The organism is Lysobacter sp. Soil_C_59, assembly GCF_057656415.1.
In genome coordinates, this window is the sequence record NZ_JBDGKK010000005.1 from 110,243 (window position 1) to 166,290 (window position 56,048).

Consider the following 56,048-nt stretch of genomic DNA (forward strand, 5'->3'; position numbering starts at 1 on the left):
ATTGCGCCTTCCATCATGCGCAGGGTGTCGGCGGCGATCAGGCCGTCGGCTTGCGCGTCGCGCAGCAGTTCGACCAGGTCCTCGCGGGTGGTGGGTTCGCCGGAAAGCGCCGAACTGATGCGTTCGAGCCAGGAGCGCGGCTTCTCGTGGTGCCGCCGCTCGTGGGTTTCCTGCGCGTGGAAGCTACTACTGTCGTCCTCGGACATTGCGTTCTTGAAGGCGCCCAGGGGGAAGGGCGACGGGAGGAGTCTACCTCGGAAGCGGCTGGGGTGGGTTTCGGGCCTGGGACAGGCTGATCCAGTGTCGTTCCCACCCTGGGGCGCGCTCACTCGTCCCGGTACGGGTCCTCGATCCCCATCCCGGCCAGGATCTCGCGCTCGAGCTGCTCCATGCAGATCGCCTCCTTCTCGTCCTCGTGGTCCCAGCCCAGCAGGTGCAGGGCGCCGTGGACGGTGAGGTGGGCGTAGTGGGCGGCAAGCGGCTTCTTCTGTTCCTTGGCCTCGCGCGCGACCACCGGTGCGCAGATCACCAGGTCGCCCAGCAGTGGCAGCTTCACGCCCTTGGGCAGGCCGTCGGGCAGCTCGGCCGGGAAGCTGAGGACGTTGGTCGCGTAGTCCTTGCCGCGGTAATGGCGGTTGAGCGCGCGGCCTTCCTTGGTGCCGACGATGCGGATGGCCAGGTCGGCTTCGCGGATTCGGCTTTCCAGGGCGGCGGCCACCCATTTGCGGAAACTCACCGCTGCCGGGATGCCGGTGCGCGGCACCGCGTAGGTGATCGAAACGTCGAGTCGGATGGGGCCCCGGGTCATAGGTCTGCGCTCAGGTGGTCGGACCGCGTCGCGCGTCGCCGGTGTCGGCGTTGCCATCCCGGTTGTCGCGGGCATCGCGGGCGTCATAGGCGTTGACGATGCGCGCCACCAGCGGGTGGCGTACCACGTCGCGCGATTCGAAGAAGGTGAAGCTGATGCCGTTAACGCCACGCAGCACGTCCAGCGCATCACGCAGGCCGGACTTCTGGTGCTTGGGCAAATCGATCTGGGTCAGGTCGCCGGTGACGACGGCAGTGCTGCCGTAGCCGATTCGGGTCAGGAACATCTTCATCTGCTCGATCGAGGTGTTCTGCGCTTCATCGAGAATCACATAGGCATCGTTAAGCGTGCGTCCGCGCATGTACGCCAGCGGCGCGATCTCGATGACGTTCTTCTCCAGCAGCTTGACCACCTTCTCCACGCCGAGCATCTCGTAGAGCGCGTCGTACAGCGGGCGCAGGTACGGGTCGACTTTCTGGGTCAGGTCGCCCGGCAGGAAGCCGAGCTTCTCGCCGGCCTCCACCGCGGGGCGCACCAGGATCAGGCGCTGCACGCGCGCTTCGTTCAGTGCTTCCACCGCGCTGGCGACGGCAAGGAAGGTCTTGCCGGTACCGGCCGGCCCGATGCCGAAGTTGATGTCGTGCGTGGCGATCGCGTGCAGGTACTTGGCCTGGTTGGCGCCGCGGCCGCGGATCGTGCCGCGCTTGACGCGGATGCTCACTTCCTGCGGTTCGACGTCGTCGTTGGCGACGCCGTCGGCATCGATTTCGGTGAGGCGCAGGTGGATCGCAGGTTCGGTCAGCGTCTCCTCGGCGGCATCACGCCACAGGTCGCGCAGCAGTCGCTCGGCCTGGTTGACGGCCAGCGGCGGTCCGACGATGCGGAAGACGTTTCCGCGATTGGCGATCTCCACGCCCAGGCGCAGTTCGATCATGCGCAGGTGGCCGTCGAACGGGCCGGTGAGGTTGGCCAGGCGTTCTGCCTCGGCAGGTTCGAGGGCGAATTCGGAAGTGGTTCGAGAGGACATCGAGAGAAAGTGTCTTCCGTGGCGAACGGGGGACGCACTCGCTTGCGCGCCGGGGGGCAAACAGCTTGCGCCTGCTCGGGCGATTTCGCAAAACGCTCGCCGCTTGCAAGCGTCCGGCGACTAGTCGCGCGGCGGCAGGGACGGGGTTTTCAGTGCGCGATAGACCAGTCGCACGCCAATGGCGCCGACGACGAGCGAGCCGACCAGCCACAGCCACATCACCACGTCGCCGGCATGCTCGCCGCCGCGGAGGTAGCGCATCGCATAGCGCAGCAACCCGAGTGCGGCGATGGCGCAGAACCACAGTCCCAGTGCGCAGCGCTGGAGCAGGCCGGGAACGGGAGCAGGGTCGGGCATGGCAATGGCGATCTCAGGCAATGGCAGCGACACGATAGGGCAGGCCGCGGCACCGGTGCTTGCCGCTCCGGGCGGTCGGGTGGCTGCCCCCTGACCGTTCGTCGGCTTGGGGTTGAAACTAATTAATCGTTGAATTAAATATAGCGCCCATGACAGAGTCCCCCAAAACCAGGGCCGCAACGGCCAGCAAGGCGGCCAAGGGCGCCAAGGGTGCGGTCCGCCGTGCCCCCGGCCGGCCCGGCCCGGACAGCCCCGACCTGCGCGAGCGCCTGCTCGACGGCGCCATCGCGTGTTTTGCCCGCCAGGGCATCGCGGCGACCCCGTTGCGTGCGATCGCCACCGAGGCCGGGGTCACGCCGGCGCTGCTTCACTACTACTTCGGTGACAAGGCGCAGTTGCAGGAGGCGGTGGTCTCCGAGCGCGTGCTGCCTGCCTTCGCGCGCCTGCGCGAACCGCTCATGCACGCCGGCGACGACATCGCAGACCTGGTGGCAGCGTTCGTGAAGGGCATCGGCCTGCTGGTCGCCGAGCATCCCTGGTTGCCGGCGCTGTGGGTGCGCGAGGTCCTGTGCGAGGGCGGTGCGCTGCGCGAGGTCCTGTTCGAACGGATCGGCCCCCAGATGCCGCTGATGATGGCCGCGCGCTTCGCCCAGGCGCAGCAGCGCGGCGAACTCAACGAAGACCTCGACCCCCGTCTGCTGATGGTGTCGCTGGTCGGTCTGACCCTGTTTCCCGCGGCCGGCGCCCCGATCTGGCGCCGCATGTTCCAGGCCGACGACCTGGATTTCGATGCGCTGCGCCGACACACGCTGGCGCTGCTGGATCGCGGACTTGGTGTGCGATGACACGCGTTGGACAAACGAGCGAAGCCATGAACTCCAACAAACACACGACAACGTCGGGCGCCTGGCTGGGCCTTGCATGCATCGTGCTGCTGGCCGGCTGCGGCAAGGAACCGCCGCAGGCACTGGGCACCCTGGAATGGGACCGCATTGCCTTGCCGGCGACGGCGCCGGAACGCATCGTCCGCATCGACGTACGCGAAGGAGAGCGGGTCAAGGCCGGCGCGCGCCTGGTGCAACTCGAAGTCACCCGCACGCAGGCCGAGCTGACGGCGCTGCAGGCGCAGGCCCGCCAGGCCGGCGACGTGCTGGCGGAACTGGAAGCCGGCCCGCGCAGTGAAGACATCGCCCAGGCCCGTGCCAACCTCGCCGCGGCGCAGGCCGAAGCCGCCGACGCAAGTGCGTTCTACGCGCGCCTGCAGCCGCTGGGTCGGCAGCAGCTGGTCGCCGCTTCCGACGTCGACCGTGCGCGCGCTGCTGCCGGCAATTCGCAGGCGCAGGTGCGGGCGGCACAGGCGGCGCTGCTCGAACTCGAGCGCGGCACCCGAATCGAGCAGATCGCGCAGGGCCAATCGGCGCTGGCCGCCGCCACCGCGCAGGCCGCTTCGCAGGAAGTGACGCTGCACAAACTCGACCTGGTCGCGCCGCGCGCCGGTGTGGTCGACAGCCTGCCGTACCGCCTTGGCGACCAGGCGCCGGTCGGCGCGCCGCTGGCGATCATGCTCGTCGGCGACGCGCCGTATGCGCGTGTCTACGTGCCCGAGCCGATCCGCGCCAACGTGCGCGTCGGCCAGTCCGCGCGGGTGTTCATCGACGGCCGCGACGGCTCGCTCGAGGGCCGAGTGCGGATGATCCGCAACGAGGCGAGCTTCACCCCGTACTACGCGCTGATCGGCAACGACGCGGCACGGCTGAGCTACCTGGCCGAAGTCGAACTGGTCGGCGGCAAGGCCACGGACCTGCCGGCGGGACTGCCGGTGCGGGTCGAATTCGAGGCCGGTACGAAATGAACGCAGGCGCGGACGAGCTGGCCATCCGCGCGCGCGGACTGACCAAGCGCTTCGGTTCGCTGGTCGCGGTCGACCATGTCGAGCTGAGCGTGCCGCGCGCGAATGTCTACGGCTTCCTCGGGCCCAACGGCTCGGGCAAGACCACCACCATCCGCATGCTCTGCGGTTTGCTGACACCCAGCGAAGGCGATGTCGAAGTGCTGGGCCTGCGCATTCCCGAGCAGGCCGAGGAACTGCGCAAGCGCATCGGTTACATGACGCAGAAGTTCTCGTTGTTCGAGGACCTGACGGTGCGCGAGAACTTCGAGTTCCTCGCCGCCGTGCACGACATCCCGCGCGCGCAGGCGGCAAAGCGCATCGACGAACTGGTCGAGCACTACCACTTCGCCGATCGCCAGAAGCAGCTGGCCGGCACCATGAGCGGCGGCCAGAAACAGCGCCTGGCGCTGGCTGGCGCGGTGATCCAGAACCCGGAGCTGCTGTTCCTGGACGAGCCGACCAGCGCCGTTGATCCGGAGTCGCGCCGCGATTTCTGGGAAAAACTCTTCGACCTCGCCGACGCCGGCACCACCATCCTGGTCTCGACCCACTACATGGACGAGGCCGAGCGCTGCCATCGCATCGCCATCCTCGATCGCGGCGTGCTGGTGGCCGACGGCACGCCGGACGACCTCACCCATGCCCTGGCCGGACGTACGGTGGAAGTGCTGGCGGCGCAGCCGCGGCGCGCCCAGCAGATGCTGGTCAAGGTGCCGGGCGTGCTGAGCGTCGCGCAGATCGGCAACACGCTGCGGGTCTTGAATGAAACCAACGGCGACGCCGCGGCGCGACTGCAGAAGGCACTCACTGATGCCGGGCTGGAGGCGACCGTGGCTGCCTCGCATCCGAACCTGGAGGACGTCTTCGTCGCCTCCACGCGCGGTCGTGCCGAGAAGCCGCAGGAGCGTGCCGCATGAACCTGCGCCGCATGTTCGCGATCGTGCAGAAGGAGTTGCGGCAGATGCGCCGCGACCGCATCACCCTGGCGATGATCGTCGGCATCCCGGTGATGCAGCTGGTGCTGTTCGGCTACGCGATCAACCTCAACCTGCGCGGGCTGGAAACCGGCGTCGCCGACCAGGCCAACACCGCCGGATCGCGTGCGGTGGTCATGGACATGATCGCCACCGGGGTGATCGACCCGAAGTTCAGCGCGACCTCGCCGCAGGAACTGATGGAGCAGTTGCGCCGCGGCGAGATCAGCATCGGTGTGGTGATCCCGCCGGACTTCGAGCGGCGCCGCTTCGAAGGCCGCGAGGCGGTACAGGTGCTCGTCGACGGCAGCGATACCGTCGTGCAGAGCGCGGCGTTGCAGCTGGCACAGCTGCCGCTGAGCAACACGCCCACCAACAACCTCGCCCCCACGCGTGCCGGCACCGGCCAGGTGGCGGCCGGGCAGATCGCGGTGGTCAGTTTCTACAACCCCGAGCGGCGGTCGGCGGTGAACATCGTGCCGGGCCTGATCGGCATCATCCTGACGATGACCATGGTGATGTTTACCGGCGTCGCCATCGTCCGTGAGCGTGAGCGCGGCAACATGGAACTCCTGATCGCCACGCCGCTGAGCAGCAGCGAGCTGATGATCGGCAAGGTGCTGCCGTATGCCGGCATCGGACTGATCCAGACGACGCTGGTGATCATCCTTGGCGTGTGGCTGTTCGACGTGCCGATCCGCGGCAGCCTGCTGGATGTCTACCTGGCCTCGGTGCTGCTGATCATCGCCAACCTGACCCTCGGCCTGCTGATCTCGACCAAGGCGCAGTCGCAGTTCCAGGCGATGCAGATGACCTTCTTCGTGTTCCTGCCGTCGATCCTGCTGTCGGGCTTCATGTTCCCGTTCGCCGGCATGCCCAGGATCGTGCAGTGGTTGGCCGAGGTGCTGCCGCTGACGCACTTCCTGCGCCTGATCCGCGGCGTGATGCTGCGCGGCGCCAACCTGGTCGAGCTGTGGCCGGAGGTGCTGGCGCTGCTGGCCTTCATCACGGTGATGATGACGGCGGCGATCCTGCGGTTCCGCAAGCGGCTGGATTGACTTGCACCTCGCCGCATCATTGCGCAAAGTCGCCAGGCTCCGATCGCCTGGGGAGGGCGTGATGCAAAAGCTTGGATTGACCATATCGACCTTGCTGCTGGCGTTGGCAGGCAGCGCAACTGCCGCCGAAGTCACGGTTTTGAGCGCGGCCCGGATCCACACCATGGATACCGCCCAGCCGCGCGTGCAGGCACTGGCGTACGACGACAGCGGACGGATCCTCGCCCTGGGCGACACCGCCGCACTGCTCAAGCGTTACCCCAAGGCCAAGCGGATCGACGCGGCCGACGCCACGGTCATTCCCGGCCTGATCGATGCGCACGCGCACGTCTCCGGCCTGGGCATGACCATGCTCACCGCCGACCTGGTCGACTCGACCAGCAAGGACGAGGTGATCAAGCGCCTGCGCGAGTTCGCCACCAAATTGCCGGCGCAGGCCTGGCTGATCGGACGCGGCTGGGACCAGAACGACTGGCCCGAGAAGCGCTTCCCGACCGCGGCCGACCTCGACGTGGCCTTCCCCGATCGTCCGGTCTGGCTGGAACGCATCGACGGCCATGCCGGCTGGGCCAACAGTGCGGCGCTGCGCGCGGTCAAGCGCGACCTCGCCGGCACCTGGCAGCCCGACGGTGGCCGCATCGAACGCGATGCCGCCGGCAAACCGACCGGCATCTTCGTCGACGGCGCCATGGCCCTGGTCGACGGGTCACGACCGCCGCTCGACGAGGCCACTGCCGAACGCGCGCTGGTGCTGGGCATGCAGTCAGCCGTCGAGCACGGCCTGACCGGTGTGCACGACGCCGGCGTCAGCCTGGCCGAGTTGCAGCGTTACCAGCACCTGGCCGATCGCAACCAGATGCCATTGCGCATCACTGCGATGGCGGCCGGCGACGGTGACGCACTCGCTCGGATCTGCCGTGATGGTCTTTACCGGCACGCGTCGGGCCGCCTGCAGATGCGCACCGTCAAGCTGTATGCGGACGGCGCGCTCGGCAGTCGCGGCGCGGCAATGGTGCAGGACTACAGCGACGACCACGGCAATCGCGGCCTGATGCTGATGTCGCCCGAGGCGTTGCTGGCGGCGGCGATCAAGGCCAAGGGCTGCGGTGTGCAGGTGGCGACGCACGCCATTGGCGACCGCGGCAACCACGAGGTGCTCCAAGCGTATGCAAAGGCGCTCGGTGCCGATTCGGCAGGCGACCATCGCTGGCGCATCGAACATGCGCAGGTGCTGACGCCGCAGGACCTGCCGCGCCTGGCGCAGTTGCACGTGATCGCCTCGATGCAGCCCACCCACGCCACCAGCGACATGCCGTGGGCGCAGGACCGTGTCGGCCCGCAGCGGATCGTTGGTGCCTATGCCTGGCGCCAGCTGCGCGACAGCGGCGCGCGCCTGGCGCTGGGGTCGGACTTCCCGGTGGAGTCGGTGGATCCGCGCTTCGGGCTGTACGCCGCGGCCACGCGCGCTGACTCGCACGGTCAGCCGGTTGGCGGCTGGTTCCCGCAGGAGAAGCTGACCGCGTTCGAAGCGCTGCGCGGCTTCACCCTCGATGCCGCCTACGCCGGATTCGCGGAGACCGAAGTCGGCAGTCTCGAGATCGGCAAGCGCGCCGATTTCGTCGTGCTGAAAGAAGACCCGCTGGCGATCCCGCCGGCTCGCTTGCGTGAGTTGACCGTTGAAGCGACCTATGTCGACGGTCGCGCGGTGTATAGCGCCGCGAAGTAGGACAGGGTGCCCCTCCCGCGCTTGCGCGAGAGGGGCTTCAAACGTCTGGCGACTTCGAGCTCGCCCATGGCCACGCGTCCGCGCAGCGAGTTGCTCAGCGCCTCGGTGATCACCACGTCGACGAACTGGCCGACCAGGCGCGGATGTCCCGGGAAGTTCACCGAGCGCATGTTCTCGGTCTTGCCGGTCAGCTCGTTGGGATCCTTCTTCGAAGGACCTTCGACCAGCACGCTCTGCACGCTGCCGACCATGGCCTGGCCGATCCTGCGGGCGTTGTCGTTGATCGTCGCCTGCAGGCGCGACAGGCGCGCGTGCTTTTCCTCGCTGGAGACGTTGTCTTCCAGGTCGGCGGCCGGAGTGCCGGGGCGACGCGAGTAGATGAAGGAGAACGACTGGTCGAAGCCGACGTCCTCGATCAGCTTCATGGTCTTCTCGAAGTCGGCATCGGTCTCGCCCGGGAAGCCGACGATGAAGTCCGACGACACCGAGATGTCCGGACGCACGGCGCGCAGCTTGCGGATCTTCTGCTTGAACTCGAGCGCGGTGTAGCCGCGCTTCATGGCCGCCAGGATGCGGTCGCTGCCGGCCTGCACCGGCAGGTGCAGGTAGTTGGCCAGCTTGGGCACGTCGCGGTAGGCCTCGATCAGCGAGTCGGAGAACTCCAGCGGATGCGAGGTGGTGAAGCGGATGCGGCCGATGCCTTCGATCTCGGCGATGGTGCGGATCAGAAGGCCCAGGTCGGCGACCTCCGCCTCGCCGCCGTCTTCGGCAGGCGCGATCGGTCCGCGGTAGGCGTTGACGTTCTGGCCGAGCAGGTTGATCTCGCGCACGCCTTGCGACGCCAGGTCGGCGACTTCGACCAGTACGTCCTCGAACGGACGGCTGATTTCCTCGCCGCGCGTGTAGGGCACCACGCAGAACGAGCAGTACTTCGAGCAGCCTTCCATGATCGAGACGAACGCGCTGGGCCCTTCCGCGCGCGGCTCGGGCAGTCGGTCGAACTTCTCGATCTCGGGGAAGCTGATGTCGACCTGCGGCAGGCCGGTCGCGCGCTTGGCAGCGATCAGTTCGGGCAGGCGGTGCAGGGTCTGCGGGCCGAACACCAGGTCGACGTACGGCGCGCGTTTGACGATCGCCTCGCCTTCCTGCGAAGCGACGCAACCGCCGACGCCGATCACCACCGGGCGGCCGCCATTCTTCAGCGCCTTCCAGCGGCCGAGCTGGCTGAAGACCTTTTCCTGCGCCTTCTCGCGGATCGAGCAGGTGTTGATCAGGATGACGTCGGCTTCCTCGACGTTGTCGGTCAGTTCCATGCCGTCGCTGGCGGCGAGCACGTCGGCCATCTTGGCCGAGTCGTACTCGTTCATCTGGCAACCGTGGGTCTGGATGTAGAGCTTGCGGGCACCCGGGGTGACGGGTGCGGGGGCGCTGGCGGCAGTCTTGTCGGTCATCTGGCTCGTTCCGGGAGGGGCGGCGGTTATTCCGCTCCGGAGGGGGCGTCATTCTACCCGCGCCGGCGGCAGGCGGTTGAGGAGCAAGGGGCGGGCCGGGTTGGCGGCCGGTTCGCGTTGGCTCAGGAGTAGGGCAGGCGCGTGGTGCGCCGAACGGGGTCGAGGGAATGTCCGTGAAGGCTGGTTCGTGGTGGCTGCGGGTCGTGTGCCTGCTGGCGTTATCGCCGGTCGTGGCCGCTGGCCCCGAGCACTGCGAACGCGGCGCCGAGCCGCTGTCGGCGACCCCGGCAGCCTCCGCGGCCGCATGCCCGGGCAGCGTCGAGACTGCGCCGCTGGGCAGGGTCAGCCAGCCGTCGATGCCGGCACGGGTCGGCGAGACGAACCTGCTGCCGCCGGTCGCCCGCGAACTCCAGGAGCCCCAGGTCGCCAGCGCCGCGCCGGCGCATGCACCGGCAAAACCGGCGAACGCCGTTCCGATGCGCGTCGCCCAGGGCGAGATCTACAGCTACAGCAGCGGTGGCGACGTCATCTACAGCAGCCGCCGCCCGGAGCGCGGCGCCGGCATCGGTCCGGTCAGCCGGGTGCGCTACACCTACATGGAAACCTGCTACGCCTGTGACCTGCAGCCGGGCGTGGACTTCGGCACCGTCGGCCTCAACACCGAGGCCTACCGGCGCGAGATCGCCGCGGCCGCGCGCGACTTCGGCGTCGACGAGGCGGTGGTGCGGGCGGTGATCCACGCAGAATCGGCCTACAACCCGCGCGCGCTGTCGCGGGTCGGGGCGCAGGGCCTGATGCAGCTTATGCCGGCGACGGCACGGCGCTTCGGCGTGGCCAATGTCTTCGACATCGGGCAGAACATCCGCGGCGGCGTGCAGTACCTGGCGTGGTTGCTCAAGCGCTTCAACGGCAACCTGACGCTGGCCGCGGCCGGCTACAACGCCGGCGAAGGCGCGGTCGACCGCTACCAGGGCGTACCGCCCTACAGCGAGACCCAGCGCTACGTCGAACGGGTCGCCGTGCTGGCCGATCGCTACCGCAACGCCAGGCAGTCGCCCTGAGCGAGGCAAAGACAGGGGCCCAGGGGGCGAAGCCGGGGGTGGGGCTCCGGCATCGCCCGCCATGGGAGCAGCACCGGGCACCGGGGGGCGCCAGTGGCAGGCATGACGGGGTACCGATCACGTTTCGATTCACCTAGTTTGATCAAGCACTTGAAGCACCCGGGGAGACAGGACACACTCGCGGCCATGAGGGGGGGCTCACTGCTACTGGGGATTGCCTTGTTGCTGGCTGCGGCGCCGTCCGTGGCCGGTGCTCTGTACCGTTGCGACCTGCCGGATGGCAGTCGCAGCTACGTCAGCAAGAAGCCGGCGGGCGCCCGTTGCACCGTGATCAGCCAGTCCCGCGGGGCGGACCGACCGCTCGCCGCGCCCGCCAAGGCGCCGGCTGCAATGGGCAGCGCCACCCCGGCCAGTCCGGTTGCCGGCTCTCCCGTTTCGATCCATGCCCCGGCCGCACCGGTCGCCGTGCCTGTCGCCATGACCGTCGCCTCGACAGCCGCGCCGGCACCGGCCGCCCCGTCCCAGACCAGCAGCACCGCCCCGCGCGTGGTGCGCGGCCAGGTCTACTCGTACATCCAGGATGGCGTGCGCCACTACACAAGCAAGGCGCCGCGCGGCGTGGCCAGCGCCAGCGCCGTGCGCACCATCCGCTACAGCTACATCGAGGCCTGCTACGCCTGCGGTGCCCGGCCGGGCGTCAACTTCGGCACGGTCCGCCTCAATACCGACGCCTATCGCAACGAGATCGCCGCCGCCGCCCGCCAGCACGGCGTGGACGAGTCGATCGTGCGCGCGATCATCCATGCCGAGTCGGCCTACAACCCCAACGCGCTCTCGCGCGTGGGCGCGCAGGGCCTGATGCAGCTGATGCCGGCGACAGCACGACGTTTCGGCGTCAGCAACGCTTTCGATGCCAGCCAGAACATCCAGGGCGGCGTGCAGTACCTGGCCTGGCTGCTCAAGCGCTTCAACAACAACCTGACCCTGGCGGCCGCCGGCTATAACGCCGGCGAGGGCGCCGTGGACAAGTACAAGGGCGTGCCGCCCTACAGTGAGACCCAGCGCTACGTCGTGCGCGTGGCCCAGCTGGCCGAGCGTTACCGCGGCGCGGGCAGCGTCGTCCGCTGATTTGAGGGGTTTGTGAGGCCGCAGGGTGCCTGCCGGGGCCCAGCGGGCGGTTTGCGCAACATCGGCGGATTGTCGGGCCATTCACCGTTCCGTTACACTTCCCCGTCTTTTGTGCCGCGAGCCGTCGCCAGTGGCTGGCTACGCGGTGTAACTTCGAACAGCTTTGCGGAGTGCCGGATGGCCAACCAAGGGGTCCACGATCCTGTCAACCAGGGCCGCCGTCGGTTCCTGACCGCGACCACTGCCGTGGTCGGTGCGGTCGGAGCCGGTTTTGTGGCGGTACCGTTCATCAAGTCCTGGAACCCGAGTGCCCGAGCCAAGCTCGCCGGCGCTCCGATTTCCGCGGACATCAGTGCGTTGGAAGAAGGCCAGCGCATCATCCTGGAGTGGCGCGGCCAGCCGATCTGGATCGTCAAGCGCTCCAAGGCGATCCTTGCCGCGCTGCCGACCCTCGACGGTCACCTCCGCGATCCCAAGTCCGAGAACAAGGACCAGCAGCCGGCCTACATCACCGGTGAGCTGCGCTCGATCAAGCCGGAGATCTCCGTGCTGGTCGGCCTGTGCACGCACCTGGGCTGCTCGCCGGAAATGAAGGCCGAGATCCGCCCGGAGCCGTTCGACGAGAACTGGAAGGGCGGTTATTTCTGCCCCTGCCACAAGTCGCGCTTCGACATGGCCGGTCGCGTGTTCCAGGGCGTCCCGGCGCCGACCAACCTGGTCGTGCCGCCGCACCACTATGAGAGCGACACCACGATCGTGATCGGCGTCGATCCGTCGTCCGGCAGCAAGGGAGCGGCGTAAGTCATGTCGAACATCATTACCCGCACCGCAGTGGGCGCCTGGGATTGGGTCAACGCGCGCGCACCCGGCATGATGCCGGCGTACCGCAAGCACATGACCGAGTACTACGCGCCGAAGAACTTCAACTTCTGGTACTACATGGGTTCGCTGGCGCTGCTGGTGCTGGTCAACCAGATCGTCACCGGCATCTTCCTGACGATGCACTTCAAGCCGTCCGCGGCCGAAGCGTTCTCGTCGGTCGAGTACATCATGCGTGACGTGGAGTGGGGCTGGCTGATCCGCTACATGCACTCCACCGGTGCGTCGATGTTCTTCATCGTCGTCTACCTGCACATGTTCCGCGGCCTGATGTACGGCTCCTACCAGAAGCCGCGCGAGCTGGTGTGGATCCTGGGCATGCTGATCTACCTGGTGCTGATGGCCGAAGCCTTCATGGGCTACGTGCTGCCGTGGGGCCAGATGTCGTTCTGGGGCGCCAAGGTGATCATCTCCTTGTTCGGCGCGATCCCGGTGATCGGCAACGGCCTGACCGAGTGGATCATGGGCGACTACCTGCCCGGCGATGCCACCCTCAACCGCTTCTTCGCCCTGCACGTGATCGCACTGCCGCTGGTGCTGCTGCTGCTGGTCGTGCTGCACCTGGGTGCGCTGCACGAGGTCGGTTCCAACAACCCCGACGGCGTCGACATCAAGAAGGGTCCGAAGGGCAACCGCTGGGACGCGACCAAGCCGGTCGACGGCATCCCGTTCCACCCGTACTACACGGTCAAGGATCTGTTCGGCGTCAGCTTCTTCCTGATCATCTGCGCGTTCGTCATCTTCTTCGCGCCGGCCTTCGGTGGCTGGTTCCTGGAGCATGACAACTTCACCGAGGCCAACCGCCTGGTGACGCCGGAGCACATCAAGCCGGTCTGGTACTACACCCCGTACTACGCGATGTTGCGCGTCATCCCGCACAAGCTCAGCGGCGTGATCGTGATGTTCGCCGCGATCGCGGTGCTGTTCCTGGTGCCGTGGCTGGACAAGTCGCCGGTCAAGTCGCACCGCTACCGCGGCATGCTGACCAAGATCATGCTCGGCATGCTCGCCATCTGCTTCCTGTGGCTGGGCAAGATCGGCGCCGGCCCGGGTACCGACCCGGTCGAGACGATCATTGGCCGCGTGCTGACTTTCCTGTACTTCGTCTTCTTCATCACCATGCCGCTGTGGACCAAGTTCGACAGGACCAAGCCGGTGCCGGAACGGGTGACGATGCATGACTAACCAGACCGACGTCCGCCAGCCCTTCCAGAAGACGCACATCGTGAAGAAGCTCGCCATTTTTGCCGCCGGCCTGTTGGTCTCGGTGTCCGCCTACGCTTCCTCGGGCGGCAACCTGCAGCAGTCGGGCACGGACCTGGGCGACCAGGCCTCGTTGCAGCGCGGCGCCAAGCTGTACATGAACTACTGCTCGGGCTGCCACTCGCTCAAGTACCTGCGTTACTCGCGCATGGCCGAAGACCTCGGCCTGAGCGAGGACGACGTCATGGCCAACCTGAATTTCACCGGCGCCAAGGTCGGTGAGCAGATCCAGGTCAGCCTGACGCCGGAGCACGCCAACCAGTGGTTCGGCAAGATGCCGCCGGACCTGAGCCTGATCTCGCGCGTGCGTGGCAGCGACTGGATCTACACCTATCTGAAGTCGTTCTACCTGGACGAGTCGCGTCCGCTGGGCTGGAACAACCAGCTGTTCCCGAACGCTTCGATGCCGAACCCGCTGTGGGAACTGCAGGGTCTCCAGCACGCCGAGTTCGGCGAAGCCGACAAGAAGACCGGCGAGCGTCCGGTGCACGGACTGAAGGTGACCCAGGCGGGCCAGCTCGACGAGCAGGGCTTCAACCAGGCCGTGCGCGACATCACCACTTTCCTCGAGTACGCCGGCGAACCGGCCGCCCTCAAGCGCCAGAACCTCGGCGTATGGGTGATCCTGTTCCTGGCGATGTTCACCATCATTGCCTACCTGCTCAAGATCGAGTACTGGCGAGACGTGGACAAGCACTGATCGCTGCTGTATCCCTTGGAGCCCGCCCAGTAATGTGCGGGCTCCTTGGTTGATGCGGCGGGCTGCGCGATCGAGGCCGTGACGACCGTCCACACGGGGTGGATGGCGTCTTGCCACCGGCGGATTCTGGTGGCTGGGAGAGGTCGATAATGGCGGCGAGTCCACGTATGCGTAATGCCCTGACGCTGTTTTCCTCCACCGATTGCGTGCTGTGTCACCGCGTGCGCCTGGTGCTTGCGGCCAAAGGCGTCACCTACGATCTGGTCCCGGTCGATCCGCAGAACCCCCCCGAAGATCTCGTCGATCTGAACCCCTACCACTCGGTGCCGACCCTGGTCGAGCGCGACCTGGTGCTCTATGCGGCCAGCGTGGTCAGCGAGTACCTCGACGAACGCTACCCGCACCCGCCGCTGATGCCGGTCGACCCGCTTTCGCGCGCACGCCTGCGCCTGGCGATGCTGCGCCTGGAGCACGACTGGGTGCCGCAGGTGCAGGCCATCCAGCTGGGCAACAAGGCCCAGGCCGAAGCCGGCCGCAAGCGCCTGAAGGAACTGCTCACCGCCTCGGTGCCGCTGTTCAAGGCGAGCAAGTTCTTCCTCAATCCGGAGATGAGCCTGGCCGACTGCGCGATGGCGCCGATCATCTGGCGGCTCGATGCGCTGGGCGTGCCGATGCCGAAGGACGGCAAGGCGATCGAGGACTACGGCAACCGCATCTTCCGCAATCCCGGCTTCACCCGCAGCCTGACCGAACAGGAACGCAAACTGCGCGAAATGCCGGCCTGATCCGGCCGCCGGTACTACCGATTCGACGAGCGGGCCGCATGGCCCGCTTGGTTTTTTTGCCGCCGGTTTCCACCTGCCCACGACACGACGGCGCTAAACTCGCCGCATGAGTCAGGAAAGTCCCCCGATGACCAGCCACCGCCCTTATCTGCTGCGGGCGTTGTACGAATGGATCGCCGACAACGGCATGACCCCGCACCTGCTGGTCGATGCCGCCCGGCCGAGCGTGCAGGTGCCCATGCATGCGGTGAAGGACGGCAAGATCGTGCTCAACATCGCCGAGCGTGCGGTCTCGCACCTGGAGATGGGCAACGACGCGATCCGCTTCAGTGCACGCTTCGGCGGCGTCAGCTATCCGGTGAGCGTGCCGGTGCAGGCCGTGCTGGCGATCTACGCTCGCGAGACCGGGCAGGGCATGGCACTGCCGGACGACGTGCATGCCGCGGGCGACGACAGTGACCTCGACAGCGACATCGACAGCGCCGAAGAAGGCGTGACCACGACGCTCAGCGCGGTCCCCAGCGATCCGGCCCCCGAAGGCGACGACGACGGCCCGCAATCGCCGACGCCGACGCCGCGCCGCGGCGGGCATCTGCGCATCGTCAAGTAAGTCTGCAGGTCATCTCTCGTCATTCCCGCGAAGGCGGGAATCCATGGACGTAGAGGGACCGCGGTGAGAAGCAACGTCCTTGGATCCCCGCCTTCGCGGGGATGACGGATCGTCAGTCAGTGCAATTGCGCAGGCGCCCGCGTCACCGGCCCGCTGAAGGCAATCAACCGATCCCCGCGCAGGACCATGCGGCCCACGTGCCGGTCCTCGCCGTCGATCGAGTAATCGAAGCGGAACGTGCGCTCCCAGCCGAGCCAGCCGTTGTCATGGCGGCACAGGCGGATGCCCGTCGCGTGCACGCTCTGGTCCAGCCACTGCACCCCGGCCGCCCTGCAGGCGTCCCGTCCGACCGCCTCGGCACGCTCGGCCGCGGCGCGCCCGGCGCTCCAGAATGCGAACACCATCGCAGCGGCAATCATCAGGATCAGTAAAGTCGGCATGCAATTCAGGACCGCGGGATAGGTTATCCAAGTCCTAAATGTGGCGGCGCGCCGCGCCGGCCGCAAGGGGTACAGGACATTGCTGACAGGGGAGCAGGTCCAAGAATGAAACTCGTCTTTCCGGGTGGCGAACACCCGCAGGTTTTGCTGGGCCACGGCATCAATCGCGTCGGCTCCGATCCGCATTCCACCATCGTCATCGATCACCCCGGGGTGTTGCCGCAGCACTGCCAGCTGCACGTGACCGCACAGGGCGTGATGCTCGATGTCCCGCCCGGTACCGCGGTCACCGTCAACGGCCGCAAGGTCGCGGGCCTGATCACGTTGCGGCCGGGTGACAGCGTCGGTTTCGACCAGGTCCAGGCCAAGCTCGCCGCCCTGGGTCCGGCGCCCATGGTTGCGCGGCAATCGCCGCCGACCGGGCCTGACCTGATGCCGGCCAACGACGACCCGGGCGTGACCGCGGTGCGACCGGTGGTCCCGCGCTTCTTCCTTCGCGGCGTGTCGGCCGAAGTGTCCGGACGCAGCGACCCACTGGTCGGTGTCGTCACCGTCGGCCGCAGCAGCGAAAGCACGATGCGTTTCGATTCACCGGGCCTGTCGCGCAACCATGCCCGGCTGATGCCGACCGACAGTGGCGTGCAGGTCGAGGACCTGGGTTCGAGCAACGGCAGCTTCATCAACGGCAAGCGCGTGCTGCGCGGCGAAGCCAGGGTCGGCGACGAGATCGCCTTCGACACCCTGCGTTTTCGTCTTGCCGCCACGGCGAAGGCCGAACCGGTGCAGGTGGTCGCGGCACCGCGTCCGGCGCCGCGTCGACGCCCGGTGTGGCCGTGGCTGCTGGCCGTCGCGCTGCTTGCATCGGCGGCAGCGGGTGCCTACGTGGTCATGGCGCCGGGCGGCCTGCAGATGCTTTGAGCAGGCCGGCGCACCGCGCCGCCTCAGGCGGGCGGCGGGCCGAGCTTGAGCGAGAGGTCGATGGCGCGGACGTGCTTGGTCAGTCCGCCAATGGAAATGCAGTCGACGCCGTCCTCGGCAATCGAGCGCAGGGTCTGCATGTCGACACCGCCGGAAACCTCCAGCGGGATGCGCCGGTTGAATGGCGGGTTGGCGGCGATGCGGACCGCTTCGCGGCGTGTTTCCGCATCGAAGTCGTCGATCAGGATGCGATCGCAGCCTTCGTGCAGCGCCTCTTCCAGTTGCGCGATCGTCTCCACTTCAACGATCAGCGGCAGCTGCGGATGCATCTGGCGTGCGGCGCGGATGGCGGCGGTCAATGAACCTGCGGCGCGCACGTGGTTCTCCTTGAGCATCACCGCGTCGAACAATCCGATGCGGTGGTTCACGCCGCCACCGACGCGCACCGCGTACTTCTGCGCCAGGCGCAGGCCCGGGATCGTCTTGCGCGTGTCGAGGATCTTCGCGCCGGTGCCGCGCACGGCATCGACGTAGGCCGCGGTGGTGGTCGCGGTGCCGGACAGGGTCTGCAGGAAGTTCAGTGAAGCGCGCTCGGCGCTCACCAGGGCGCGTGATCTGCCCTGCAGGATGGCCAGCACCGTGCCCTTGGCGACGCGGTCACCCTCGGCGACTCTCCAGTCGATGCGCACGTCCGGATCGAGCGCGCGGTGGCAGGCGTCGAACCAGGGGCGCCCGCAGACCACGGCGTCTTCCTTGCACAGCAGGTAGGCGCTGTCGGCGGCGTCGGGCAGCAGCGAGGCGGTGACGTCGCCGCTGCCGAGGTCCTCGGCGAGTGCGCGGGCGACGTCGGCGGCGATGACCTCGGCCGGCGGCGGGGCGGCTTCAAACGGGGACGTCATGGCGTGGTCAAGCGCTGGGGAAAGCGTCGACCTGGGCGGTGGCGATGGCCTCTTCGGCCAGCAGCACCGGGATGCCGTCGTCGATGCGGTAGGCGATCTTGCGGTCGCGGGTGACCAGCGCTTCCTTGACCGGTTCGGCCTGGGCGCCGCCGTCGCCGCGGACGATGCCGCCGGCCTGGATCGCGGCGTTCAGGGCCTGCAGGCTGCGGCTGTCCAGCAGTTGCAGGGGCTGGCGGGTGGTCGGGCAGACGAGCAGGTCGAGCAGCTTGCGATCCATACGGTGTGATGCCGGGAGAACGGAACAGGCGGTTAGAATACGTCTTTGCACCAAGGCTCGACCAATGTCCGAAAACGTACTGGCCCCGCTGGTGGGCATCGTGATGGGCTCGCGCTCCGACTGGGAGACGATGCAGCACGCCGCCGCCAAGCTGGAGGCGCTGGGCGTCCCGCATGAGATCCGCGTGGTCTCGGCGCATCGCACCCCCGACGTCCTGTTCGACTACGCCGCCACGGCGCAGTCGCGCGGCCTGCGCGCGATCATCGCCGGTGCCGGCGGTGCCGCCCACCTGCCGGGCATGCTCGCCGCCAAGACCGCCGTGCCGGTGCTGGGCGTGCCGGTGCAGAGCAAGGCGCTCAACGGCATGGACTCGCTGCTGTCGATCGTGCAGATGCCGGCCGGCATTCCCGTGGCGACCTTCGCCATCGGCAACGCCGGCGCCGCCAATGCCGCACTGTTCGCCGCCGCGATGCTGTCCGCCGATCATCCGGCGATCGGCGCCGCGCTCGAAACCTTCCGCACGCGCCAGACCGACGACGTGCTCGCCAACGACGATCCGCGGAAATGACCACCGTAGGCATCCTTGGCGGCGGGCAACTGGCCCGCATGCTCGCCCTTTCCGGCGCGCCGCTCGGCCTGCGCTTCCTGGTGATGGACAACGTCGCCGATGCCTGCGCCGGCCAGTTCGCGCCGATGGTGGTGGGTGACTACCGCGACGAGACCACGCTGGCCGAATTCGCCTCTCGCGTCGACGTGGCCACGTTCGATTTCGAGAACGTGCCGTCCGAGTCGGCGCAGTGGCTGAGCGAGCGCGTGCAGGTGTTCCCGAATCCGCGCGCGCTGGCGACGGCGCAGGACCGGCTGGCCGAGAAGACCCTGTTCCAGCAGCTGGGCATTCCGGTGCCGCCGTTCGCCGCGATCGACACGCGCGAGCAGCTCGACGCCGCGATCGCGCAGATCGGTACGCCGTGCATCCTCAAGACCCGCCGTCTTGGCTACGACGGCAAGGGCCAGTTCCGCATCAAGTCGATCGCCGATGCCGATGCCGCGTGGGAGGCGCTGGGCGCGCAGGCGAGCAAGGTCGGCCTGATCCTGGAAGGCTTCGTCCACTTCGAACGCGAACTGTCGGTGGTGGCCGTGCGCGGTCGCGATGGCGAGTTCCGCACCTGGCCGCTGACCGAGAACTGGCATGTCGACGGCGTGCTGTCGGCGAGCCTTGCTCCTGCTCGCGTCGACAGCGCCCTGGCGCAGGTTGCTTACGAGCATGCCCGCAAGCTGGGCGAGGCACTGGACTACGTCGGCGTGTTCGCGCTCGAGCTGTTCTGCCGTGACGGTGAACTGCTCGCCAACGAGCTGGCTCCGCGCGTGCACAACTCCGGTCACTGGACCATCGAAGGCAGCGAGACCTCGCAGTTCCAGAACCACCTGCGCGCGGTGCTCGGTTTGCCGCTGGGCGACACGCGCATGGTCGGCCTGGCCTGCATGCTCAACTGGATCGGCGAAATGCCCTCGGCAACTCCGGTGCTGGCAGAGCCGGGCGGCCACTGGCACGACTACGGCAAGTTGCCGCGGGCCGGGCGCAAGGTTGGCCACGCCACCGTGCGCGCCGACTCCGCGCAGGCGCTGGCGACGGCACTGCAGCGCGTCGGCGAAGGCCTGGGTCGACAGCCGCAGGTCGATCCGGTGATCGCGGCGCTGGCTCGTTCGTAGCGCTTGCCGACAAGGTCCTGAAACGCAAACGGCCGGGTTTCCCCGGCCGTTCGCTTTTGCAGCGTTGAATCGCGCGCTGTTACTTCAGGTTTGCAGCCACGAAGTCCCAGTTGACCAGGTTCCAGAACGCCTCGACGTACTTCGGACGGGCGTTGCGGTAGTCGATGTAGTACGCGTGTTCCCACACGTCGCAGGTCAGCAGCGGGGTGTCGTCGCCGGTCAGCGGAGTGGCGGCGTTGGAAGTGCTGACCAAGGCCAGCGAACCATCCGGACGCTGCACCAGCCAGCCCCAGCCCGAACCGAAGGTGCCGACCGTGACCTTGGTGAACTCTTCCTTGAACTTGGCGAAGTCGCCGAAGGCCTTGTTGATCAGCTCGGCCAGCTTGCCGCCGGGCTCGCCGCCGCCGTTGGGGGCCAGGCAGTTCCAGTAGAACGTGTGGTTCCAGATCTGCGCGGCGTTGTTGAACATGCCGCCCTGCGACTTGCGGATGATCTCTTCGAGCGCCATGCCGGCGAACTCGGTGCCCTCGATCATCTTGTTGAGGTTGTCGACGTAGGTCTTGTGGTGCTTGCCGTAGTGGAAGTCGATGGTTTCGCCGGAGATGTGCGGTTCGAGCGCGGTGCGGTCGTAGGGCAGGGCGGGCAGTTCGATGGCCATTGCGGGCTCCAGAGGGCTGGCTAAGGGGAGGGCCGGGGGCGAGTTCCGGGTGGCCGGAGCGTCCGCGGCTCGGGAAGGCTTACAATTGGACATTCTATCCCCACGCTTCGTTGCCGTGCCGTCAAAGGTTCGCAACGCACCATCGCAGGAGTTGCACCCATGTCCGTAATGGAGCGGATCCAGGCTGAAGTCGAAAGCCATCCGATCGTCCTTTTCATGAAGGGGACGGCGCAGTTCCCGATGTGCGGCTTCTCCAGCCGCGCTGTGCAGGCGCTCAAGGCCGCCGGTGCGGACGAGCTGCACACCGTCAACGTGCTGGAGGATCCGGAGATCCGCGCCAACCTGCCGCGTTATTCGAACTGGCCGACGTTCCCGCAGTTGTTCATCCATGGCGAACTGATCGGCGGGTGCGACATCACCATGGAGCTGTTCGAGTCCGGTGAGCTGGCGCGCATGATCAGCGAGACCCACAGCCAGTGAGTGCGGCGGTTGACCGCGCGCTCGACGGGCGCGTCGTTCTGGTGACCGGCGCCCACGGCGGCCTCGGCCAGGCCGCGGCGCTGGCCTGCGCGCGCGCCGGCGCAACGGTCGTGCTGCTCGGACGCAAGCTGCCGAAGTTGAACCGCGTGTACGACGCACTGACCCAGGTCGGCCCGGAGCCGCTGCTGTATCCGCTCGACCTGGAAGGCGCATCGCCCGACGATTACGCCGAACTGGCGCAGCGACTGGAAAGTGAAGTAGGGCGGTTGGACGGCGTGCTGCACTGCGCCGCCGAGTTCGCCGGACTGACGCCGCTGGCGCAGACCGACCCGGCCGCGTTCGCCCGCGCGATCCATGTCAACCTCACCGCGCCGTGGTGGCTGACCCAGGCCTGCCTGCCGTTGCTCGGCAAGGCGCCTGATGCCGCCGTGGTGTTCGTGCTCGACGATCCGGCGCGCATCGGCAAGGCCTATTGGGGTGGCTATGGCGTCGCCAAGCAGGGCCTGGCCGGCCTGGTCGGCACGCTCCACGGCGAGCTCGCCAACACGCCGGTGCGTGTGGCCGGCCTGCAGCCCGGGCCGATGCGCACGCCGCTGCGAGCCAAGGCCTACGTTGAAGAGAACGACCGCGGTGCCGTCGAGCCGACGGCGTATGCCGGCGCCTGCGTCACCCTGCTGTCGCAGGCCGGTGCGGTCCATCGTGGCCAGGTCTGGAACCCGCCGGCCGCCACTGCGCTGCCGATCTTGCCGACGCTCGGCCTCTGACGCCTTTCCGATGACGCCACGCCCATGACGATTGCCTCGGCAGCACTGCTGCTGTTCCTGATCCTGGATCCGCTCGGCAACGTGCCGGTGTTCCTGAGCCTGCTGCGTGGCCTGCCGCCCAAGCGCCAGCGGATCGTGCTGGCGCGCGAGCTGCTGATCGCCCTGGCCGTGCTGATGATGTTCCTGTGGGGCGGCAAGTACGCCCTGGAACTGATGCACCTGCGCCAGGAGTCGGTCTCCATCGCCGGCGGCATCGTCCTGTTCCTGATCGGCATCCGCATGATCTTCCCGCCGCCGGAAGGGCTGATGGGCGAGATCCCCGACGGCGAGCCTTTCATCGTGCCCATGGCCATCCCGCTGGTGGCGGGGCCGTCGGGCATGGCCGCGGTGATGCTGATGGGCAGCAACGAGCCCACCCGCCTGGGCGAATGGAGCCTGGCCCTGCTGATCGCCTGGGGGGCGACCGCGGCGATCCTCTTCAGCGCCACCTTGCTCTACAAGCTCATGGGCATCCGCGCGCTGACCGCGATCGAACGCCTGATGGGCATGCTGCTGGTGGCCATCTCGGTGCAGATGTTCCTGGACGGACTGGGCACCTACCTCCAGATCGCTCCCCCGTAAGCGGCCGTGCTGGCCGATGGCCCCTTCGGGGCGGCCCGGCCCTGCCCGGAGTCGGCGTAAAGGCCGAGCCCGCGGGGCGGGAGGGCAGCACCGAACACTCCCGGAGCAAAGCCAGCGGGCGGCGCCCCCCGGCTTTGCCGCCCATGGCGATTCTTGACAGCCGTCACGACTCTGTCACAAGCCCCGCCTAGCCTGTTAAACTACTGTTAACAAACGGGCTGGGGGCCCACACCCACCGGGTGTTGGGGTCACGCAATTTTTCAAGCATCCACCGCGCGGAAGTCGTCCCGCGCAGGCAACGCATTCCTTCCTTTGATCTGACGCATGAGGCCATCTGCAATGACCCATCCGAACCGCGTACGCATGTCCAAGCTCGCGCTTGGTCTGTTCGCCGCCCTCGCCACCTCTTCCGTGTTCGCCCAGGCCACCTCGGCCGGTATCGGTGGCCGCGTTGTCGCTGCAGACGGCCAGCCGGTCGCCGGCGCCGAAGTCGTCATCACCCACACCGAGTCGGGCACGGTCAGCCGCGCCACCACCGGTGCCGATGGTCGCTACAACGCCCGCGGCCTGCGCGTCGGTGGCCCGTACACGGTCACCATCAACAAGGCCGGTGCCGGCACGACCAGCCAGGATGGCGTCTACCTCAACCTCGACAAGGTCAACCAGGTCGACCTGGCGCTGAACAACGAAGTCACCACGCTGGAATCGGTGCAGGCGATCTCGTACGGCGGTTCGGAAGTTTTCAGCGCCAACAAGATGGGCGCCGGCTCGCAGATCACCCGCGAGCAGCTTGAGACGATGCCGAGCATCAACCGCAACCTGCAGGACTTCGCCCGCCTCGACCCGCGCATCGTGCAGAGCGACAAGGCACGCAACGAAATCACCGTTGGCGGCCAGAACCCGCGCTACAACGTGATCCGCGTCGACGGCATCAGCAGCGCCGACTCGTTCGGCCTGCAGGGCAACGGCCTGCCGACCCCGCGCCAGCCGTTCTCGATGGACACCATCGATGAAATCGCGGTCGACGTCGCCAACTACGACGTCACCATTTCCGGCGGTACCGGCGGCGTGATCAATGCCGTCACCAAGTCGGGTACCAACGAGTTCCACGGTTCGGTCTACGGCATCTACCGCGACAACGACTGGTCGGGCAAGAACCAGAACGACATCCGTCCGAAGCTGTTCGACAACGAGCAGACCTACGGCATGACCTTCGGTGGTCCGCTGATCAAGGACAAGCTGTTCTTCTTCGCCAACTACGAGAACTACACCGGCAAGGAACTGTTCACCGGCAACTCCGGCTTCGGTCCGGTCGGTTCGGGTGAGAGCAACATCGTCGGCATCACCCAGGCTCAGATCGACCAGGTCATCGCCCTGTCCAACGCCAAGGGCTTCAATCCCGGCACGCTGGCCAAGCCTTCGCTCGACACCGAGAGCGAAGAGTACGGCCTGAAGATCGACTGGAACATCACCGACGCCCAGCGCGCCAGCTTCCGTTACGGCAAGACCGAGCAGAGCACGCCGTTCCTGCAGGGCTTCAACAACACGTCGCTGGCACTGAACACCTACCACTACGTGCAGGACTTCGAACTGGAGACCTACAGCGCGCAGCTGTTCAGTGACTGGACCGACGTGTTCTCGACCGAGGCCAAGGTTTCGTACCGCGACTACACCGCCGTGCGTAACCCGCTTACCGACCTGCCGGCGATCGCCGTGCGCATCGGCAGCAACACGCTGAACTTCGGCACAGAAGAGAACACCCACGCCAACGTGCTCGGCACGAAGACCTGGAACGGCTTCTTCGCCGGCAACCTGTTCCTGGGCGACCACACCGTCAAGTTCGGCGTGGACTATGAGTCGAACGAGGTCTACAACCTGTTCGGCCGCCGCGTGAACGGCGTCTACACCTTCAACAGCATCGCCGACTACGCCGCCAACCGCTCCAGCCGCTACCAGTTGTTCTATCCGCAGGGCGGCGACCTGGACGCGATGGCGGCCGTGTTCACCCAGGAGAACCTGGGCCTGTTCGTGCAGGACAGCTGGGCGGTGAACAGCAACCTGACGCTGACCTACGGCCTGCGCTTCGATCATTCGATCGTCGACGACAAGCCGGTGTTCAATGCGGCAGCCTCGTCGCTGTTCGGCGTGCGTAACGACAACACCATCGATGGCGCTGACCTGTGGTCGCCGCGCTTCGGCTTCAACTACACCATGGACACCGAGCGCCCGAGCCAGGTGCGCGGTGGTATCGGCCTGTTCAAGGGGGCGGCGGCGACGGTGTGGCTGGCCAACCCGTTTGCCAACAACGGCGTGACTTACACCGACTACTTCGACTCGAATGGCACCACGCTGTTCTCGCCGGATCCGCGCGGCCAGCTGGCCGTGGCGCAGAGCGGCGGTACCCCGGGTACGCAGTCAGTCGACTTCATCGACTCCGATGTCGTGCAGCCGTCCGTGTGGAAGTCCAACCTGGCGTTCGACACCGAGCTGCCGTGGTGGGGCGTGGTCGCGTCGGCCGAGCTGGTGCTGACCTCGGTCAAGGACGGCATCTACTACCAGCAGCTCAACCTGGGTAACGCCACCAAGATCGGCTCGGATGGCCGCGCGCTGTACTGGAACAACGCCGGCTACCTTGGCAGCAACTGGAACCGCGATGGCGTGTCCAGCGGCGGCGCCGCCGCCCGCGAAAACCGTAATCGGTCCTACAACGATGCCATCATCGCCAAGCGCACCGGCAAGGGCGAAAGCCAGCAGCTGACCATTGGCCTGAACAAGCCGTTCAATGACGGTGACTGGGCATGGGCCGCGTCGTACACCTACACCAACGCCAATGAAGTCAGCCCGCTGACCAGCTCGACCTCGAGCTCGAACCTGGGCAACGTGTCAGTGTTCCAGTCCAACGAAGAAGTCAGCGCGACCTCGAGCTACGAGATCGAGAACCGCTTCCTGGCTACGGCCCAATGGAAGCACGCCTTCTTCGGCAGCAACAACACCATCGTGTCGCTGGTCTATGAAGGCCGCTCGGGCCGTCCGTACAGCTACACCTTCGACAACGATGCCAACGGCGACGGTCGCGTCAACGACCTGCTGTACATCCCGGCCGGTCTCGACGACGTCATCATTGGCCAGGGCGCGACGAAGGCCGCGGAAGAGGCGACGTTCTGGGCGTTGATCAACAACAACGAGTACCTCAACTCGCACCGCGGCCAGGTGGCAGAGCGCAATGCCGTGACCAGTGACTGGGTCAACCAGTTCGACCTGCACATCGCCCAGGAATTCCCGGGCTTCATGGACGGTCACAAGGCCGAGATCTCGATCGACGTCCTCAACATCGGCAACCTGCTCAACAAGGACTGGGGCCGCGTCGAGGAAATGGCGTTCCCGGGCATGCGCGGCGTGGTCGAGTACGGTGGCGTCGATGCAGCGACCGGCAAGTACATCTACCGCGTCAACACCCCGGATGCGCTGACCGTCTACGACGACAAGGGCATCTCGCGCTGGGCCGCCCAGGTCAGCCTGCGTTACAAGTTCTGATCTGACTCAGGCTGTCTGAAGTACCTGAAAACGGCCGGGTTTCCCGGCCGTTTTCTTTTGTGGGGGAGGCAGGCTAGAGTCACGCCGGTAAACAGAAGAAAAGAAGAGAAAGATGAGCGCCACCATTGAAACCACCCTCCCCACCGTCAACGCCCGGATCTACCCGAAGGGCGGGCTCGACGTCCTCTCCCGTGACGAGGTCGCGCGCCTGCGCGACGTGTCCACCGGCATGCACGACCTGCTGCGCCGTTGCGCGCTGGCGGTGCTGACCAGCGGCAGCGCCTCCGACGACCCGCGCGCCGCGCGCGAGCTGTATCCCGAATTCGACATCCAGGTGCATCAGCAGGATCGTGGCGTCCGCATCGACCTGACCCACGCGCCGGCGATGGCCTTCGTCGACGGCGAGATCATCCGCGGCGTCGCCGAGCTGCTGTTCGCCGTGGTCCGCGACCTGGCCTACACGGTGATGGAACTGGGCCCTGATTCGAACCAGGACCTGGAAACCTCCTCGGGCATCACCGACTCGGTGTTCGGCCTGCTGCGCAACGCGCGTATCCTGCACCCGACCGAACCCAACCTGGTGGTGTGCTGGGGTGGCCACTCGATCTCGCGCGACGAATACGTCTACACCAAGCAGGTCGGCTACGAGCTGGGCCTGCGCGGCCTCGACATCTGCACCGGCTGCGGCCCGGGCGCGATGAAGGGCCCGATGAAGGGCGCGACCATCGCCCACGCCAAGCAGCGTCGCGGCCGCACGCGCTACATCGGCATCACCGAGCCGGGCATCATCGCCGCCGAATCGCCGAACCCGATCGTCAACCACCTGGTGATCATGCCGGACATCGAGAAGCGCCTGGAGGCGTTTGTCCGGCTTGGCCACGGCATCATCGTGTTCCCGGGTGGCGTCGGCACGGCGGAGGAAATCCTCTACCTGCTCGGCATCCTGCTGCGCGAAGAAAACGCGCACCTGCCGTTCCCGCTGATCTTCACCGGCCCGACGGCATCGGCGCCGTACTTCGAGCAGATCGACAAGTTCATCCGCCTGACGCTGGGCGAGGAAGCAACGAAGCGCTACGAGATCATCGTCGGCGAGCCGGACAAGGTCGCCAAGCGCATGACCGCGGGCATCCGCAAGGTCCGCGAACATCGCATCGCGCAGAAGGACTCGTTCTTCTTCAACTGGTCGGTCGACATCCCGCTGGCGTTCCAGCGTCCGTTCGTGCCGAGCCACGAGGCAATGGCCTCGCTCGACCTGCACCACGGCCGCAAGCCGCATGAGCTGGCCGCCGACCTGCGCCGCGCGTTCTCCGGCATCGTCGCCGGCAACGTCAAGGAAGACGGCATGCGCCGGATCGAGGCTCACGGCCCGTTCGAGATCCACGGCGACGCCGACATGATGCAGTCGCTCGATGCGCTGCTGCGCGCCTTCGTCGAGCAGCGCCGCATGAAGATCGCGGGCGAGTACAGGCCCTGCTATCGCGTCGTGGCCTGAAGCTTCCTGCCTCTCTCCCGCGAGACGGGAGAGGGACCCGCCGGCTATGCCTTCGACACCGGTAGCCGCACTGTTGCGATGAAGCGTTTGCCTTCGTGCTGCGTGAGAACGCTGCCGCGCCCGCCTGTCAGCGCTTCGATCCGTACTTGGGAAGCGTTCAGACCGACGTGATGGCCACGGCTTTCGTTGCCGCTGGGTGGCAACGGATTGATGATGCGCACGATCACGGTTTCCGGCGTGGTGGTGACGGCAATCTCGATCTGGCCACCGCCGGGGCGACGCTCGATGCCATGGCGGATGGCGTTCTCGACCAGCGGCTGGATGGACAGGGCCGGGACGGTGACGTCCGGAATTTCGCGAGGCAGCTGCCAGTCCACCTGCAGCCGTTCGCCGAAGCGCAGTTGTTCGATCTCCAGATAACGCCGCGCCAGCGCCAGTTCGTCTTCCAGCGAGATGTCCCTCGGTCCGGCCAGTGCCGCGCGGAACAGGTCGGCCAGGTCCAGCAGCAGGCGTTCGACTTCCTCCGGCTTGCGGTGAACCAGTGCCGCGCCGGTGTTGAGCGTGTTGAAGAGGAAATGCGGGCGGATGCGGGCTTGCAGGGCTTCGAGTTGCGCCTGCTTTGCCTGCACGGCCAACTGGCGCGCCCTCCAGTGGTTCTGGAAAGCAGCCAGCCCCAATAGACCTACGGCCAATGCCATGCCGGTCAGGCGCAGGAACAGCGAACGCCAGTCATCGCGCTCCATGAGCCACAAGTCCTGCAGGAACAGCCAGGCACATGCGCCGACCAGCCACGTGCTGAGCAGGAGCACGCAAAGTGCGACGTAGGCCACGCTTTGTGGCGTGAGCCGGACCAAGGGGCGCCGCACCAGGTAGAGCAGGGCCAGGCTGAGCAGCAGTACCCACTGCACCAGGATCGAAGCCAACCCGAAATACACCCAGCGGTCCTGGCTGTTCCCGGGTGCAAGCGCCAGCACGACCGAAACCCCCTCGCCGGCAATCAATGCCCAGATGATGGTGGGCGCCTGCCAAAGCGTGTCCAGCGGGTGGCTTGGTGCCGTTGCGGTCATGTCTTCCGGGGAATCTGGACCCAGCCACCATGATGCCCTGTCGCCGCGGTCTGTGGCGTTCTCACCGCTCATTCCTTCACCGGGTCCGCTAATCGGGTGTCGCTGGCGCTTCCTCGGACGCCCCCCTATGTTGGACCGGCAAGCTTCCCGGGGAGGGGATGATGCCGCATCGCGGACAAGTATTTGAGCGTCAGCAGCTATCGACAAGGGGCGGGGAACGTGGTTTCACCCTGGTCGAACTCGCCATCACCCTGTGCGTGCTCGGGGTCCTGATGGCCGTCGCCATTCCGAGTTTCCGCTACGTGCAGAACTCCGGCCGCCTTAGCGCCGGCAGCAACGAGCTCGTCGCTTCGCTCCAGGCCGCACGAATGGAGGCCATCCGCAGGAACGGCCGGGTGGTGCTGTGCAGTTCCGCCGATGGCGCGTCCTGCAGCGGCGTGGGCACTTCCAGCGGCTGGGTGGTGTTCGCCGACGGCGATGCCGACAACTCGGTCGACGCGGGTGAGGAGACCATCCAGGCCAATTCCGTGCCGGCGCCGTTGACGCTGAAGGCGAACAACGCGGTCACCGACGGAATTGTCATGTTCCGCTCGGACGGCCTCGCACGCGACAAGGCGGGCCAGTTGTTGACCGGTCAGTTCCGCGTCTGCATGCCGGCAACGGTTCCTGCCGACAACGTCCGCAACGTCGACATCGGCGCCGGCGGGCGCGTCCGCGTGATCCGTGCGTCTTCCGCGACCGCCGGTGTGTGCGATTGAGCCCGACAAGAACATTCCTGGAACCTTCCTCATGAACTACGCGGTCCGACGTCAACCGTCCACGCCAGCCACCCAGCGAGGCATGAGCCTGCTGGAAGTCCTCATCGCAGTGCTGGTGCTCGCGATCGGCCTGCTGGGCGTTGCCGCCCTGCAGGCGACTGCGCTTCGCAACAGCCAGAGCTCGCTTGAGCGCAACCAGGCGGTCATCGCCAGTTACACCATCCTCGACGCCATGCGCGCCAACCGCACCAGCGCGCGTGCCGGCAACTACGCACTGGCGCGCACCTGCGCCGTGCCGACGCTGGCGGGCACGCCCGCCGACGTGCTGCGCGATGCAGACCAGCAGGATTGGATCCGTGACATGCAGGCGGTGATGGGCAGCAGTGCCTGCGGGGCGATCGTACACAAGGGAAGCGGTGTCTACGCCATCACGGTGGAATGGGACGACTCGCGTGGCACCGGCGGCAGCAATGCCCAGCAGCTGACGACGATGGTGCAGATATGACGTACTCCAGAATCGGTCACTCGATGCGCCGCATGCGCGGCGTGACGCTTATCGAATTGATGGTGGCGATGCTGATCGGGCTCATGGTCACCATGGGGGCGGTCGCCATCTTCATGACCAACCGCAAGAGCTATGCCGCCACCGAGAGCATGGGCCGGATGCAGGAGAGCGCCCGGACGGCATTCGAGCTGATGGCCCGTGACATCCGTGACGCGGACGGGACCGCCTGCGCGCAACCTGGTCCGGCGATGCCCGGCCAGGCGCCGATGCTGCCGATGGCGAACGTGGTGGTGAGCACGGACTGGTGGAACACGTGGGGCGATGGCGTGCTCGGCTACGACAATGGTGGCCTTACCGGCACGGTTGCCGGCACCGACGCCATCGAACTGCACTCGGCGACCGATAACGTGATCTCGGTGGCTTCATACGCTTCCAACACATTCACGCTCACGCGCGCCGCCAGCAATTTCGCTGCCGATGACGTCGTCGTTGCGTGCGACAACACCCAGGCGGCGATGTTCCGCATCAATGCGCCTGCTGGCTCTGACATCGGGGTTGCAGGCAGCACGGCCAAGAATTGCAGCCAGAATCTGGGCGTGGGGCCCACCTGTGGCGCCTTTGCCTACGCGTACGGCAGTGGTGACAAGCCGACGATGGTTGCCAAGCTCAATGCCGTGCAATGGCTGGTGAAGGCCAACGGGCGCGGCGGGAACTCGTTGTACCGCCGTGTCCTTGGCCAGGAAACCGAGATCCTCGAGGGTATTTCGACACCCGCCGCCGGTGTTGGCGGTCTGCAGCTGTCATACCTGGTCGAAGGCGCCACGACCTACGCCAACGCCGCCACGATTGCCGCCGCAAGCAACTGGAAACGCGTGAAGGCCGTGCGCATCGAGCTCCAATTCGAAGGGCAGCAGGGCGTCGATGCCGACGCCGTCAAGGCCGGCACCGATGGCAAGGGCCTGCGTCGCTCCATCCGCCACGTCGTCTCTCTACGGAACCGCACCTCATGATGCCGCGAAAGCGTCCCGTCCCGTCCCGTTCCTCGCAGCGCGGTGTCGCGTTGCTGGTCGTGCTGATCCTCCTGCTGATCATGACCCTGCTGGGGCTTGCCAGCCTGCGCGGCACGCTGCTCGGTGAGCGCATGGCAGGTAACCTGTTCGATCGCAGCCTGGCCTTCCAGTCCGCCGAGTCGGCCCTGCGCCAGGGCGAGACCGTCGTGCAGGGATTGACTGCCATCCCCACCGCAACCGACTGCAGCAATCCCAGTGGTGTCTGCGGTAAGCCGGTCGCCGGCGAGGACCGCTCGCTGGGCACCACCGGCTGGGTCAATGCGGCAACGCTCGGCACCGGCACCGAGAACGCCCTGGCGGTCGGGACCGCCAGCGACCTGCAGTACCTGGTCGAGTACCTGGGCGAATTCCCCAATTGGTACAACTGCGACAAGGTCACGAGCGGCGCCGGCGAAATGCAGCCGGGTTGCATGGGCCATCGCTACCGTATCAGCGCGCGTTATCAGGCCGGTGGTCGATCGCAGGTTCTCCTGCAGTCGATTTATCGTCGCTACTAAGGGCACGAGGCCATGACCTTGAACAACTCCAACAATCGCAAGCTCGCTGCCAAACGCAACGCGACCAGCCGCTTGTGGGCGCTCGGGCTGGGTTTCGCGGCGACGCTGGCGGGCTTGCCCGGACATGCGGCGCTGGTGATCCCGCCGACGCCGCTGCAGTCGGCCACGCCGATCCCGCCGAACATCATGTTCATCCTCGATGACTCGGGATCGATGGAAGAGGGCTCGATGCCCGACAACGTCCCTTCGGTCAGCCCGGTCAACATTTCCGGCCTGGCTTACACCCGGAACACACTTTCCTACAATCCGGCGGTGACCTATACCGCCTGGAAGACGGCGACGGGCGGCACCGTGAGCGGTGGCACTTCGTTCACCGGCGTCTATGACGACAACAGCCTTGCCTCCGGCAATCGCGACCTGAGCCAGAACGTGCAGACGTTCTACGTGCCCAAGGCGACGGCGACCGACCTGGGCCAGACGGCCAGCTACTTCCGTTACCAGATCCTGACCAACGGCCAGATCTGGAAGGCCGAATACGCGGACGGGACGGCGGTGGATCCGACCACCTTGTTCAGTCCGCCCTCTACTCTGTCCGGGAACGGCAGGAGCTGGTACCGCAACACCGTTGAAGTTCCGGCCGACGCCAAGGACGTGACCTTCAAGATCACTGGCGGCAGCGGCGGAGACCCCGACCTCTATGTCGAACGAGGCGAGGCGCCGGATTTCAACACCGACGACGACGTCAATGACGGCGAGTGCAAGAAGACCTCCGATGGCCGCGAGCATACTTGCCTGTTCCCGAGCCCGCAGTCAGGCACCTTCCACCTCGGCGTCTACAACGACAGCAACAACAATGCCTACTCCGGGCTGACCCTCACCGTCACCTACGTCCAGGGCAACTCTGTCGGCTGCATGATCACTGCCGGCTGGGGCTGGCGCAATTGCGTACGCGAAACGCCGACCACTGCCCGTGACGAGGCCCAGGAGAAGGCCAACTACGCGATGTGGTACTCGTTCCACCGCACGCGCATGAAGGCGGCCAAGGCCGGCGCCAGCGAGGCCTTCAGCACCCTGACCGGTTCCAAGTACCGCGTCGGCTTCACCACGATCCACAATCGCTCCACCAGCTACGTTCCGGTGGCCACGCACAATGGCCTGTTCGAGAACGTCACCGCATCGGGTACCACGGCAGCGTCCTACAACCGGACCAACTGGTTCAACCTGCTCCATGCTGCCGAAGGCGACGGTTACACACCGCTGCGTACCGCGCTCAATCGCGTCGGCAAGTACTACGCCGACTCCCTGACCGGCAACAATGGTTCCGCAGGCCCGTATGGCCCGGCCAGCACCAACCAACTGGCTTGCCGCCAGAACTACGCGATCCTGACGACCGACGGCTACTGGAACGGCACCGATGGCAACGACGCGGAAACCGACTTCAGCGGGTATGTGAAAGGCGCCACTGGTGTGACCTTCGCCAACGAAGACAACACCGATGGTCCCGACATCGCCAAGCCGGGTGAAACTGCGAAGAAGCATTTCACCACCGGTGCGCCCTACACGGACAGCGTCAGCAAGACGCTGGCGGACGTGGCCATGTACTACTGGAAGAACGACCTGATGCCGGCGATGGACAACATCGTCCCGGCGTCGACCGCGAACCCGGCGTTCTGGCAGCACATGGTGACCTTCGGCATCTCCATCGGCCTGGCCGGTACGGTGTCGCAGACCACGGTGGCAGACGTCCTGCGCGACGGCGCGACGTCCTTTGCCTGGCCGAGCCCCTTCGCCAACAAGACCGGCGCGCGCATCGATGACCTGCTGCATGCCGCAGTCAACGGCCATGGCGCCTTCGCCGTGGCCAGCAATCCGCAGGAGTTCGCCAAGGCGCTCCAGGCGGCACTGGCGGACATCATCGCGCGCGAGAACTCTGGCTCCAACGTCACCCTCAGCAGCACCGGCCTGCAGACCGACACTCGCGCATTCGTCGCCAAGTACAAGTCCGGCGAATGGTGGGGTGAGCTGCAGGCATTCCCGGTCACTAACGGAGGCGTCGGTTCGCCTGCGACCTGGACGGCCTCCGAGGAGGTTCCGGACGACGAGCGCAGCAACGTCTACACGCTGGGCGCAGGCAATGGCACCGCGGTGGCCACGTTCCCGACGCAGGCCCAGAGTGATGTGCTGACCTCGGCGGTGGCCTCCTACATCAAGGGCAACCGCACGGGTGAAGGCACCACCTACCGTACGCGTACGCACCTGCTGGGCGACATCGTCAACTCGTCCCCGGCCTACGTTCGCGAACTGGACGGCACGACGGTCGTTGAAACCGTGTACATCGGTTCCAACGACGGCATGCTGCATGCATTCGATGCCAGCGACGGCACCGAGTTGTTCAACTACGTGCCGAACCTGCTCAACATGGCGACGCTGAAGAATCTCAGTGTGGTCAACAATTTCGAGCATCAGTACTTCGTCGACGGCCCGATCGTCGTGTCGAGCCGCCGCCAGACGCCAGGCAAGAACTACCTCGTCGGCGCGCTCGGCCGTGGTGGCAAGGGCGTGTACGGCCTGGATGTCTCGAGTCCTTCCACCTTCGCCAGCACCGGCAAGGCCTGGGAGTACGACGGTGGCAGCCTGACGGCTGACCGGGCGGACATGGGCCTTGTAATCGGCAAGCCGCTGATCGCAAAGATCTCTGGCGGCACTGTCGTGGCGATCATCTCCAACGGCGTCAACAGTGCCAGCGGCAAGGCCGCACTGTTCGTCGTCAACGCTGCGACCGGCGAGCACATCGCCAAGATCTCGACCAACAACGAAACCGACAACGGTCTGTCGATGCCGACGGCGGTCGATGTCGACGGCAACGGAAGCGTCGACTACGTGTACGCCGGAGACCTCCAGGGCAATGTCTGGAAGTTCAACCTGACCGCCTCGGCCGCCGCGTCCTGGACCGCAACGCGTCTGTTCACCGCGGTGGACCCGACCGACGCCAACAAGCGCCAGCCGATCAGCGGTGGCATCACAGTGTCGTTCAACCCCTATACGTTCACGCCGTGGATTTTCTTCGGCACCGGCCGTTACCTGACCGCCGGCGACAAGGACGACATGTCCGTCCAGACCTGGTACGGCATGCAGGACACGGGAACCGCGATCGCCGGCCGCAGCGCCCTCAAGCCACGCGACATCGTGGTCGGCGGAACGATCGCTGGCCGGGCGGTGCGCTCGTTCGAACAAGCGGCGGCCAACGACATGTCGGGCAAGAGCGGCTGGTACATCGATCTCGACAGCCCTCCCAACAACAAGGCCGACGGCGAGCGAATGGTCGGCAGCCAGGTTGTGGTGGGTGGTTCGATCCTGGTGGCATCGAGCATCATTCCGCAGAGCAGCGATTGCGACGTCAGCGGCAGGGGCTTCGTCAACGCCGTCGACATTTTCACCGGCGCCGCCGTCAGCACGCCGTTCTTCGATGCCAATGGCGACGGTGCGTTCAACAATCTCGACACGCTGAAGAACGGCACCGAAACCACTTCGCCAAACATCCCGGTGGGTTCGATCGATCTGGGCGTGGGCATGCCGACCGATCCGACCGTGCTGGAGAACCTCGTGGTGGTCGGTGGCTCCAAGGGCACCACCGGCAGCGTCGGGATCCAGCGAGTAGTCAAAGACGGCCGTATCTCCTGGCGCGAAATCCTCAAGGACTAACCGATGACACACCCCTTCAGCAGCGACTACCCGCGACCTGCAGGTCGCGGGCACCACCAGGCGGGCTTCACCCTGATCGAGATCATGATCGTCGTGTTGATCATCGGCGTCCTGATGGCGATCGCCTATCCGAATTACCAGAACCACATCATCAAGACCCGGCGCGCGGCCGTGGCGGGTTGCCTGGTCGAGCAGTCGCACTTCATGGAGCGCTACTACACGACCAACCTGACCTACGTGGGCGCGGCGCTGCCCAATGGCGGCTGCAAGCAGGACCTGACGAACTTCTATACCGTCAGTATTGTCACGGCTGCGACCACTGCCCGGACCTATACAGTGCAGGCCGTTCCCAAGAATCAGCAGGCGAGCCGCGACACCAAGTGCGGGACGCTGACGCTGAACCAGCTCGGCACGAAGACGGAAAGCGGAAGCGCGTCCAGCTACAGTGAGTGCTGGTAGCGATGGATTCAGGGGCCCGCAACAATGCGGGCCTCGCTCTTTGCGGGATCCGGACTGGGCAGCTCAACGTGATCTGGCGCACCGGCGCGGAGCGCGGAGACGGGCATCAAGTGCGGCCAAAAAAAAAGACCTGCGACATGATCGCAGGTCTCTTGTATCTGGCGCCCGAAGTTGGACTCGAACCAACGACCCCCTGATTAACAGTCAAGTGCTCTAACCGGCTGAGCTATTCGGGCGGGGACGGGCATTGTAAAGCCTCAGCGGACAGGGTCAATAGTCCAAGCGGAGATCAGGGCGAATTACTGCTGATCGTGGCCATTGGCGTGCGTTCCGATCGGATCCGGCCCGCCTGGCTTACGAAAATGCTACCGATCAATGCGCCATCCGCGCTGGCGTACACGTACAAGGTGAGATTGCTGCCCTCGCTGAAACCGTCCGGCTGGAAACGAAGGCGCGGACGAGTGCTCCTGATCACCAGCCCGCGTCCGCCGGACGAAGCACGCACGAGCCTGCCATCGCGTGCCGTGAATGTGATCCATCCCTGGTCCCAGACGCTGTCCGGCCGGCAGGTCAGGCCATCCTGGCTCGGGCAGACCACCACAGGGCCGTCGCGCAGCAGCGACAGGCTTCTGGCCATCGCCAACGATGCCGTCAATTCGTGGAAAACGCCATTGGCCCGGACCGCCAGCGTTACCTGCCTGAACGCGGGAGCGCCCAGGCCCAGCGTCACGCCCAGTATCGCCATGGCCACCAGCAGTTCCAGCAGGGTCAGGCCTTGCATGTGCCGGTCCATGGGGCCAACTCCGGTGTCGCGGGCAGCCGACTATCCGCGCGACGGCAGCTGAATCCAGTCGGCGCGCGGACGTCGGTCGGGGTAGGGAAGCGACGTCGCTGTCCCCATCTCCAGCACCGACTACACTGAAGAATTACCCCCGGGGCGATCGCCGATGAACGACAGTCTCCATCCCGCAGGCTTCCAACTGGTTTCGCCTTACGAGCCCGCGGGTGATCAGCCGCAGGCGATCGCGCGCCTGGTGGATGGCTTCGAGAGCGGACTGGCCTCGCAGACCATGCTCGGCGTGACCGGCTCGGGCAAGACCTTCACCGTCGCCAACATCATCCAGTCGGTGCAGAAGCCGACGCTGGTGATGGCGCCCAACAAGACCCTGGCGGCGCAGCTGTACGGCGAGTTCAAGGCTTACTTCCCGCACAACGCGGTCGAGTACTTCGTCAGCTACTACGACTACTACCAGCCCGAAGCCTACGTGCCGTCGAGCGACACCTTCATCGAGAAGGACAGCTCGGTCAACGAGCACATCGAGCAGATGCGCCTGTCGGCGACCAAGGCGCTGCTGGAGCGCCGCGACACGATCATCGTCTGCACGGTGTCGGCGATCTACGGCCTGGGTGATCCGAACGAATACTTCCGCATGGTCCTGCACATGGTCCGTGGCGAGCGCATCGACCAGCGCGAGCTGATCCGCCGCCTGACCGAGATGCAGTACACCCGCAACGACACCGAACTGCGTCGCGCCACCTATCGCGTGCGCGGCGAAGTGGTCGATGTGCACCCCGCGGAAAGCGATTCCGAGGCGCTGCGGATCGAATTGTTCGACGGCGAGATCGAGCAGCTCAGCGTGTTCGACCCGCTCACCGGCGAGACCCTGCGCCGCGTGCCGCGCTACACCATCTACCCCGGTTCGCATTACGTCACCACGCGCCGCACCGTGCTCGATGCGATCGAGACGATCAAGGACGAGCTGCGCATGCGCCTGGAGCAGCTCTACGCCGAGAACAAGCTGGTCGAGGCGCAGCGCCTGGCCCAGCGCACCCAGTTCGACCTGGAGATGCTGGCCGAGGTCGGCTACTGCAACGGCATCGAAAACTACTCCCGGCACCTCACCGGGCACATGCCCGACGAGCCGCCGCCGTGCCTGTTCGACTACCTGCCGCCGGACGCGCTGCTGGTGGTCGACGAATCGCACGTGACCGTCCCCCAGATCGGCGCGATGTACAAGGGCGACCGCTCGCGCAAGGAAACGCTGGTGCAGTTCGGTTTCCGCCTGCCGTCGGCGCTCGACAACCGGCCGCTGCGCTTCGAGGAATGGGAAGGCCGCTCGCCACGCGCGGTCTATGTATCGGCGACGCCGGGCCCGTACGAGTTGCGCAAGTCCGAAGATCAGATCGTCGAACTCGTCGTGCGCCCGACCGGCCTGATCGATCCGGAAGTCGAGATCCGCCCGGTCGGCACGCAGGTCGACGACGTCCTCGGCGAGATCCGCGAGCGCGTCGCCATGGGCGACCGCGTGCTGATCACCACGCTGACCAAGCGCATGGCCGAGAACCTCACCGAGTACCTGGGCGAGCACGGTGTGCGCGTGCGTTACCTGCACTCGGACATCGAGACGGTCGAGCGCGTGGAAATCATCCGCGACCTGCGCCTGGGCAAGTTCGACGTGCTGGTCGGCATCAACCTTCTGCGCGAGGGCCTGGACATGCCCGAGGTGTCGCTGGTGGCGATCCTCGACGCCGACAAGGAAGGCTTCCTCCGTTCGGCCGGCTCGCTGATCCAGACCATCGGCCGCGCCGCCCGCAACCTGCGCGGCAAGGCGATCCTGTATGCCGACCGCATCACCAACTCGATGCAGAAGGCGATCGACGAGACCGACCGTCGCCGCGCCAAGCAGGTCGAATACAACCTCGAGCACGGCATCACGCCCAAGTCGATCGCCAAAGCCATCGTCGATGTCATGGAAGGCGCCCGCGCCGAACCGGGCGAGACCGCGAAGGGCAGGGGCAAGGCGCGCAAGGTGGCCGAGGACCTGGCCGAGTACGCCCGCCTCAGCCCGAGCCAGTTCGCCGCGCGCATCAAGTCGCTGGAGCAGCAGATGTACCAGCACGCGCGCGATCTGGAGTTCGAGGAAGCCGCGGCGGTGCGCGATCAGTTGCGGCAGTTGAAGGACGCGGGCTTCGCTGCCTGACGACGTAGAAGCCCGTCATTCCCGCGAAGGCGGGAACCCAGGGACGTTGCTCTACGCGTTGGCTGACGATGCGGACCGGTGTCGCTGCATCACTAGGAGCAGAGTCCCTGGGTTCCCGCCTTCGCGGGAATGACGGGAATCGCGCATGTGACGGAATTGGGGTGTTGCCGCCATCGCGCCGACGGGCTAAACTGCGCGCCCTCGTGAGCCACTTGTGGCGAAACGAAGGGCGGTTAGCTCAGCGGTAGAGCACTACCTTGACATGGTAGGGGTCACAGGTTCGAACCCTGTACCGCCCACCAATATGTTGCGAACGGCCGGGCTCTGCCCGGCCGTTCTGCTTTCCGGGCCCCGGATTTCCGCTGCCCGCACGCGCTCGGCGTTGACTTGCCGGCGCGAAGACCCAACTATTTCACCAGGCTCCGGCAATCGGCCGGAGGCAGGACCCAGAGGTGGCCCGCGGCAACACCGCCGGCCGAGCGTGCGACATGAGCACTACCACTTCCCATCGCTGAACGCCGACGACGCCCCTGCAGGACGGCGCCGCGGCGCCGTTTTTGTTTCCGGAAGCCGACATTTGCCGCCGCTTCCGACGATCCCCAACCGCCAAGCCGCGCACCCGCGCGCCAGCAAGACGCCCTCTCATGATCGCAATCACCCTCCCTGACGGCAGCCGCCGCGAATTCGAACAGCCTGTGTCCGTTGGCGAGGTCGCCGCCTCGATCGGCGCCGGCCTGGCCAAGGCTGCACTGGCCGGCAAGGTCGACGGCAAGCTCGTCGACTCCAGCTACCGCATCGACCACGACGCCTCGCTCGAGATCGTCACCGAAAAGCACCCCGACGCCCTCGACGTGCTGCGCCACTCCACCGCGCACCTGCTGGCGCAGGCCGTGCAGCGCCTGTACCCGGGCGCGCAGGTCACCATCGGCCCGGTCATCGACAACGGCTTCTACTACGACTTCGCCTACGAGCGCCCGTTCACGCCGGAAGACCTGCCGGCGATCGAGGCGGAGATGCAGAAGATCGTCAAGGAAGCCCAGCCGGTCTCGCGCAGCGTGAAGTCGCGCGATGACGCAGTGGCCTTCTTCCGCGGCATCGGCGAGGCCTACAAGGCCGAGATCATCGAATCGATCCCGGCCAGCGAAGACCTGTCGCTGTACAGCCAGGGCGAGTTCACCGACCTGTGCCGCGGCCCGCACGTGCCGTCCACCGACAAGCTGCGCGCGTTCAAGCTGATGAAGGTCGCCGGCGCCTACTGGCGCGGCGATTCCAACAACCAGATGCTCAGCCGCATCTACGGCACCGCCTGGCTCAACGACAAGGACCTCAAGGCCTACCTGACCCAGCTGGAGGAAGCCGAGAAGCGCGACCACCGCAAGATCGCCAAGCAGCAGGACCTGTTCCACCTGCAGGAAGAGGCCCCGGGCCTGATCTTCTGGCATCCCAAGGGCTGGTCGATCTGGCAGGTCGTCGAGCAGTACATGCGCAAGGTCTACCGCGACAGCGGCTACCAGGAAGTGCGCTGCCCGCAGATCCTCGACGTGTCGCTGTGGCAGAAGTCCGGCCACTGGGACAACTACCAGGAAAACATGTTCTTCACCGAGTCGGAGAAGCGCACCTACGCGCTCAAGCCGATGAACTGCCCCGGCCACGTGCAGGTGTTCAACCACGGCCTGCACAGTTACCGCGACCTGCCGATCCGCTACGGCGAGTTCGGCGCCTGCCACCGCAACGAGCCCTCCGGCGCGCTGCACGGCATCCTGCGCGTGCGCGGCTTCACCCAGGACGACGGCCACATCTTCTGCACCGAGGACCAGATCGAGGCCGAGGTCAGCGCCTTCCACCAGCAGGCGCTGGCCGTCTACGACGTCTTCGGCTTCAGTGAGATCCAGATCAAGATCGCCCTGCGCCCGGACAAGCGCCTGGGCGACGATGCCACCTGGGACAAGGCCGAGAATGCCCTGCGCTCGGCCCTGAGCGCGGCCGGCGTGCAGTGGGAGGAACTGCCCGGCGAGGGCGCCTTCTACGGCCCCAAGATCGAATACCACCTCAAGGACGCCATCGGCCGGACCTGGCAGCTGGGCACCATGCAGGTCGATTTCATGATGCCGGGCCGCCTGGGCGCCGAATATGTCGACGAAAGCAGCCAGCGCCGCCACCCGGTGATGCTGCACCGGGCCATCGTCGGCTCGATGGAACGCTTCATCGGCATCCTGATCGAGCACCATGCCGGCCAGTTCCCGGCCTGGCTGGCCCCGATCCAGGCGGTTGTCATGAACATCACCGACGCCCAGGGCGATTACGTGGACGAAGTCCGGAAAACCCTTGCAAATCAAGGATTCCGGGTCCACGCCGATTTGCGCAACGAAAAGATCGGCTATAAGATTCGCGAGCATACCCTGCAGCGCGTGCCCTACCTGCTCGTGGTCGGTGACCGCGAGAAGGAAAACGGCCAGATTTCTGTGCGCACGCGGGGAGGGGAGGACCTCGGGACGATGACCGCCTCCGAATTCGCCTCGCGTTTGCGCAATGAGGGCGTTCAATAAGCCCGTAAGCTGCCCAGGTCCGGCTGCCATCCCCCGGCGGCCGGCACGATCCATACCGGAGATTGCAACATCAGTACCCCCGAAAAGCCGAATCGCAAGAACCAGGAAATCCGCGTCCCGCGCGTGCGCGTGATTGGCAGTGATGGCGAGATGATCGGCGTGCTTACGCGCGACGAAGCGCTGCGCATGGCAGAAGACGAAGGCCTCGACCTCGTCGAAATCCAGCCCAACGCTGATCCGCCGGTCTGCAAGGTCATGGACTTCGGCAAGTTCCGCTTCGAGCAGCAGAAGAAGGCCAACGAGGCGAAGAAGAAGACCAAGCAGGTCGAGATCAAGGAACTCAAGTTCCGTCCGGTGACCGACGAGGGCGACTACCAGATCAAGCTGCGCAACATGCGCCGCTTCCTGGAAGAGGGCGACAAGGTCAAGGTCAACATCCGCTTCCGTGGCCGCGAAATGAGCCACCAGGAGCTCGGCCGCGAGATGGCTGCGCGGATCGAGGCCGACCTGGGCGAGGACATCGTGATCGAATCGCGTCCGCGCCTTGAAGGCCGGCAGATGGTCATGATGATCGCGCCGAAGAAGAAGATCTGACGCGTTACACCCTCTCCCGCCTGCGGAGAGGGCCTCAGGGGCCAAACCCCTGATTCTGAAAGAAAACATTTGCAAGCCCGGCAGCCAGCCCGCATAATGTGCGGCCCGGTTCGCCGGGTTTGTTGTGTGCTGTACCAGGAACCTGTCGTAGAATCATTTCAAGATCAACGACTTACAAGCCGGCAAGGGCAGGACGGAAAGAGTGGCGCGAGCCACCGCCCAGGCCAGTGACAGAACTCCGAAAGGACATCGCAATGCCCAAGATCAAAACCAATCGGGCGGCAGCCAAGCGCTTCCGGAAGACCGCTTCCGGCAAGTACAAGTGCGGCCACGCCAACAAGAGCCACATCCTCACCAAGAAGGCGACCAAGCGGAAGCGCAACCTGCGGCAGACGAACCATGTTCGTGCCGAGGACGCGGGCCGTCTGGACCGCATGCTGCCGTATCTTTGAGGAGGACTGAACAATGGCTCGAGTTAAGCGTGGTGTAACGGCGCGCCGCCGTCACAAGAAAATCCTGAAGCAGGCCAAGGGCTACTATCACGCCCGTCGCAAGGTCTTCCGCGTCGCCAAGCAGGCGGTGACGAAGGCCCTGCAGTACGCCTACATCGGTCGTAAGCAGAAGAAGCGTCATTTCCGTTCGCTGTGGATCACCCGCATCAATGCGGCTGCCCGCATCAACGGCATGAGCTACAGCCGTTTCATCAACGGCCTGCTGAAGGCTGGCATCACCCTCGACCGTAAGGTGCTGGCGGACATCGCCGTGCACGACGCACAGGGTTTTGCAGCGCTGGCAGAGAAGGCGAAGAGCGCGCTCGCGGCGTAAGTTGCTCGCCCGGTGCCACGGTCCGCACGGCGGATCGTGTTGCTGCGGCACAACGCAGTACACGCATGGGGAAGGGCGCAAGTCCTTCCCCATGTTTCGTTTTGGACGATGCTTTTTGTCCGAGGGGTTGCTGGCACATGAGTGGAATCGAATCACTGACGCAGCAGGCGCTGGGCGACATCGCCGCCGCCGACACGCCCGACGCCGTCGAGGCGTTGCGCGTCGCGCTGCTGGGCAAGCAGGGCAGCGTCACCGCGCAGCTCAAGCAGCTGGGCGCACTGCCCGCCGACCAGCGCAAGAGCGCCGGCGAGGCCATCAACCGCGCGCGTGACGCGCTGACCGAAGCCCTGGGCGAGCGCAAGCGCGTGCTCGACGATGCCGCGCTCGATTCGCGCCTGGCCTCCGAGAGCATCGACGTCACCCTGCCGGGCATCGACGCCGGCCGCGGCGGCCTGCACCCGGTCAGCCGCACCATGGAGCGCATCGCCGAGATCTTCGGCCGCCTGGGCTTCGAGCTCAGCAACGGCCCCGAGATCGAGGACGACTGGCACAACTTCGAGGCCCTGAACTTCCCGCCGCACCATCCGGCGCGGGCCATGCACGACACCTTCTACTTCGGCGACGGCCGCCTGCTGCGCACGCATACCTCCGGCGTGCAGGTGCGCTACATGCAGGACACCCGTCCGCCGCTGCGCATGATCGCGCTGGGCAAGGTCTACCGCAGCGACAGCGACCAGACCCACACGCCGATGTTCCACCAGTGCGAAGGCCTGCTCGTCGACGAGCACGCCAGCTTCGCCGACCTCAAGGGCACGCTGGCCGAGTTCGTGCGCGCGTTCTTCGAGCGCGACTTCGAGATGCGTTTCCGCCCGAGCTACTTCCCCTTCACCGAGCCGTCCGCCGAAGTCGACATCGCCTGGCAGCAGCCCGACGGCTCGACCCGCTGGCTGGAAGTGCTTGGCTGCGGCATGGTCCACCCGAGCGTGCTGCGCAACGTCGGCATCGATCCGGAGAAGTACACCGGCTATGCCTTCGGCCTGGGCGTGGAGCGTTTCGCGATGCTGCGTTATGGCGTTGACGACCTGCGCAGCTTCTTCGATAACGACGTGCGCTTCCTGAAGCAGTTCGCCTGACAGCGGGAATATGGAGCGGGAACAGGGAGTGGGGAACGACGGTCTTCCCCATTGGCCCCGTCCCGGCCCGAAGGGCCCTTGGCCTCTAGTTCCCAATTCCCGCTTCACCACTCCCGTTCCTTATTCCCGGCTGCAACCATGAAATTCTCCGAAAACTGGCTGCGACAGCATGTGCCGACCACCGCGACGCGCGACGATCTCGCCGCGACGCTGACCGCGATCGGCCTGGAAGTCGAGGAAGTGACCGCGCTGGGCGAATCGCTCGACGGCGTCGTCGTCGGCCACATCGTCAGCGCCGAAAAGCATCCCGAAGCCGACCGCCTGCAGGTCTGCCAGGTCGACACCGGCAACGGCACCGTGCAGATCGTCTGCGGCGCGCCCAATGCGCGCCCGGGCCTGAAGGCACCGCTGGCGATGGTCGGCGCGAACCTGCCCGGCGGCATCGCCATCAAGGCCGCCAGGCTGCGCGGCGTCGAGTCGTCGGGAATGCTGTGCTCGGCGAAGGAGCTGGGCGTGGACCCGGATGCCTCGGGCCTGCTCGAGTTGCCGGTCGATGCACCGGTGGGTGCGCCGCTCGCGCAGTTCCTCGGCCTTCCCGATGCCAGCATCGAGATCAAGCTCACGCCCAACCGTGCCGACTGCTTCAGCGTGCGCGGCATCGCTTACGACGTCGCGGCGGCACTCACCAGTGAAGTGCGTGAGTTCGACACCACGCCGGTGGCAGCGCAGAGCGATGCGACACTGGCCGTCGAGTTGCAGGCCGGTGCACGCGTGCCGCGCTTCGTCGGTCGCGTCATCGACGACGTCGACGCCACCGTGGCGACGCCGGCATGGATGGCCGAACGCCTGCGTCGCAGCGGCGTGCGTCCGATCAGCTTTCTTGTCGACGTCACCCAGTACGTGATGCTCGAACTCGGCCAGCCGATGCACGCCTTCGACAAGGCGACGCTGGAAGGCGCGGTCGTCGTGCGTCCGGCGCGCGCAGGCGAAGAGGTCAAGCTGCTCGACGGCCGCACGGTCGCGCTCGACGAGGAGTTCCTCGTCGTCGCCGACAGCAGCGGCGGCCACGGCGCGCGTGCCGTCGCACTGGGCGGCATCATGGGCGGCTTCGATACCCGCGTGACCGATACCACCCGCAGCGTCTTCCTCGAAGCCGCGCACTGGGTGCCGTCGGCGATCATCGGTCGCAGCCGCAGGCTGGGCATGCACACCGACGCCGGCCATCGTTTCGAACGTGGTGTCGATCCGGAGCTGCCGCGCATTGCAGTCGAGTACGCGACCAGGCTGATCCTCGACATCGCCGGCGGCGTCACCGGCCCGATCATCGAAGCCGCATTGCCCGAACACCTGCAGCCGTCGCAGCCGATCACGCTGCGCCGCGCGCGCCTGGCGCGCGTGCTGGGCCTGCAGGTCGCCGATGCCGAAGTCGAGCGCATCCTGCGCGCGCTTGGCCTGTCGGTGGAGAACCTGGCTGACGGTTGGCGCGTGATCCCGCCGAGCCGCCGCTTCGACCTCGCGATCGAGGAAGACCTGATCGAAGAGATCGCGCGCATCCACGGCTACGACACGATCCCCACGACGCTGCCCAGCGGTGCCGCGCGCCTGGTCGCGCCGAGCGAAACCCGCGTCGAGGATTCCAGCGCCCGTTGCCAGATGGCCTCGCGCGACTACCTGGAAGCGGTCAACTACGCCTTCGTCGACGCCGACCTGCTGGCCAAGTGGGGCAAGGCCGACGGCGCCGTGCCGCTGGCCAACCCGCTCAGCGCCGAGCTCGGCGTGATGCGTACGGCCCTGCTGCCGGGCCTGGTCGCCGCGCTGGCACGCAACACCGTGCGCCAGCAGCCCCGCGTGCGCCTGTTCGAGCTGGGCAATGTCTTCAGCGCAAATGGCGCCGATGCCCCGCGCGAGACGCCACGGATCGCTGCTGCCATCTGTGGCGAAGCGACCGCCGAGCAGTGGGCGACGACCGCCCGTCCGGCCGGTTTCCACGACCTCCGGGGCGACCTGGACAGCCTGACCGCGCTGGCCGGCGCCAACCTCGAGTACCGCCCGTCGCAGCCCGCCTGGGCGCACCCGGGTCGCTCGGCCGACGTCTACCGCGATGGTGTGTACCTGGGCTGGATCGGCCAGCTGCACCCGCGCCTGCAGCGCTCGCTGGACCTCGACGTAGACGTGGTGGCCTTCGAGCTCGATCTGGAGCCGCTGTTCAGCCGCGCAGTGGCCAAGGCCGGCGCACTGTCGAAGTACCCGTCGGTGCGCCGCGACCTGGCGTTCGTGGTGGCTGAATCGGTCACCTGGGGTGCCTTGTCGGCCGCCGTTCGTCGGGCCGCCGGCACCGCGCTTCGCGACCTCGTCCTGTTCGACAAATACCAGGGCAAGGGCGTGGAACCGGGTTTCAAAAGTCTTGCTATGGGCTTGATTCTGCAGGATGAATCGCGCACGCTCACTGACCGTGAGGTAGACGCAACGGTGGCTTCGGTGACCGATGCCCTGCAGCGCGAACACGGTGCGGTGATCCGGGGCTGAGGTTGAAGGAAAAAAGATGGCACTGACCAAAGCTGAGATGGCCGAGCGCCTGTTCGACGAAGTCGGGCTGAACAAGCGCGAGGCGAAGGAATTCGTCGATTCCTTCTTCGACGCCCTGCGCGAGGCGCTGGAGCAGGGCCGCCAGGTGAAGCTGTCGGGTTTCGGCAATTTCGACCTGCGCCGCAAGAACCAGCGGCCGGGCCGCAACCCGAAGACCGGCGAGGAGATTCCGATCTCCGCGCGCACCGTGGTGACCTTCCGTCCCGGACAGAAGCTCAAGGAACGCGTGGAAGCGTATAGCGGCGTTGACCAAACCGACGTGAAGCACGCAGGAGCGAAGCATGCTTGATCCCGGCAGCAATCGTGAACTCCCGCCGATCCCGGCCAAGCGCTACTTCACCATCGGTGAAGTCAGTGAGCTGTGCGACGTCAAGCCGCACGTGCTGCGCTACTGGGAGACCGAGTTCCCGATGCTCAACCCGGTCAAGCGTCGCGGCAACCGCCGCTACTACCAGCGCCACGAGGTGCTGATGGTCCGGCAGATCCGCGGCCTGCTGTACGAACAGGGCTACACCATCGGCGGTGCCCGCCTGCGCCTGGAAGGCGAATCGGCCAAGGACGAGTCCGCGCTGAGCTCGCAGATCATCAAGCAGGTGCGGATGGAGCTGGAAGAGGTCCTCACGCTGCTGCGCCGCTGACGCGGCACCTCGTAGTGTTCATGGCCAGATGGATGGCCGGACACGGCAACAAGCGGCTATACTTGCCGCCCGCCGCAAGGCGGAGATCGCAATACACGTCGGGGCGTAGCGCAGCCTGGTAGCGCATCTGCCTGGGGGGCAGAGGGTCGTCGGTTCAAATCCGGCCGTCCCGACCATTGCATCAAGCACTTACGTGACGTGGAGTATACGCGTCACCCTAAAGTCACCCTAATATCACCCTATTCGTCCTGAAGGGACTCGTTCGTTGGGCGTGGGGGGAGTATGCGACGTGGTAACTCGCGCGATAGGCCGAATCGTGCGCTACGGTCTCGGCAAGAGGATGAAGCAGGATCACTTGCGGTGTCGAACCCGCACGTGTGGAGCACAGTTGAGGACTTGCTCAGCCCTTTGGTTAAAGTTGCCGCGCTGATTGCTGGCGCATGCGCACTGGCGTATTTGTGCGGCCGTCGCTACTTCGACACATATTTCCGACAGGTCGGGGCCGACTGGGTCGTTGGGCTCATTTCACCAACAACGATGATGGGGATGGCGCTGCCCGTGCTCTTATCGTTGGTTACGTTTGTTGGCACGGGTCTAATATTCGTACACTTTCACGGCATCAAGGCAAGAACACTTTTCCAGGTGCTTCTGTTGGTGACAGCCTTGTGGCTGATATTCGTCGTCAGCTTTTACTTCCCAGACCTTTCGGACGAGGCAAAGCCTGCCAGATTCGGCTTCATAGCCTTTGGGGTGTTAGGCCTTTCGATTGCTGTGGTCTTCATGATCGCGTTGGTCGAAGAAGGGCATATCCGACTTTTGGAGGCGAAGGCTGTGATGTACACGTCGGTGCTTCTGGGATTCCTCATATTTGGCTTCCAGACTGCCGGTACCTGGTCGGCAAAGCTCGACTTCTACGCTGGGACCACTGAGTTGCCAGTGCTACTCGACGACAAGGCGTCCACTCGATGGCGGTTGGTTCTGGCGATCGACCCAACCGTGTTCGTGGTCGCTCTCCCCGCCCGCGCCCAAGATGACGTTGTGCTTCGCGTCATAGGTCGTGACGAGATCAAGGCTGTTGTGGGCCCTCCTCGCTCCCCAGCCGGTCTGGAAGACTAGTCGTCGGCTCTGGGCCCCGGCGGGGGGCTTCGGAGCTAGGGGGGCTTGCATCGCAAAGGGGGCTGTTTGAGAATAGCCGACCATCTTGGTTCCGTATGGCCCTGAGTCCCAGAGTCAATTGAAATCAATGAGTTACATGCCGTCATCCCCCGGCGCGGCTAGCAGTCCACTGTTTTCCCGATTGAAAACGTGACGAACGGCAGGATTGACGTTGACTAGCGGTTGACACTATTTAGGTATTGTCACCAATAGAGCTAGGCAATTGGTGTACTGTCTGGTTTAGCAGGGGATATCCCTTGCGACTCAACCCGGGCCATGCCTGGGTAGAGGCATATGTGTAGGTACCATCAACTGGAGGCACGGATCGTCAGGTCCGTAGGATCGACATGACCACCCAAATGAGAGAAGTCCAGGAGCTGCTTTTCGGCACTGGTGGATTGGGAGTGGCCAACGTCAAGTTGTTCCCGGGGAGCAACCGTTTCGCCACACCGGAGCAGATTGCTGCGGAGATCAAAAAGGGACTGGCTGAGATCGAGGCTGGCAATGCCACCGAGATGGTTGCTGGCTAAACACTGCAGGCAGGGAAAGCCCCTTTGAGCTATCGCGCGCTGTATGACTTCTGCAACACGCTGAACCGCCGTCCCAACCGTTTCGAAATCATCGACAAAGTCGTTGCCCTGACCGGTCGCCAAGGCCGGCCGGGGATTATGTTTGTGGGATACGACCCTACGATCCTTCGTGGGCTCGTGATGTGGTTCGTTCCCTCTGCCCACCCTATGCATCGCCGATGTAATGGTGAGCCGTTGATTCAGGTCGCTCGTGAACTGTCACCTGAGTGGCAGCGCCTGGTCATCATCAAAGAGATGATGCACTACTTCGACACCGATCTTGAAAAGGTTGGCACGCCAGCCGAATTCGAGGGATTGGTGAACGAATTCTCATCCGAGAAGCCGGTCGACTCGATCGCTATGGTTTCTGAAGTTCGCGCACTGTGGCGCGCCTTGGCCGTACTGTGCCCCGAGTCTCTCAGGCAGGACTACCAGCGCGGGAGGACTGCAGGCGAGGTGACGGACGAGGAGATCGCTCGCGCGCTGAAGGTGCCTATCGAGTACGTGCCGCATCTGTTCGATCCAGACTTCAAGCACGTTGTTGGCGGCTTGTTCTGATATTTTCGCCCGGAAAGGGCACAGGTGACGCTGCGCTTACGCGTCACCCAGTTCAACCTATCGCGGCAGCGTGATGCCGGTCGAAACCGGTTGCCAGGGCGTGTTGTGGCCCTCCAAATATCCCTTGGTCATCGCCTCGCTCGCGTGGCCCATCAGCGCCTGTACCTGCTGCAGCGTCCACCCTGCGTCCTGTAGCAGCGCACCGCCCAGGCTGCGGATCTCGTGGAATGTCGGCGGGTTGTCACCGTCGACGCCGGCCTCATCGCGCGCATCTGCGAACGCTCTGGACAGTTGCTCCGGTAGAACCTGCGTGTGGTGCGTACGCGACTTCGCGCGCTTGTCCTGCGGCCGCGCCTTCTCCGGCAGCCGGTGCACGATGAAGGGTGACACCACGTCGTCACGCGCGCGCTGCAGCAGGGCCTCCAGCTCCGCGCCGATGGCGATCTGCAACCGCACGCCGGTGCTGTCCTCGGTTTTCGTCGGCACCACCCACAGCGCGCCAGCGCGGACGTCGGCGAACTTCAGCGAGACCACGTCCTCGCGGCGCAGAAGCGTCAGCAGAGACAGGTCCATCGCGTTGCGCACCCACTCCGGCGCCGTCGCCCAGATCTTCCGATAGACGTCGATTGTGAGCCGTTCGCGCTTGCGCTCGTGCGTGAACTTTCGGGTAGCCATCGCCGGGTTGTCGTCCATCCAGCCTTCCTCGACGGCACACGCGAGGATCCAGCCCAACACCAGGCGGAACTGCTGGCGCGATCGCGGAGACGGTGTGACGTTGCGGATGAACTCCGCGCAGTCCTTCACCGACAGTCCCTGGAGCTCGCGATCGCCGATGCCACCCTCGATGCGGCGGATCACGCTCTCGTAGACCTCGGCCGTCTTCGGTGCCCACTTCCGCCCTGGGATGTCGTCGGCGCGGAAGACCTTGATCGCATCGGTGACCGCTTTCTCCGTGCCCATCACCTTGGCGACCAAGTCGCTGGTAGGCGTCAGCAGGGAGTTCAGCTTCTTGGCGGCAGCGAAGGCCCTGGCCTTGTCGACGCCTAGGCGCGTCTCCTTCTTCGTGACCGGATTGCGGTACTTGAAGCCGGTCTTGTTCGGGTAGAGGTTGGGCGGCCAGCCTTGGCGGCTGCGCGATCGACTGCGTCCCATGATCTGACTCCAGAATTCCTGAATGAATGGGGGCAAGCGGCAAAGCGACTTGGCCGAGTTTGCCAGTTGAACTTCGATGCCCGTGTCGAGGTGTGGAAGCTGTAGTCTCTCGAAGAAGGTCGGCAGGGAATGCCGATCGAGGGGGTGGCATTGAAGGTCAATCGAAACACAAGCGAACAGGGCTTTGGTCGCCAGTGCCACGACTGTCACGTCATAACGGTGTTTGCAAATAGCCGGGAAGTCCAGTTGGGTTGGCTGTTAGATATCCGCATCGAGCTACCTGAGGGGGGATCGATTTCGCGGGGAGCAGAAGTTTGTGCCGCTACCTCGGAAGAGGCCGTCGCCTTTGGAATTCGCGTCGGCCGCGACTTGATCGACGGCTTGGTCCTCTAGATTGCCTTCAGCTGGCCTCGTCGAGGACGCGCCTGACGAGCTCGTCGCCCTCAGCTAGCCAAGCGTGCTCGTCGACGTACCAGGTGTTATCCACGTGTAGCGCGCGCCGAGCATGAAATCGCTGTACGCCTTGTCGAAGTTCCGCTCCGACGGCGCGAACACGGGGTTCACCGGGTCGAACCTCACCTGAAGGTCTACATCGACATAGCGCAGACCACCGAAGACGTCGAGCCCACTATAACGCCCAGCGCCAGGACTCCACACGGCGGCCAGTTCGAACAATTGCGTGTCGAGGTCGGACTGGGTCCTGATACGGGTGAAGTCCTTATCGTCCTCGAGCCCAAGGAATATGTAGTCGGCGAACATGCCGAACTGCTCACCCTGTCCTTCGGCATGGATCAGGAAGGCGCCGTCAATCTTGTCGATGATGTCCGAGAACGATGTGTCGGTTTCCGCAGGGGGTTCGTTCGTGCGCAGATCTGTGCTGATGCTTGGCGCCCAGAGGTAAGGTGCAATCATCCATTCCCAGTCATCGCCCTCGGCCGCATGGGAGGAGAAGGAGGCGCCCATCATGCAAAGCGCACCGGCGGTGATCGCCGAGACTCGGGAAACCCAGCTCATCACCTGGTTCTCTTCACGGTTCGCCCGGACCAGAATCTCGCTCATTTCAGATACCTGACGTTGAGGCTACCGATCTTCCCGTTAAACTCGAACGGCTTGCGATCGAAGTACGCAAGTGACACTGGCGAATAGCTGTCTCGGCCCACGTCGAATGCATCGTTGGCGGTGAAAGTCAGTGGTGCAGAACGCGGAACCGTGCCCTTGGCAACTTCCTTCCCATCGATGCGAACGACCACATCGAGCGGTCCGCCGTGGTCGGTTCCGGCCTTGCGCGTTTCGACCTCGATCTTGACCTTGCCCGTGGGCAGCGGTGCAGAAGACGCGAGCTGCGTGCGCTCGATTTCGAAGAGGTTGTACTCGTACGTCAACTTTCCCTGATCCACCCACAGGGCTACGCCGCCAGAGAACGCCCCTAACGCGTAGAGCACACCCTGCGAGTCTGGCTTGAGTTCGGTCTCGATGGTGACCAGGTTGCTACGGGCGCCGACCTTGGGCGCGGTGAATTCGGGAACACCGACCACGGCCTGGGTGAAGTTGAACTCGGTCGCCGGATTGGACGGGGCATCTTCAGGATGGAACACCACCGACCACAATCCGCCACCCACCGGCCAGACCTTGTTCGCCTGGGCATCCGCGCCGAATCCTGCCTTCAGCGCCTGCAGCTTCTCCGGGTGTTGGGCCGCAACGTCTTTGGCCTGCGAATAGTCCGTGCGCAGGTCGTGCAACTCCCAAGTGTCCTGGTCCGGCGACCATTTGAAAATCGCCGGGTCCACGCCCGGCTTCCACGGAATGCGTGGGCCAAAGACCGACGCGATCCAGTCGTCCTGGTAGAACGCCCGACTGCCCATGATCTCGAAGTACTGGCTCTTCTTGCGCCCCGGAGCCTTCTCTGAGTTGAACGTATAGGCCAGGCTCACGCCGTCGAGCGGGTCCTGCGTGATGCCGTCGACCAGCTTCGGCGGCGTGATGTCCAGCACGTCGTAGATCGTCGGAACGATATCGTTGACATGGTGGAACTGCGTACGCGGTTTCTTATCCGGCTTGATCTTGTCCGGCCAGGAGACCACCAGCGGCGTGCGCGTCCCGCCGAAGTGCGCAGCCACCAGCTTGGTTGATCGATGCGGCGTAGATCCCGCCCACGCCCAGCCCGCGTGGTACATGTTGTCGGCCTTGGGCGATCCGAGGACGTCCAGCCCGCCCAGCTCGTTCATCGCGCGGATGTGGTCCTTGATCTCGGTGCGAATGCCGTTCTGCGCCAACAGTTCGCTGATCGTTCCGTTCTGGCCTTCCGCGCTGGATCCGTTGTCGCCCCAAACATAGAAGATGAGCGTGTTGTCGCGAATTCCCATTTCCTCCAGTGCGTCGATGAGGCGGCCGGCTTGTACATCGGCGTGCTCGGTGTATCCGGCGAAAACTTCCATCAACCGCCGCTGGAAGGGTTTCTCGTCCTCGGGGATGTCAGACCATGCCGCGAGTGAGTCGGGACGCTGTGTAAGTTCAGTGTCCTTCGGGATCCAGCCGAGCTTCTTTTGCTGGGCAAATACGTCCTCGCGCATCTGATCCCAGCCGTTGTCGAACTTGCCCTTGTAGCGGTTGGCCCAGTCGTTAGAGATGTGGTGGGGGCCGTGCGCAGCGCCGGGTGCCCAATACATGAAGAACGGCCGATCCGGTGTCAGGGCGTGCACCTGCTTCATCCACGACACCGCCTTGTCGGTCATGTCTTGGGTGAAGTGGTAGCCCTCTTTGCCGTGTGACGGGTCGATGCGCACGGTGTTCTCGACCACCGCCGGTTCCCACTGGGACGACTCGCCAGCGAGAAAGCCATAGAAGTAGTCGAAGCCAATGCCTTCGCCGGCGGGCCAGTCGGTGTAGGGGCCAACCGCCGTCGTTTCGTTGGCGGGTGTGTTGTGCCACTTGCCGAATGCTGCGGTGGCATAACCGTAGTAGCCGAGCACCTTCGCTGCCGTGGCCGACGTGCGCGGTATGCGGCCGGTGTAGCCATCCCAGTCGTTGGCCAACTCCGCGATCTGGCCGTTACCGACCCGATGATGGTTGCGCCCGGTCAGCAGGGCTGCGCGCGTGGGCGAACACATCGCAGCGTTGTGGAATCGGTTGTAGGACACGCCCTGTTTCGACAGGCGAGTCAATGTCGGTGTGTTTATCGGCCCGCCGAACGTGCCCGCAAGTGCCGGCCCGACGTCGTCGAGCATGATCACCACGACATTGGGAGCGTTGGCCGGTAGGTGCGGCTTAGCTGGCAACGGACTGTAGGTCGACTCGGCGATGGTTGGGCCGGCCTTACTGCCGGAGGGAGTGGGAGAAAACGGCAACGACTCCTGGGCGAATGCGGGCGCCGACAGCAGCAGCGCACCGATGGTGATGACGAGACTACGGACCTTCAGACGGGGGAGAGCAGACTTCATGCGATTCTCCGTTTCCTTGGCGCACAGAGGTCTCGTAGACCGGCCGGAATACCGATGGATCCCGGAAGCTGTGCAAGCGGCGACAGCCCTACTCGCTGAACCTTCTGTTCAAGCGCCATGCAGACTTATCAGGACGGCGTGAAATCACTGTGAACCCGATCCGCTGTGACCGCTAACAACAGTGGTCGCAATCGGGCGCCGTTATGCCCACGCGTTTCGAGATGCTTCGACGGAGAACTATCCGAGGAGGCTCGCCGCGAGGGACGCGGTTACACACCAGAGCACGATCCCCAACGCAGAAACCCGCATGGATGCCAGCAGCGCAAACCCAATCATGGCAATGACAAAGTCGGCCGAGCCGTGCACGCCTTCAGTCAAGACTGGGTCGTAGAACGCCGCAATTAGCAGTCCTACGACTGCGGCGTTGATGCCTGCCATTGTGCTGGCGGCCCAAGGTCGCCGCGCCAAGCGCTCCCACAGCGGCAGCACCGCCAACAGCAACAGGATGCCTGGCAGAAACACGGCTAGCAAAGCGATCGTCGCGCCCGCCGCAGCCGGCAGGCCCAAGGGCACTTCAGCGCCAAGGAAAGCTGCCAAGGAGAACATCGGCCCGGGCATCGCCTGTGCCGCACCGTAGCCAGCAAGGAATCTATCTGGGCCCACCCAGCCAGTATCGACTACCGCCTGCTGCAGCAGTGGAAGCACGACGTGGCCACCGCCGAACACCAGTGCCCCGGCTTTGTAGAACGCGGCCGACAGTCCTCCGGCCGTGGGTACATTCGTGGATGGCCACATCAACGAGCCAGCCAAGCCGACCAGGAAAACGGTCAGAAACGCGGCTCCACCGCGATGGCCGTAGCGCACCGGAAAGGCCGCAGTTGCCGGTGCGATCACATGCCGGCACAGCCACGTCCCAAGCATCCCGCCAAGTGCAATCGCGATTAGTTGCGCCCAGGCGTTGCCGGTCAAAACGATCAAGGTGACTGCCCCCGCAGCGATCAGGGCACGTGGTGCATCCGGTGCCAGTTGCCGCACCATGCCAAGCAGGCCGTGCGCGACCACGACAACCGCGACCAGCTTCAGGCCATGGACGGCGGCCGCACCAACGCCCTGCCCGAGGTACGGCGCTAACGCAGCGAAGCCGAACATCAGCAGTGCCGACGGCACGGTGAATGCAATGAAGGCTGCCAGCGCGCCAGGCCAGCCGCCCCGGAACAGGCCGATCGCAAAACCCATCTGACTGCTGGCTGGGCCCGGCAGGAACTGGCAGACGGACAGCAACTGCGCGAAGTGGGTATCGTCCAGCCAACCGCGCCGACAGACGAACTCCTCGCGAAAATAGGCCAGATGCGCGATCGGACCGCCGAACGATGTCAGCCCCAGACGCAGGAAGACGCGGAACACTTCGCTCGCGCTACCCGGTGCCAGCGGAGCCTGAGGGGACATGTAGGACAACAGCGACTCGCGTTGGCGGTTGACGTTGGGCAATGCTATCAGCGCGCCTGCGTGTATGAACCAGCCCAGCGCTCGGGGCTCAATCGCCAATTGCGAACTGACCGCTAAGAGTCGGTTGCGGACATTAGCACCACCCAGATCGCCCCGCCCTGCCCAATGACCGCTAACGGCCATAAGCGGACATCCAATGCCTGAGTTAAGCCGAGCCGCGAAGCGGCTTCGGCTTCAATGAATTATTAGGCCCCAGCATGTCACCGGGATGGGCATAACTTGGGCCCACGGGTGATGTGATGGCGCCAGTTCTCTTGCTGATGAAGAAGCCGATAATCGGTTTTCCCGCGTAGCCGAACGAGCCCTCCACCACCCAAGAGTCTGGCAGTTCGGAAACTCCGGAGTAGCTGCCGCAACCAACATGCCGCAAGAAATACGCCCCAGCGATGTCATTCGCCTCTGCGCGACTAACGCCATCGGTTGTGTCCACATTACGGAGCAAGCTAGCCGGTGTGGCTAGATTGTCCGTCACTTGAGCCAACGCGGAGCACGAGGCCAAGATGCTTGCGAGTAGAAATGCAGACGATCTCATGGGCCTAGCTACCTAATAGACGGACCCGTGGGTCCGAACCCAGCGGGTTTGGTTGAATGACCTGGCCAATGACCGCTTCGGGTCGAAAGCGGACATTCGCCGATCACCCTATCGGCTTGCAAGTGTTTGATTTGAAATGATCGCACTCGGCATCTTTGAAGGGGACTCGGCGGGCTAGAAGGCCTTTTGAATCAGTCAGATCGGGCCGACACGGCACATGCCTGGGGGGCAGAGGGTCGTCGGTTCAAATCCGGCCGTCCCGACCAT

General features: G+C 65.5%; 52 protein-coding genes, 3 tRNA genes and 1 pseudogene (1 of these 56 cut by a window edge). 40 read left to right on the forward strand and 16 right to left on the reverse strand.

All coding sequences use genetic code 11. The annotated features are described in order from the left end of the window. The 4 genes from AC3A3Q_RS11780 to AC3A3Q_RS11795 all read right to left on the reverse strand — a co-directional run. On the reverse strand, positions 1 to 206 hold the beginning of the coding sequence (locus AC3A3Q_RS11780) for a CorC family transporter (RefSeq protein ID WP_487586438.1). Its footprint begins 679 nt before the window's first position; the window shows 206 of its 885 coding nt (coding positions 1-206); it begins with the start codon at positions 204 to 206; its stop codon lies beyond the left edge, outside the window. Positions 207 to 325: 119 nt separating this feature from the next. Continuing rightward, positions 326 to 808 carry an rRNA maturation RNase YbeY gene (ybeY, locus tag AC3A3Q_RS11785; RefSeq protein WP_200604379.1) on the reverse strand — a complete coding sequence of 161 codons (483 nt, stop codon included), beginning with the start codon at positions 806 to 808 and terminating at the stop codon, positions 326 to 328. Between the two features lie 10 nt (positions 809 to 818). Beyond that, complete coding sequence (locus tag AC3A3Q_RS11790; protein WP_487586439.1) at positions 819 to 1,835, reverse strand: PhoH family protein; 1,017 nt, start codon at positions 1,833 to 1,835, stop codon at positions 819 to 821. A gap of 120 nt (positions 1,836 to 1,955) precedes the next feature. Beyond that, positions 1,956 to 2,192, reverse strand: a complete 237-nt coding sequence (locus tag AC3A3Q_RS11795) for a hypothetical protein (RefSeq protein ID WP_487586440.1) — start codon at positions 2,190 to 2,192, stop codon at positions 1,956 to 1,958. A 149-nt stretch (positions 2,193 to 2,341) separates the two neighbouring features. Between AC3A3Q_RS11795 and AC3A3Q_RS11800 the strand changes: the two genes are divergently transcribed. From AC3A3Q_RS11800 to AC3A3Q_RS11820, 5 genes are all read left to right on the forward strand, one after another. Continuing rightward, a complete protein-coding gene (locus AC3A3Q_RS11800; RefSeq protein ID WP_487586441.1) occupies positions 2,342 to 3,037 on the forward strand; it encodes a TetR/AcrR family transcriptional regulator in 696 nt (231 codons plus the stop codon). 26 nt (positions 3,038 to 3,063) lie between these two features. After that, positions 3,064 to 4,044 carry an HlyD family secretion protein gene (locus AC3A3Q_RS11805; protein ID WP_487586442.1) on the forward strand — a complete coding sequence of 327 codons (981 nt, stop codon included), beginning with the start codon at positions 3,064 to 3,066 and terminating at the stop codon, positions 4,042 to 4,044. Beyond that, the gene (locus tag AC3A3Q_RS11810) at positions 4,041 to 5,000 is read left to right on the forward strand and encodes an ABC transporter ATP-binding protein (RefSeq protein ID WP_487586443.1); all 960 of its coding nucleotides are present in this window, start codon (positions 4,041 to 4,043) and stop codon (positions 4,998 to 5,000) included. The genes AC3A3Q_RS11805 and AC3A3Q_RS11810 overlap by 4 nt, the downstream gene beginning before the upstream one ends. Continuing rightward, on the forward strand, positions 4,997 to 6,115 hold the full coding sequence (locus AC3A3Q_RS11815) for an ABC transporter permease (protein ID WP_487586444.1): 1,119 nt from the start codon (positions 4,997 to 4,999) through the stop codon (positions 6,113 to 6,115). Before AC3A3Q_RS11810 ends, AC3A3Q_RS11815 begins: the two co-directional genes overlap by 4 nt. Before the next feature lie 163 nt (positions 6,116 to 6,278). Continuing rightward, positions 6,279 to 7,841: an amidohydrolase gene (locus AC3A3Q_RS11820; protein ID WP_487586445.1), complete on the forward strand. Its 1,563-nt coding sequence runs from the start codon at positions 6,279 to 6,281 to the stop codon at positions 7,839 to 7,841. Between the two features lie 59 nt (positions 7,842 to 7,900). On the opposite strand, the pseudogene miaB reads toward AC3A3Q_RS11820, so the two are convergent. Then, positions 7,901 to 9,292, reverse strand: a pseudogene (gene miaB / locus AC3A3Q_RS11825) (tRNA (N6-isopentenyl adenosine(37)-C2)-methylthiotransferase MiaB); the annotation flags it as partial. Between the two features lie 167 nt (positions 9,293 to 9,459). On the opposite strand from miaB, the gene AC3A3Q_RS11830 reads away from it, so the two are divergent. The 7 genes from AC3A3Q_RS11830 to AC3A3Q_RS11860 all read left to right on the forward strand — a co-directional run bounded on the left by AC3A3Q_RS11830 (position 9,460) and on the right by AC3A3Q_RS11860 (position 15,718). Then, positions 9,460 to 10,353 (forward strand): lytic transglycosylase domain-containing protein, encoded by an 894-nt coding sequence (locus tag AC3A3Q_RS11830; protein ID WP_487586446.1) that lies wholly within the window; start codon positions 9,460 to 9,462, stop codon positions 10,351 to 10,353. Between the two features lie 186 nt (positions 10,354 to 10,539). After that, positions 10,540 to 11,481, forward strand: coding sequence for a lytic transglycosylase domain-containing protein (locus tag AC3A3Q_RS11835; protein ID WP_487586447.1), 942 nt, complete (start codon positions 10,540 to 10,542; stop codon positions 11,479 to 11,481). A gap of 177 nt (positions 11,482 to 11,658) precedes the next feature. Beyond that, entirely contained in the window at positions 11,659 to 12,282 is a 624-nt protein-coding gene (gene petA, locus AC3A3Q_RS11840) for a ubiquinol-cytochrome c reductase iron-sulfur subunit (protein ID WP_487586448.1), read from the forward strand. 3 nt (positions 12,283 to 12,285) lie between these two features. Then, positions 12,286 to 13,545, forward strand: a complete 1,260-nt coding sequence (locus AC3A3Q_RS11845; RefSeq protein ID WP_487586449.1) for a cytochrome b — start codon at positions 12,286 to 12,288, stop codon at positions 13,543 to 13,545. Next, positions 13,538 to 14,323: a cytochrome c1 gene (locus tag AC3A3Q_RS11850; protein ID WP_487586450.1), complete on the forward strand. Its 786-nt coding sequence runs from the start codon at positions 13,538 to 13,540 to the stop codon at positions 14,321 to 14,323. Before AC3A3Q_RS11845 ends, AC3A3Q_RS11850 begins: the two co-directional genes overlap by 8 nt. Positions 14,324 to 14,472: 149 nt before the next feature. Then, the gene (locus AC3A3Q_RS11855; RefSeq protein ID WP_158733116.1) at positions 14,473 to 15,108 is read left to right on the forward strand and encodes a glutathione S-transferase N-terminal domain-containing protein; all 636 of its coding nucleotides are present in this window, start codon (positions 14,473 to 14,475) and stop codon (positions 15,106 to 15,108) included. 106 nt (positions 15,109 to 15,214) lie between these two features. Continuing rightward, positions 15,215 to 15,718, forward strand: a complete 504-nt coding sequence (locus AC3A3Q_RS11860) for a ClpXP protease specificity-enhancing factor (protein WP_487586451.1) — start codon at positions 15,215 to 15,217, stop codon at positions 15,716 to 15,718. 116 nt (positions 15,719 to 15,834) lie between these two features. On the opposite strand, the gene AC3A3Q_RS11865 is transcribed toward AC3A3Q_RS11860, so the two are convergent. Next, complete coding sequence (locus AC3A3Q_RS11865; protein ID WP_200604394.1) at positions 15,835 to 16,158, reverse strand: DUF3301 domain-containing protein; 324 nt, start codon at positions 16,156 to 16,158, stop codon at positions 15,835 to 15,837. Positions 16,159 to 16,263: 105 nt separating this feature from the next. Between AC3A3Q_RS11865 and AC3A3Q_RS11870 the strand changes: the two genes are divergently transcribed. After that, positions 16,264 to 17,076, forward strand: coding sequence for an FHA domain-containing protein (locus AC3A3Q_RS11870; protein WP_487586452.1), 813 nt, complete (start codon positions 16,264 to 16,266; stop codon positions 17,074 to 17,076). Positions 17,077 to 17,099: 23 nt separating this feature from the next. Here AC3A3Q_RS11870 and nadC read toward each other — a convergent pair whose 3' ends face one another. Continuing rightward, entirely contained in the window at positions 17,100 to 17,975 is an 876-nt protein-coding gene (nadC, locus tag AC3A3Q_RS11875; RefSeq protein WP_487586453.1) for a carboxylating nicotinate-nucleotide diphosphorylase, read from the reverse strand. Positions 17,976 to 17,982: 7 nt separating this feature from the next. After that, complete coding sequence (locus AC3A3Q_RS11880) at positions 17,983 to 18,252, reverse strand: Trm112 family protein (RefSeq protein WP_200604397.1); 270 nt, start codon at positions 18,250 to 18,252, stop codon at positions 17,983 to 17,985. Between the two features lie 64 nt (positions 18,253 to 18,316). Here AC3A3Q_RS11880 and purE point away from each other — a divergent pair, with 64 nt between their 5' ends. Beyond that, positions 18,317 to 18,820 (forward strand): 5-(carboxyamino)imidazole ribonucleotide mutase, encoded by a 504-nt coding sequence (gene purE, locus AC3A3Q_RS11885; protein WP_487586454.1) that lies wholly within the window; start codon positions 18,317 to 18,319, stop codon positions 18,818 to 18,820. Next, positions 18,817 to 19,962: a 5-(carboxyamino)imidazole ribonucleotide synthase gene (locus AC3A3Q_RS11890; protein WP_487586455.1), complete on the forward strand. Its 1,146-nt coding sequence runs from the start codon at positions 18,817 to 18,819 to the stop codon at positions 19,960 to 19,962. The genes purE and AC3A3Q_RS11890 overlap by 4 nt, the downstream gene beginning before the upstream one ends. Before the next feature lie 79 nt (positions 19,963 to 20,041). Here the strand turns inward: AC3A3Q_RS11890 and AC3A3Q_RS11895 are convergent, their stop codons facing one another. Next, positions 20,042 to 20,620 carry a superoxide dismutase gene (locus AC3A3Q_RS11895; RefSeq protein WP_200604400.1) on the reverse strand — a complete coding sequence of 193 codons (579 nt, stop codon included), beginning with the start codon at positions 20,618 to 20,620 and terminating at the stop codon, positions 20,042 to 20,044. A gap of 159 nt (positions 20,621 to 20,779) precedes the next feature. Between AC3A3Q_RS11895 and grxD the strand changes: the two genes are divergently transcribed. From grxD to ppnN, 5 genes are all read left to right on the forward strand, one after another. Continuing rightward, positions 20,780 to 21,100, forward strand: coding sequence for a Grx4 family monothiol glutaredoxin (gene grxD, locus AC3A3Q_RS11900; protein ID WP_200604401.1), 321 nt, complete (start codon positions 20,780 to 20,782; stop codon positions 21,098 to 21,100). Then, a complete protein-coding gene (locus AC3A3Q_RS11905) occupies positions 21,097 to 21,864 on the forward strand; it encodes an SDR family NAD(P)-dependent oxidoreductase (protein ID WP_487586456.1) in 768 nt (255 codons plus the stop codon). Before grxD ends, AC3A3Q_RS11905 begins: the two co-directional genes overlap by 4 nt. A gap of 24 nt (positions 21,865 to 21,888) precedes the next feature. Next, a complete protein-coding gene (locus tag AC3A3Q_RS11910) occupies positions 21,889 to 22,485 on the forward strand; it encodes a YhgN family NAAT transporter (protein ID WP_200604402.1) in 597 nt (198 codons plus the stop codon). Between the two features lie 339 nt (positions 22,486 to 22,824). Then, the gene (locus AC3A3Q_RS11915; RefSeq protein ID WP_487586457.1) at positions 22,825 to 26,019 is read left to right on the forward strand and encodes a TonB-dependent receptor; all 3,195 of its coding nucleotides are present in this window, start codon (positions 22,825 to 22,827) and stop codon (positions 26,017 to 26,019) included. A 112-nt stretch (positions 26,020 to 26,131) separates the two neighbouring features. Continuing rightward, positions 26,132 to 27,511 carry a nucleotide 5'-monophosphate nucleosidase PpnN gene (gene ppnN, locus AC3A3Q_RS11920; RefSeq protein WP_487586458.1) on the forward strand — a complete coding sequence of 460 codons (1,380 nt, stop codon included), beginning with the start codon at positions 26,132 to 26,134 and terminating at the stop codon, positions 27,509 to 27,511. Between the two features lie 44 nt (positions 27,512 to 27,555). On the opposite strand, the gene AC3A3Q_RS11925 is transcribed toward ppnN, so the two are convergent. Further along, on the reverse strand, positions 27,556 to 28,650 hold the full coding sequence (locus AC3A3Q_RS11925) for a sensor histidine kinase (RefSeq protein ID WP_487586459.1): 1,095 nt from the start codon (positions 28,648 to 28,650) through the stop codon (positions 27,556 to 27,558). A gap of 89 nt (positions 28,651 to 28,739) precedes the next feature. On the opposite strand from AC3A3Q_RS11925, the gene AC3A3Q_RS11930 reads away from it, so the two are divergent. The 6 genes from AC3A3Q_RS11930 to AC3A3Q_RS11955 all read left to right on the forward strand — a co-directional run bounded on the left by AC3A3Q_RS11930 (position 28,740) and on the right by AC3A3Q_RS11955 (position 35,569). Next, positions 28,740 to 29,336 (forward strand): GspH/FimT family pseudopilin, encoded by a 597-nt coding sequence (locus tag AC3A3Q_RS11930; protein WP_487586460.1) that lies wholly within the window; start codon positions 28,740 to 28,742, stop codon positions 29,334 to 29,336. An 82-nt stretch (positions 29,337 to 29,418) separates the two neighbouring features. Next, positions 29,419 to 29,841, forward strand: a complete 423-nt coding sequence (gene pilV / locus AC3A3Q_RS11935; protein WP_487586461.1) for a type IV pilus modification protein PilV — start codon at positions 29,419 to 29,421, stop codon at positions 29,839 to 29,841. A 23-nt stretch (positions 29,842 to 29,864) separates the two neighbouring features. Next, positions 29,865 to 30,851 (forward strand): PilW family protein, encoded by a 987-nt coding sequence (locus tag AC3A3Q_RS11940; RefSeq protein WP_487586462.1) that lies wholly within the window; start codon positions 29,865 to 29,867, stop codon positions 30,849 to 30,851. Further along, positions 30,851 to 31,408, forward strand: coding sequence for a pilus assembly PilX family protein (locus AC3A3Q_RS11945; protein WP_487586463.1), 558 nt, complete (start codon positions 30,851 to 30,853; stop codon positions 31,406 to 31,408). Before AC3A3Q_RS11940 ends, AC3A3Q_RS11945 begins: the two co-directional genes overlap by 1 nt. 12 nt (positions 31,409 to 31,420) lie before the next feature. Continuing rightward, on the forward strand, positions 31,421 to 35,110 hold the full coding sequence (locus tag AC3A3Q_RS11950) for a pilus assembly protein (protein WP_487586464.1): 3,690 nt from the start codon (positions 31,421 to 31,423) through the stop codon (positions 35,108 to 35,110). Between the two features lie 3 nt (positions 35,111 to 35,113). Beyond that, positions 35,114 to 35,569: a type IV pilin protein gene (locus AC3A3Q_RS11955; RefSeq protein WP_487586465.1), complete on the forward strand. Its 456-nt coding sequence runs from the start codon at positions 35,114 to 35,116 to the stop codon at positions 35,567 to 35,569. 159 nt (positions 35,570 to 35,728) lie between these two features. On the opposite strand, the gene AC3A3Q_RS11960 is transcribed toward AC3A3Q_RS11955, so the two are convergent. Together AC3A3Q_RS11960 and AC3A3Q_RS11965 are read right to left on the reverse strand one after the other, a co-directional pair. Beyond that, positions 35,729 to 35,805: transfer RNA gene (locus tag AC3A3Q_RS11960), tRNA-Asn, on the reverse strand. 53 nt (positions 35,806 to 35,858) lie between these two features. Continuing rightward, on the reverse strand, positions 35,859 to 36,362 hold the full coding sequence (locus tag AC3A3Q_RS11965) for a GspH/FimT family pseudopilin (RefSeq protein WP_487586466.1): 504 nt from the start codon (positions 36,360 to 36,362) through the stop codon (positions 35,859 to 35,861). A 154-nt stretch (positions 36,363 to 36,516) separates the two neighbouring features. Between AC3A3Q_RS11965 and uvrB the strand changes: the two genes are divergently transcribed. The 14 genes from uvrB (at position 36,517) to AC3A3Q_RS12035 (ending at position 49,154) form a co-directional block, all read left to right on the forward strand. Further along, positions 36,517 to 38,550 (forward strand): excinuclease ABC subunit UvrB, encoded by a 2,034-nt coding sequence (gene uvrB / locus AC3A3Q_RS11970; protein ID WP_487586467.1) that lies wholly within the window; start codon positions 36,517 to 36,519, stop codon positions 38,548 to 38,550. A gap of 227 nt (positions 38,551 to 38,777) precedes the next feature. Then, a tRNA-Val gene (locus tag AC3A3Q_RS11975) sits at positions 38,778 to 38,852 on the forward strand. Positions 38,853 to 39,194: 342 nt separating this feature from the next. Beyond that, entirely contained in the window at positions 39,195 to 41,096 is a 1,902-nt protein-coding gene (gene thrS, locus AC3A3Q_RS11980; protein WP_487586468.1) for a threonine--tRNA ligase, read from the forward strand. A gap of 69 nt (positions 41,097 to 41,165) precedes the next feature. Continuing rightward, complete coding sequence (gene infC, locus AC3A3Q_RS11985; RefSeq protein WP_233264853.1) at positions 41,166 to 41,690, forward strand: translation initiation factor IF-3; 525 nt, start codon at positions 41,166 to 41,168, stop codon at positions 41,688 to 41,690. 254 nt (positions 41,691 to 41,944) lie between these two features. Then, complete coding sequence (gene rpmI / locus AC3A3Q_RS11990; RefSeq protein WP_027083463.1) at positions 41,945 to 42,142, forward strand: 50S ribosomal protein L35; 198 nt, start codon at positions 41,945 to 41,947, stop codon at positions 42,140 to 42,142. A 13-nt stretch (positions 42,143 to 42,155) separates the two neighbouring features. Continuing rightward, positions 42,156 to 42,515 (forward strand): 50S ribosomal protein L20, encoded by a 360-nt coding sequence (rplT, locus tag AC3A3Q_RS11995; RefSeq protein ID WP_158733136.1) that lies wholly within the window; start codon positions 42,156 to 42,158, stop codon positions 42,513 to 42,515. A gap of 137 nt (positions 42,516 to 42,652) precedes the next feature. Further along, positions 42,653 to 43,648, forward strand: coding sequence for a phenylalanine--tRNA ligase subunit alpha (pheS, locus tag AC3A3Q_RS12000; RefSeq protein ID WP_487586469.1), 996 nt, complete (start codon positions 42,653 to 42,655; stop codon positions 43,646 to 43,648). Between the two features lie 138 nt (positions 43,649 to 43,786). Then, the gene (gene pheT / locus AC3A3Q_RS12005; RefSeq protein WP_487586470.1) at positions 43,787 to 46,174 is read left to right on the forward strand and encodes a phenylalanine--tRNA ligase subunit beta; all 2,388 of its coding nucleotides are present in this window, start codon (positions 43,787 to 43,789) and stop codon (positions 46,172 to 46,174) included. 16 nt (positions 46,175 to 46,190) lie between these two features. Further along, complete coding sequence (locus AC3A3Q_RS12010) at positions 46,191 to 46,523, forward strand: integration host factor subunit alpha (protein WP_487586471.1); 333 nt, start codon at positions 46,191 to 46,193, stop codon at positions 46,521 to 46,523. Beyond that, positions 46,516 to 46,872: a MerR family transcriptional regulator gene (locus AC3A3Q_RS12015; RefSeq protein WP_158733140.1), complete on the forward strand. Its 357-nt coding sequence runs from the start codon at positions 46,516 to 46,518 to the stop codon at positions 46,870 to 46,872. Before AC3A3Q_RS12010 ends, AC3A3Q_RS12015 begins: the two co-directional genes overlap by 8 nt. A 99-nt stretch (positions 46,873 to 46,971) precedes the next feature. After that, positions 46,972 to 47,048, forward strand: a tRNA-Pro gene (locus tag AC3A3Q_RS12020). A 184-nt stretch (positions 47,049 to 47,232) separates the two neighbouring features. Beyond that, on the forward strand, positions 47,233 to 47,988 hold the full coding sequence (locus tag AC3A3Q_RS12025) for a hypothetical protein (RefSeq protein WP_487586472.1): 756 nt from the start codon (positions 47,233 to 47,235) through the stop codon (positions 47,986 to 47,988). A gap of 386 nt (positions 47,989 to 48,374) precedes the next feature. Further along, positions 48,375 to 48,557 (forward strand): hypothetical protein, encoded by a 183-nt coding sequence (locus tag AC3A3Q_RS12030; protein ID WP_487586473.1) that lies wholly within the window; start codon positions 48,375 to 48,377, stop codon positions 48,555 to 48,557. A 24-nt stretch (positions 48,558 to 48,581) separates the two neighbouring features. Next, positions 48,582 to 49,154 (forward strand): hypothetical protein, encoded by a 573-nt coding sequence (locus AC3A3Q_RS12035; RefSeq protein WP_487586474.1) that lies wholly within the window; start codon positions 48,582 to 48,584, stop codon positions 49,152 to 49,154. 57 nt (positions 49,155 to 49,211) lie between these two features. Here the strand turns inward: AC3A3Q_RS12035 and AC3A3Q_RS12040 are convergent, their stop codons facing one another. The 4 genes from AC3A3Q_RS12040 to chrA all read right to left on the reverse strand — a co-directional run bounded on the left by AC3A3Q_RS12040 (position 49,212) and on the right by chrA (position 55,231). After that, a complete protein-coding gene (locus AC3A3Q_RS12040; protein ID WP_487586475.1) occupies positions 49,212 to 50,507 on the reverse strand; it encodes a tyrosine-type recombinase/integrase in 1,296 nt (431 codons plus the stop codon). A 246-nt stretch (positions 50,508 to 50,753) separates the two neighbouring features. Continuing rightward, complete coding sequence (locus AC3A3Q_RS12045) at positions 50,754 to 51,365, reverse strand: hypothetical protein (RefSeq protein WP_487586476.1); 612 nt, start codon at positions 51,363 to 51,365, stop codon at positions 50,754 to 50,756. Beyond that, on the reverse strand, positions 51,362 to 53,743 hold the full coding sequence (locus AC3A3Q_RS12050) for an arylsulfatase (RefSeq protein WP_487586477.1): 2,382 nt from the start codon (positions 53,741 to 53,743) through the stop codon (positions 51,362 to 51,364). Before AC3A3Q_RS12050 ends, AC3A3Q_RS12045 begins: the two co-directional genes overlap by 4 nt. A 237-nt stretch (positions 53,744 to 53,980) precedes the next feature. Continuing rightward, positions 53,981 to 55,231 (reverse strand): chromate efflux transporter, encoded by a 1,251-nt coding sequence (gene chrA / locus AC3A3Q_RS12055; RefSeq protein ID WP_487586478.1) that lies wholly within the window; start codon positions 55,229 to 55,231, stop codon positions 53,981 to 53,983. Positions 55,232 to 56,048 lie beyond the last annotated feature (817 nt).

Excerpts from the sequence above, each read along its gene's own strand:
- ybeY (WP_200604379.1), bottom strand. The coding sequence starts at position 808 with ATGACCCGGGGCCCCATCCGACTCGACGTTTCGATCACCTACGCGGTG.
- AC3A3Q_RS11790 (WP_487586439.1), bottom strand. The coding sequence starts at position 1,835 with ATGTCCTCTCGAACCACTTCCGAATTCGCCCTCGAACCTGCCGAGGCA.
- AC3A3Q_RS11795 (WP_487586440.1), bottom strand. The coding sequence starts at position 2,192 with ATGCCCGACCCTGCTCCCGTTCCCGGCCTGCTCCAGCGCTGCGCACTG.
- AC3A3Q_RS11800 (WP_487586441.1), top strand. The coding sequence starts at position 2,342 with ATGACAGAGTCCCCCAAAACCAGGGCCGCAACGGCCAGCAAGGCGGCC.
- AC3A3Q_RS11805 (WP_487586442.1), top strand. The coding sequence starts at position 3,064 with ATGAACTCCAACAAACACACGACAACGTCGGGCGCCTGGCTGGGCCTT.
- AC3A3Q_RS11810 (WP_487586443.1), top strand. The coding sequence starts at position 4,041 with ATGAACGCAGGCGCGGACGAGCTGGCCATCCGCGCGCGCGGACTGACC.
- AC3A3Q_RS11815 (WP_487586444.1), top strand. The coding sequence starts at position 4,997 with ATGAACCTGCGCCGCATGTTCGCGATCGTGCAGAAGGAGTTGCGGCAG.
- AC3A3Q_RS11820 (WP_487586445.1), top strand. The coding sequence starts at position 6,279 with ATGGATACCGCCCAGCCGCGCGTGCAGGCACTGGCGTACGACGACAGC.
- AC3A3Q_RS11830 (WP_487586446.1), top strand. The coding sequence starts at position 9,460 with ATGTCCGTGAAGGCTGGTTCGTGGTGGCTGCGGGTCGTGTGCCTGCTG.
- AC3A3Q_RS11835 (WP_487586447.1), top strand. The coding sequence starts at position 10,540 with ATGAGGGGGGGCTCACTGCTACTGGGGATTGCCTTGTTGCTGGCTGCG.
- petA (WP_487586448.1), top strand. The coding sequence starts at position 11,659 with ATGGCCAACCAAGGGGTCCACGATCCTGTCAACCAGGGCCGCCGTCGG.
- AC3A3Q_RS11845 (WP_487586449.1), top strand. The coding sequence starts at position 12,286 with ATGTCGAACATCATTACCCGCACCGCAGTGGGCGCCTGGGATTGGGTC.
- AC3A3Q_RS11850 (WP_487586450.1), top strand. The coding sequence starts at position 13,538 with ATGACTAACCAGACCGACGTCCGCCAGCCCTTCCAGAAGACGCACATC.
- AC3A3Q_RS11855 (WP_158733116.1), top strand. The coding sequence starts at position 14,473 with ATGGCGGCGAGTCCACGTATGCGTAATGCCCTGACGCTGTTTTCCTCC.
- AC3A3Q_RS11860 (WP_487586451.1), top strand. The coding sequence starts at position 15,215 with ATGAGTCAGGAAAGTCCCCCGATGACCAGCCACCGCCCTTATCTGCTG.
- AC3A3Q_RS11865 (WP_200604394.1), bottom strand. The coding sequence starts at position 16,158 with ATGCCGACTTTACTGATCCTGATGATTGCCGCTGCGATGGTGTTCGCA.
- AC3A3Q_RS11870 (WP_487586452.1), top strand. The coding sequence starts at position 16,264 with ATGAAACTCGTCTTTCCGGGTGGCGAACACCCGCAGGTTTTGCTGGGC.
- nadC (WP_487586453.1), bottom strand. The coding sequence starts at position 17,975 with ATGACGTCCCCGTTTGAAGCCGCCCCGCCGCCGGCCGAGGTCATCGCC.
- AC3A3Q_RS11880 (WP_200604397.1), bottom strand. The coding sequence starts at position 18,252 with ATGGATCGCAAGCTGCTCGACCTGCTCGTCTGCCCGACCACCCGCCAG.
- purE (WP_487586454.1), top strand. The coding sequence starts at position 18,317 with ATGTCCGAAAACGTACTGGCCCCGCTGGTGGGCATCGTGATGGGCTCG.
- AC3A3Q_RS11890 (WP_487586455.1), top strand. The coding sequence starts at position 18,817 with ATGACCACCGTAGGCATCCTTGGCGGCGGGCAACTGGCCCGCATGCTC.
- AC3A3Q_RS11895 (WP_200604400.1), bottom strand. The coding sequence starts at position 20,620 with ATGGCCATCGAACTGCCCGCCCTGCCCTACGACCGCACCGCGCTCGAA.
- grxD (WP_200604401.1), top strand. The coding sequence starts at position 20,780 with ATGTCCGTAATGGAGCGGATCCAGGCTGAAGTCGAAAGCCATCCGATC.
- AC3A3Q_RS11910 (WP_200604402.1), top strand. The coding sequence starts at position 21,889 with ATGACGATTGCCTCGGCAGCACTGCTGCTGTTCCTGATCCTGGATCCG.
- AC3A3Q_RS11915 (WP_487586457.1), top strand. The coding sequence starts at position 22,825 with ATGACCCATCCGAACCGCGTACGCATGTCCAAGCTCGCGCTTGGTCTG.
- ppnN (WP_487586458.1), top strand. The coding sequence starts at position 26,132 with ATGAGCGCCACCATTGAAACCACCCTCCCCACCGTCAACGCCCGGATC.
- AC3A3Q_RS11925 (WP_487586459.1), bottom strand. The coding sequence starts at position 28,650 with ATGAGCGGTGAGAACGCCACAGACCGCGGCGACAGGGCATCATGGTGG.
- AC3A3Q_RS11930 (WP_487586460.1), top strand. The coding sequence starts at position 28,740 with ATGCCGCATCGCGGACAAGTATTTGAGCGTCAGCAGCTATCGACAAGG.
- pilV (WP_487586461.1), top strand. The coding sequence starts at position 29,419 with ATGAGCCTGCTGGAAGTCCTCATCGCAGTGCTGGTGCTCGCGATCGGC.
- AC3A3Q_RS11940 (WP_487586462.1), top strand. The coding sequence starts at position 29,865 with ATGCGCCGCATGCGCGGCGTGACGCTTATCGAATTGATGGTGGCGATG.
- AC3A3Q_RS11945 (WP_487586463.1), top strand. The coding sequence starts at position 30,851 with ATGCCGCGAAAGCGTCCCGTCCCGTCCCGTTCCTCGCAGCGCGGTGTC.
- AC3A3Q_RS11950 (WP_487586464.1), top strand. The coding sequence starts at position 31,421 with ATGACCTTGAACAACTCCAACAATCGCAAGCTCGCTGCCAAACGCAAC.
- AC3A3Q_RS11955 (WP_487586465.1), top strand. The coding sequence starts at position 35,114 with ATGACACACCCCTTCAGCAGCGACTACCCGCGACCTGCAGGTCGCGGG.
- AC3A3Q_RS11965 (WP_487586466.1), bottom strand. The coding sequence starts at position 36,362 with ATGGACCGGCACATGCAAGGCCTGACCCTGCTGGAACTGCTGGTGGCC.
- uvrB (WP_487586467.1), top strand. The coding sequence starts at position 36,517 with ATGAACGACAGTCTCCATCCCGCAGGCTTCCAACTGGTTTCGCCTTAC.
- thrS (WP_487586468.1), top strand. The coding sequence starts at position 39,195 with ATGATCGCAATCACCCTCCCTGACGGCAGCCGCCGCGAATTCGAACAG.
- rpmI (WP_027083463.1), top strand. The coding sequence starts at position 41,945 with ATGCCCAAGATCAAAACCAATCGGGCGGCAGCCAAGCGCTTCCGGAAG.
- rplT (WP_158733136.1), top strand. The coding sequence starts at position 42,156 with ATGGCTCGAGTTAAGCGTGGTGTAACGGCGCGCCGCCGTCACAAGAAA.
- pheS (WP_487586469.1), top strand. The coding sequence starts at position 42,653 with ATGAGTGGAATCGAATCACTGACGCAGCAGGCGCTGGGCGACATCGCC.
- pheT (WP_487586470.1), top strand. The coding sequence starts at position 43,787 with ATGAAATTCTCCGAAAACTGGCTGCGACAGCATGTGCCGACCACCGCG.
- AC3A3Q_RS12010 (WP_487586471.1), top strand. The coding sequence starts at position 46,191 with ATGGCACTGACCAAAGCTGAGATGGCCGAGCGCCTGTTCGACGAAGTC.
- AC3A3Q_RS12015 (WP_158733140.1), top strand. The coding sequence starts at position 46,516 with ATGCTTGATCCCGGCAGCAATCGTGAACTCCCGCCGATCCCGGCCAAG.
- AC3A3Q_RS12030 (WP_487586473.1), top strand. The coding sequence starts at position 48,375 with ATGACCACCCAAATGAGAGAAGTCCAGGAGCTGCTTTTCGGCACTGGT.
- AC3A3Q_RS12045 (WP_487586476.1), bottom strand. The coding sequence starts at position 51,365 with ATGAGCGAGATTCTGGTCCGGGCGAACCGTGAAGAGAACCAGGTGATG.
- AC3A3Q_RS12050 (WP_487586477.1), bottom strand. The coding sequence starts at position 53,743 with ATGAAGTCTGCTCTCCCCCGTCTGAAGGTCCGTAGTCTCGTCATCACC.